At 69.9% G+C, this 57,671-nt stretch carries 51 protein-coding genes, 2 tRNA genes and 2 pseudogenes (1 of these 55 running past the window's edge); 9 read left to right on the forward strand and 46 right to left on the reverse strand.

Features of this window, described 5'->3' with window-relative positions; translation table 11 throughout:
* Positions 1–165: 165 nt before the first annotated feature.
* From ABZ924_RS16615 to ABZ924_RS16630, 4 genes are all read right to left on the reverse strand, one after another.
* Entirely contained in the window at positions 166–561 is a 396-nt protein-coding gene (locus ABZ924_RS16615; protein ID WP_361909593.1) for a hypothetical protein, read from the reverse strand.
* A gap of 93 nt (positions 562–654) precedes the next feature.
* Positions 655–1,782: a glutamate 5-kinase gene (gene proB / locus ABZ924_RS16620; protein ID WP_361909415.1), complete on the reverse strand. Its 1,128-nt coding sequence runs from the start codon at positions 1,780–1,782 to the stop codon at positions 655–657.
* A gap of 102 nt (positions 1,783–1,884) precedes the next feature.
* Positions 1,885–2,310 (reverse strand): GtrA family protein, encoded by a 426-nt coding sequence (locus ABZ924_RS16625; RefSeq protein ID WP_361909417.1) that lies wholly within the window; start codon positions 2,308–2,310, stop codon positions 1,885–1,887.
* A gap of 3 nt (positions 2,311–2,313) precedes the next feature.
* Positions 2,314–3,414, reverse strand: a complete 1,101-nt coding sequence (locus ABZ924_RS16630; protein ID WP_361909420.1) for a glycosyltransferase family 2 protein — start codon at positions 3,412–3,414, stop codon at positions 2,314–2,316.
* A gap of 158 nt (positions 3,415–3,572) precedes the next feature.
* On the opposite strand from ABZ924_RS16630, the gene ABZ924_RS16635 reads away from it, so the two are divergent.
* The gene (locus ABZ924_RS16635; RefSeq protein ID WP_361909423.1) at positions 3,573–6,452 is read left to right on the forward strand and encodes a CDP-glycerol glycerophosphotransferase family protein; all 2,880 of its coding nucleotides are present in this window, start codon (positions 3,573–3,575) and stop codon (positions 6,450–6,452) included.
* 74 nt (positions 6,453–6,526) lie between these two features.
* A complete protein-coding gene (locus ABZ924_RS16640) occupies positions 6,527–7,663 on the forward strand; it encodes a glycosyltransferase (protein WP_361909596.1) in 1,137 nt (378 codons plus the stop codon).
* 137 nt (positions 7,664–7,800) lie between these two features.
* Here the strand turns inward: ABZ924_RS16640 and galE are convergent, their stop codons facing one another.
* The 20 genes from galE to ABZ924_RS16740 all read right to left on the reverse strand — a co-directional run bounded on the left by galE (position 7,801) and on the right by ABZ924_RS16740 (position 32,791).
* On the reverse strand, positions 7,801–8,802 hold the full coding sequence (gene galE / locus ABZ924_RS16645; protein WP_361909426.1) for a UDP-glucose 4-epimerase GalE: 1,002 nt from the start codon (positions 8,800–8,802) through the stop codon (positions 7,801–7,803).
* A gap of 88 nt (positions 8,803–8,890) precedes the next feature.
* Positions 8,891–10,510: a glycosyltransferase family 2 protein gene (locus tag ABZ924_RS16650; RefSeq protein ID WP_361909428.1), complete on the reverse strand. Its 1,620-nt coding sequence runs from the start codon at positions 10,508–10,510 to the stop codon at positions 8,891–8,893.
* A gap of 108 nt (positions 10,511–10,618) precedes the next feature.
* Positions 10,619–12,064 carry a GTPase ObgE gene (gene obgE, locus ABZ924_RS16655; RefSeq protein WP_361909431.1) on the reverse strand — a complete coding sequence of 482 codons (1,446 nt, stop codon included), beginning with the start codon at positions 12,062–12,064 and terminating at the stop codon, positions 10,619–10,621.
* Between the two features lie 166 nt (positions 12,065–12,230).
* Positions 12,231–12,485: a 50S ribosomal protein L27 gene (rpmA, locus tag ABZ924_RS16660; RefSeq protein ID WP_093477705.1), complete on the reverse strand. Its 255-nt coding sequence runs from the start codon at positions 12,483–12,485 to the stop codon at positions 12,231–12,233.
* Positions 12,486–12,499: 14 nt separating this feature from the next.
* Positions 12,500–12,820: a 50S ribosomal protein L21 gene (gene rplU / locus ABZ924_RS16665; RefSeq protein ID WP_017944922.1), complete on the reverse strand. Its 321-nt coding sequence runs from the start codon at positions 12,818–12,820 to the stop codon at positions 12,500–12,502.
* A gap of 314 nt (positions 12,821–13,134) precedes the next feature.
* Positions 13,135–17,025: an Rne/Rng family ribonuclease gene (locus tag ABZ924_RS16670; RefSeq protein WP_361909435.1), complete on the reverse strand. Its 3,891-nt coding sequence runs from the start codon at positions 17,023–17,025 to the stop codon at positions 13,135–13,137.
* 235 nt (positions 17,026–17,260) lie between these two features.
* Entirely contained in the window at positions 17,261–18,043 is a 783-nt protein-coding gene (locus ABZ924_RS16675; RefSeq protein WP_361909438.1) for a TIGR03936 family radical SAM-associated protein, read from the reverse strand.
* Between the two features lie 228 nt (positions 18,044–18,271).
* Entirely contained in the window at positions 18,272–19,159 is an 888-nt protein-coding gene (locus ABZ924_RS16680; RefSeq protein WP_361909440.1) for a hypothetical protein, read from the reverse strand.
* A 65-nt stretch (positions 19,160–19,224) separates the two neighbouring features.
* Positions 19,225–19,647, reverse strand: coding sequence for a PIN domain nuclease (locus ABZ924_RS16685; RefSeq protein ID WP_361909443.1), 423 nt, complete (start codon positions 19,645–19,647; stop codon positions 19,225–19,227).
* The gene (locus ABZ924_RS16690; protein WP_361909446.1) at positions 19,644–19,862 is read right to left on the reverse strand and encodes a type II toxin-antitoxin system VapB family antitoxin; all 219 of its coding nucleotides are present in this window, start codon (positions 19,860–19,862) and stop codon (positions 19,644–19,646) included. The genes ABZ924_RS16685 and ABZ924_RS16690 overlap by 4 nt, the downstream gene beginning before the upstream one ends.
* A 142-nt stretch (positions 19,863–20,004) precedes the next feature.
* Positions 20,005–21,930: a TIGR03960 family B12-binding radical SAM protein gene (locus tag ABZ924_RS16695; RefSeq protein WP_361909449.1), complete on the reverse strand. Its 1,926-nt coding sequence runs from the start codon at positions 21,928–21,930 to the stop codon at positions 20,005–20,007.
* A gap of 80 nt (positions 21,931–22,010) precedes the next feature.
* Positions 22,011–23,654 (reverse strand): CYTH and CHAD domain-containing protein, encoded by a 1,644-nt coding sequence (locus tag ABZ924_RS16700; RefSeq protein ID WP_361909451.1) that lies wholly within the window; start codon positions 23,652–23,654, stop codon positions 22,011–22,013.
* Positions 23,655–23,793: 139 nt separating this feature from the next.
* Positions 23,794–24,993 carry a rod shape-determining protein RodA gene (gene rodA, locus ABZ924_RS16705; RefSeq protein WP_361909454.1) on the reverse strand — a complete coding sequence of 400 codons (1,200 nt, stop codon included), beginning with the start codon at positions 24,991–24,993 and terminating at the stop codon, positions 23,794–23,796.
* A 15-nt stretch (positions 24,994–25,008) separates the two neighbouring features.
* The gene (gene mrdA, locus ABZ924_RS16710; RefSeq protein ID WP_361909457.1) at positions 25,009–27,189 is read right to left on the reverse strand and encodes a penicillin-binding protein 2; all 2,181 of its coding nucleotides are present in this window, start codon (positions 27,187–27,189) and stop codon (positions 25,009–25,011) included.
* Between the two features lie 13 nt (positions 27,190–27,202).
* On the reverse strand, positions 27,203–27,916 hold the full coding sequence (gene mreD / locus ABZ924_RS16715; protein ID WP_361909460.1) for a rod shape-determining protein MreD: 714 nt from the start codon (positions 27,914–27,916) through the stop codon (positions 27,203–27,205).
* Between the two features lie 12 nt (positions 27,917–27,928).
* On the reverse strand, positions 27,929–28,876 hold the full coding sequence (gene mreC, locus ABZ924_RS16720; RefSeq protein WP_361909463.1) for a rod shape-determining protein MreC: 948 nt from the start codon (positions 28,874–28,876) through the stop codon (positions 27,929–27,931).
* Between the two features lie 178 nt (positions 28,877–29,054).
* Entirely contained in the window at positions 29,055–30,074 is a 1,020-nt protein-coding gene (locus tag ABZ924_RS16725; RefSeq protein WP_008738981.1) for a rod shape-determining protein, read from the reverse strand.
* Positions 30,075–30,379: 305 nt separating this feature from the next.
* Positions 30,380–30,790, reverse strand: a complete 411-nt coding sequence (gene ndk / locus ABZ924_RS16730) for a nucleoside-diphosphate kinase (RefSeq protein WP_361909466.1) — start codon at positions 30,788–30,790, stop codon at positions 30,380–30,382.
* A gap of 123 nt (positions 30,791–30,913) precedes the next feature.
* Positions 30,914–31,261, reverse strand: coding sequence for a DUF4233 domain-containing protein (locus ABZ924_RS16735; protein WP_361909469.1), 348 nt, complete (start codon positions 31,259–31,261; stop codon positions 30,914–30,916).
* Between the two features lie 3 nt (positions 31,262–31,264).
* A complete protein-coding gene (locus ABZ924_RS16740) occupies positions 31,265–32,791 on the reverse strand; it encodes a folylpolyglutamate synthase/dihydrofolate synthase family protein (protein ID WP_361909471.1) in 1,527 nt (508 codons plus the stop codon).
* 117 nt (positions 32,792–32,908) lie between these two features.
* Between ABZ924_RS16740 and ABZ924_RS16745 the strand changes: the two genes are divergently transcribed.
* Positions 32,909–33,958: a rod shape-determining protein gene (locus tag ABZ924_RS16745; protein ID WP_361909474.1), complete on the forward strand. Its 1,050-nt coding sequence runs from the start codon at positions 32,909–32,911 to the stop codon at positions 33,956–33,958.
* Positions 33,959–33,975: 17 nt separating this feature from the next.
* Here the strand turns inward: ABZ924_RS16745 and ABZ924_RS16750 are convergent, their stop codons facing one another.
* Both ABZ924_RS16750 and ABZ924_RS16755 read right to left on the reverse strand, forming a co-directional pair.
* The gene (locus tag ABZ924_RS16750) at positions 33,976–35,124 is read right to left on the reverse strand and encodes a histidine kinase (RefSeq protein WP_361909476.1); all 1,149 of its coding nucleotides are present in this window, start codon (positions 35,122–35,124) and stop codon (positions 33,976–33,978) included.
* Between the two features lie 213 nt (positions 35,125–35,337).
* Positions 35,338–37,986, reverse strand: a complete 2,649-nt coding sequence (locus tag ABZ924_RS16755) for a valine--tRNA ligase (RefSeq protein ID WP_361909479.1) — start codon at positions 37,984–37,986, stop codon at positions 35,338–35,340.
* A 217-nt stretch (positions 37,987–38,203) separates the two neighbouring features.
* Here ABZ924_RS16755 and ABZ924_RS16760 point away from each other — a divergent pair, with 217 nt between their 5' ends.
* Complete coding sequence (locus tag ABZ924_RS16760) at positions 38,204–39,172, forward strand: hypothetical protein (protein WP_361909482.1); 969 nt, start codon at positions 38,204–38,206, stop codon at positions 39,170–39,172.
* Between the two features lie 49 nt (positions 39,173–39,221).
* On the opposite strand, the gene ABZ924_RS16765 is transcribed toward ABZ924_RS16760, so the two are convergent.
* From ABZ924_RS16765 to ABZ924_RS16790, 6 genes are all read right to left on the reverse strand, one after another.
* Positions 39,222–39,497: a hypothetical protein gene (locus ABZ924_RS16765; protein WP_361909485.1), complete on the reverse strand. Its 276-nt coding sequence runs from the start codon at positions 39,495–39,497 to the stop codon at positions 39,222–39,224.
* 171 nt (positions 39,498–39,668) lie between these two features.
* Complete coding sequence (clpX, locus tag ABZ924_RS16770) at positions 39,669–40,955, reverse strand: ATP-dependent Clp protease ATP-binding subunit ClpX (RefSeq protein ID WP_030297265.1); 1,287 nt, start codon at positions 40,953–40,955, stop codon at positions 39,669–39,671.
* A gap of 153 nt (positions 40,956–41,108) precedes the next feature.
* Positions 41,109–41,783, reverse strand: coding sequence for an ATP-dependent Clp protease proteolytic subunit (locus ABZ924_RS16775; RefSeq protein ID WP_361909489.1), 675 nt, complete (start codon positions 41,781–41,783; stop codon positions 41,109–41,111).
* An 88-nt stretch (positions 41,784–41,871) separates the two neighbouring features.
* Positions 41,872–42,489 carry an ATP-dependent Clp protease proteolytic subunit gene (locus ABZ924_RS16780; RefSeq protein ID WP_361909492.1) on the reverse strand — a complete coding sequence of 206 codons (618 nt, stop codon included), beginning with the start codon at positions 42,487–42,489 and terminating at the stop codon, positions 41,872–41,874.
* A 299-nt stretch (positions 42,490–42,788) separates the two neighbouring features.
* Positions 42,789–44,180 carry a trigger factor gene (tig, locus tag ABZ924_RS16785; RefSeq protein WP_361909495.1) on the reverse strand — a complete coding sequence of 464 codons (1,392 nt, stop codon included), beginning with the start codon at positions 44,178–44,180 and terminating at the stop codon, positions 42,789–42,791.
* A 166-nt stretch (positions 44,181–44,346) separates the two neighbouring features.
* A tRNA-Pro gene (locus tag ABZ924_RS16790) sits at positions 44,347–44,423 on the reverse strand.
* A 178-nt stretch (positions 44,424–44,601) separates the two neighbouring features.
* On the opposite strand from ABZ924_RS16790, the gene ABZ924_RS16795 reads away from it, so the two are divergent.
* Positions 44,602–44,672: transfer RNA gene (locus ABZ924_RS16795), tRNA-Gly, on the forward strand.
* Between the two features lie 70 nt (positions 44,673–44,742).
* Here ABZ924_RS16795 and ABZ924_RS16800 read toward each other — a convergent pair.
* The 11 genes and pseudogenes from ABZ924_RS16800 to ABZ924_RS16850 all read right to left on the reverse strand — a co-directional run.
* On the reverse strand, positions 44,743–45,759 hold the full coding sequence (locus ABZ924_RS16800; RefSeq protein ID WP_361909498.1) for a site-specific integrase: 1,017 nt from the start codon (positions 45,757–45,759) through the stop codon (positions 44,743–44,745).
* Between the two features lie 137 nt (positions 45,760–45,896).
* Complete coding sequence (locus tag ABZ924_RS16805; RefSeq protein ID WP_361909501.1) at positions 45,897–46,103, reverse strand: excisionase family DNA-binding protein; 207 nt, start codon at positions 46,101–46,103, stop codon at positions 45,897–45,899.
* A complete protein-coding gene (repSA, locus tag ABZ924_RS16810; protein WP_361909503.1) occupies positions 46,096–47,472 on the reverse strand; it encodes a replication initiator protein RepSA in 1,377 nt (458 codons plus the stop codon). The genes ABZ924_RS16805 and repSA overlap by 8 nt, the downstream gene beginning before the upstream one ends.
* On the reverse strand, positions 47,469–47,654 hold the full coding sequence (locus ABZ924_RS16815; RefSeq protein WP_361909506.1) for a hypothetical protein: 186 nt from the start codon (positions 47,652–47,654) through the stop codon (positions 47,469–47,471). The genes repSA and ABZ924_RS16815 overlap by 4 nt, the downstream gene beginning before the upstream one ends.
* Before the next feature lie 88 nt (positions 47,655–47,742).
* Positions 47,743–48,300, reverse strand: a complete 558-nt coding sequence (locus ABZ924_RS16820) for a GGDEF domain-containing protein (RefSeq protein ID WP_361909509.1) — start codon at positions 48,298–48,300, stop codon at positions 47,743–47,745.
* Between the two features lie 87 nt (positions 48,301–48,387).
* Complete coding sequence (locus ABZ924_RS16825; protein WP_361909512.1) at positions 48,388–48,705, reverse strand: SpdD protein; 318 nt, start codon at positions 48,703–48,705, stop codon at positions 48,388–48,390.
* Positions 48,706–48,723: 18 nt separating this feature from the next.
* Positions 48,724–48,882, reverse strand: coding sequence for a hypothetical protein (locus tag ABZ924_RS16830; protein ID WP_361909514.1), 159 nt, complete (start codon positions 48,880–48,882; stop codon positions 48,724–48,726).
* 17 nt (positions 48,883–48,899) lie between these two features.
* Complete coding sequence (locus ABZ924_RS16835) at positions 48,900–49,094, reverse strand: mobile element transfer protein (protein ID WP_361909517.1); 195 nt, start codon at positions 49,092–49,094, stop codon at positions 48,900–48,902.
* A gap of 13 nt (positions 49,095–49,107) precedes the next feature.
* The gene (locus ABZ924_RS16840; RefSeq protein ID WP_361909520.1) at positions 49,108–49,776 is read right to left on the reverse strand and encodes a DUF2637 domain-containing protein; all 669 of its coding nucleotides are present in this window, start codon (positions 49,774–49,776) and stop codon (positions 49,108–49,110) included.
* 72 nt (positions 49,777–49,848) lie between these two features.
* Positions 49,849–50,034 carry a hypothetical protein gene (locus ABZ924_RS16845; RefSeq protein WP_361909523.1) on the reverse strand — a complete coding sequence of 62 codons (186 nt, stop codon included), beginning with the start codon at positions 50,032–50,034 and terminating at the stop codon, positions 49,849–49,851.
* Positions 50,035–50,118: 84 nt separating this feature from the next.
* Positions 50,119–50,817, reverse strand: a pseudogene (locus ABZ924_RS16850) (FtsK/SpoIIIE domain-containing protein); the annotation flags it as partial.
* A 55-nt stretch (positions 50,818–50,872) separates the two neighbouring features.
* Here ABZ924_RS16850 and ABZ924_RS16855 point away from each other — a divergent pair.
* From ABZ924_RS16855 to ABZ924_RS16865, 3 genes are all read left to right on the forward strand, one after another.
* Positions 50,873–51,148: a hypothetical protein gene (locus ABZ924_RS16855; protein ID WP_361909526.1), complete on the forward strand. Its 276-nt coding sequence runs from the start codon at positions 50,873–50,875 to the stop codon at positions 51,146–51,148.
* 106 nt (positions 51,149–51,254) lie between these two features.
* Positions 51,255–51,425 (forward strand): hypothetical protein, encoded by a 171-nt coding sequence (locus tag ABZ924_RS16860; protein ID WP_361909599.1) that lies wholly within the window; start codon positions 51,255–51,257, stop codon positions 51,423–51,425.
* Positions 51,385–51,654 carry a hypothetical protein gene (locus tag ABZ924_RS16865; RefSeq protein ID WP_361909529.1) on the forward strand — a complete coding sequence of 90 codons (270 nt, stop codon included), beginning with the start codon at positions 51,385–51,387 and terminating at the stop codon, positions 51,652–51,654. The genes ABZ924_RS16860 and ABZ924_RS16865 overlap by 41 nt, the downstream gene beginning before the upstream one ends.
* Positions 51,655–51,663: 9 nt before the next feature.
* Here ABZ924_RS16865 and ABZ924_RS16870 read toward each other — a convergent pair whose 3' ends face one another.
* Complete coding sequence (locus ABZ924_RS16870) at positions 51,664–52,581, reverse strand: nuclease-related domain-containing protein (RefSeq protein WP_361909532.1); 918 nt, start codon at positions 52,579–52,581, stop codon at positions 51,664–51,666.
* Positions 52,582–53,147: 566 nt separating this feature from the next.
* Here ABZ924_RS16870 and ABZ924_RS16875 point away from each other — a divergent pair.
* A pseudogene (locus ABZ924_RS16875) lies at positions 53,148–53,953 on the forward strand (IS5 family transposase).
* 9 nt (positions 53,954–53,962) lie between these two features.
* Here ABZ924_RS16875 and ABZ924_RS16880 read toward each other — a convergent pair.
* Both ABZ924_RS16880 and ABZ924_RS16885 read right to left on the reverse strand, forming a co-directional pair.
* Positions 53,963–56,122, reverse strand: a complete 2,160-nt coding sequence (locus ABZ924_RS16880) for an AarF/UbiB family protein (RefSeq protein WP_361909535.1) — start codon at positions 56,120–56,122, stop codon at positions 53,963–53,965.
* A gap of 842 nt (positions 56,123–56,964) precedes the next feature.
* Positions 56,965–57,671: the 3' portion of a vWA domain-containing protein gene (locus ABZ924_RS16885; protein WP_361909539.1), read on the reverse strand. It continues 127 nt past the right edge of the window; only the last 707 of its 834 coding nucleotides appear in the window; the start codon falls outside the window, past its right edge; the stop codon is at positions 56,965–56,967.

Consider the following 57,671-nt stretch of genomic DNA (forward strand, 5'->3'; position numbering starts at 1 on the left):
GGAGTCCGGTGCAGCGGGGCGAAGCCCGGGAGGCCGCTCGCGGCCGAGCGGTGCGAGCGCCGCGTTCAGAAGGTGCGGCCGCTCGCGGCCGAGCGGTGCGAGCGCCGCGTTCAGAAGGTGCGGCCGCTCGCGGCCGAGCGGTGCGAGCGCCGCGTCAGAAAGGGCTCAGTACGGGTGGACGCCCACCGGGTGGGCCGGGGGTGGGCCGTAGCCCTCCGCGACGCGCAGGTGGTACGTCGCGCGGTCGATGACCTCCAGCCCGACGATCTCCCACGGCGGGAGCTGCGCCGACGAGCGGTGCTCGCCCCACAGCCGGAGCGCGACCGCCGCCGCGTCGTGGAGGTCGCGCGCCTCCTCCCAGTACCGGATCTCCGCATGGTCGTCCGCGTACCTGCTGGTCAGCAGGAAGGGGTGGTCGTGAGCCAGTTGTTCCAGCCCGCGCCGCACCTCGCCCAGCGGCGCCGGCTTGCCGGAGACGCTCAGGGTGACGTGCCACAGGCGGGAGACCTCATCCGGCTCGTCCCCGCCGCCGTTGATGCTGGTCAGGGCTCGTCTCACCAGCCGCCTCCTGTCTGCACCACTTCCTGCCGCCGGCGTGTCCGCCGCTCACAGTTGACCAGTCCCCGGCCCGCCGCGCGGCGGTTTTGCAGAACCTCAGCCCTGCAGCAGGACCAGATCGTCCCTGTGGACGACCTCGCGCTCATACTCGGGGCCGAGTTCCCGGGCCAGCTCGCGGGTGGAGCGGCCGAGGAGCTGCGGGAGCTCCTTGGCGTCGAAGTTGACCAGGCCCCGGGCCACGGCGCGCCCGTCGGCCGCCCGCAGCTCGACCGGGTCGCCGGCGACGAAATCGCCCTCGACGGCCGCGATGCCGGCAGGGAGGAGGGAGCTGCCGCGTTCGGTGACCGCCGCGACGGCGCCGTCGTCGAGCACCAGGTGCCCCTGCGGGGTCGACGCGTGCTGGAGCCACAGCAGCCGGTCCGCGGAGCGGCGGCCCGTGGCGTGGAAGAGGGTGCCGGTGCCGCGCCCGGCCAGCGCGTCGGCCGCCTGGCTGGCGGAGGTGAGGACGACGGGGATGCCGGCGGCCGCGGCGATCCGGGCCGCCTCGACCTTGGTGACCATGCCGCCGGTGCCGACGCCCGCCTTGCCGGCGCTGCCGATCGAGACGTGGGCGATGTCCTCGGGGCCGCGGACCTCGTCGATGCGGGTGGTGCCGGGCAGCGAGGGGTCGCCGTCGTACAGGCCGTCCACGTCGGAGAGCAGGACGAGGAGGTCGGCACGGACGAGGTGGGCGACGAGGGCGGCGAGCCGGTCGTTGTCGCCGAAGCGGATCTCGTCCGTGGCAACGGTGTCGTTCTCGTTGACGACGGGCAGGGCTCCCATGGCCAGGAGCTGGTCCAGGGTCCGGTACGCGTTGCGGTAGTGGGCGCGCCGGCTGGTGTCGTCGGTGGTGAGCAGCACCTGGCCGACGCGGACGCCGTAGCGGGCGAAGGAGGCGGTGTACCGGGCGACGAGGAGGCCCTGGCCGACGCTGGCGGCGGCCTGCTGGCGGGCCAGGTCCTTGGGGCGCCGGGCCAGGCCGAGCGGGGAGAGTCCGGCGGCGATGGCACCGGACGAGACGAGGACGATCTCCTTCTCGCCGCCGCTGCGGGCCTTGGCGAGGACGTCGACCAGCGCGTCCACGCGGTCGGCGTCGAGTCCGCCGGCCGCCGTGGTCAGGGAGGAGGAGCCGACCTTGACCACGATCCTGCGGGCGTCCACGACACCCTGCCTAGCCGCTGACACGTCTGTCCCCTTGCCCCTTGCCGTCATGTCCTGCCGCGCGGGCCTCTGCGCCCGCTCGCCGTCTCAATCTACGGGGTGGGCCGAGACGGCCGCTCGGGGGTTTCAGACCCTGGACTCGGCCGGCTCCTCCGAGGCCTGTGCCCCCGCCGCGGCGCCGCGCCCCGGGACGAGGATCTTGCGGGAGAGCAGGAAGGTGAAGGGGATGGCGACGACGGCCGCGACGAGCGGCGCGATGCGGGTGTCCAGGCCGGCCCAGGTCACCAGGGCGTAGAGCCCGGCCGACTGGATCACGTAGTTCGTGACGTTGGTCAGCGGGAAGAGCAGGAACTTCTTCCACGTGGGCCGGGTGCGGTAGGTGAAGTAGGTGTTCATGAAGAACGAGCCGACCATCGCCAGCAGGAAGGCGAGGGTGTAGGCGAGGAAGTACGGCATCCACGGGTGCAGGAGCAGGTAGATGCCGAAGAAGGTGCCGGTGTTGACGGCGCCGACGAGGCCGAAGCGGACGATCTGCCCGAGCTGGTCCTTCATGGGTCAGCGGGCCTCGCGCTCGGCGGAAACGGTTGTCCTGGCGGCCGGGCCCGATGCGGAAGCGGAGGCGGAGGCGGAGGGGGAAGCGGAGGGGGAGGCGGCGAGGCCGCCCCGCTCGCGCTCCTCGCGTGCGTCCGCGGCGCCTCCCGCCGCGCCCGCCCGGGGCCGTCCCTGGGCGTCGGCTCCGTGCGCCTCCTTGACCAGGAAGTGCGGCCGGCGCTTGGTCTCGTAGTAGATGCGCCCGATGTATTCGCCGATCAGCCCCAGCATGATCATCTGCACGCCGCCGATGCCGACGATGATCGCCACGAGGGTGACGTACCCGGGCGCGTCGACCCCGTTGGTCATGGCGGCGACCGCGATCCACACCGCGTACAGGGCGGTCAGCGCCACCAGCGACACGCCCGCCCAGATGCCCATCCGCAGCGGCCGGTTGTTGAACGAGATCAGCCCGTCCATGGCGTAGTTCAGCAGCGAGCCGAACTTCCACTTCGTCTCGCCGGCCTCGCGCTGCGCGTTGCGGTAGTCGAAGTGGACGGTGTCGAAGCCGATCCAGGAGAACAGGCCCTTGGAGAAGCGGTTGTACTCGGGCAGCGACAGCAGCGCGTCCACCGCGGGCCGCGACAGCAGGCGGAAGTCGCCCACGCCGTCGGTGAGCTCCACGTCGACCCAGCGGTTCACGCCGCGGTAGTAGAGGCGGCTGAGTGCGGAGCGGACCTTCTTGTCGCCCTCGCGGGTGCGGCGGGCGATGATCTGGTCGTGGCCCTGCCGGTAGTAGTCGAGCATGGTCGCGATGAGCTCCGGCGGGTGCTGGAGGTCCGCGTCCATGATCACGACGGCGTCGCCGGTGGCCTCGCGCAGACCGGCGAGCATGCCGGCCTCCTTGCCGAAGTTGCGGCTGAAGGAGACGTACCGGGTGCGCTCTCCGTGCTCGGCGGCGATCGTGCGGAGCTTGGCGAGGGTGCCGTCCCGGCTGCCGTCGTCGACGTAGCAGACTTCGTAGTCGACGGGCAGGGAGTTCAGGACCCTGCGGATCTCCGCGTCGAAGCTGTCGATCACGGCCTCTTCGTTGTAGCAGGGCACTACTACGGACAGCTTCGTCATGAACACTTCCTGCTGGGTCCGAACGGGTGATTGTCGGCGACCGGACCCGCCACACACCTCTTCCTTAGAAGTATGCACGCCGAGGGTCGGACTGCCGGAGCCGAGCGCGACACACGGTAGCTTTGACGGGTTAAGCGGAATGGAACGAAGGGATCGAGGTGCACGTGCCTGACGTCTCCGTGGTCGTCATCGTCTACAACGACGCAGAGCGTCTGCCGACAGCCGTCCGGTCGGTTTTGGACCAGACCCTGCACGGGGTCGAAGTCGTGATCGTCGACGACTGCAGCAAGGACCGGTCGTACGAGGTCGCCCAGGAGCTCGAAGCCGCACACCCGGGCCGGGTGCGCGCCTTCCGCCTGCCCGAGAACAGCGGCGGCTGCGGTGCGCCCCGCAACCACGGCATCCGGCAGGCGACCGGCACCTACGTGATGTTCCTGGACAGCGACGACGTGCTCGAGCGCAACGCCTGCCGGAACATGCTGGACGCCGCCGAGCGGACCGGCTCCGACCTGGTGTCCGGCATGTGCGTGCGCGTGCACCTCGACAACCGCTGGGGCAAGACCACCGAGTGGTACCCCTGGATCTACTCCCGCACCCGCACCCTGGAGTCGATCACCGAGTACCCGGACCTGCTGGTCTACGACACCCTCTCCACGAACAAGTGCTACCGGCGCTCCTTCCTGCTGGAGCAGGGCCTGGAGTTCCCGGTCGGCATCCACTACGAGGACCTGCTCTTCTCCGCCCAGGCCTACGTCGCCGCCCGCCGCATCACCCTGATCCCCAACCACGTCTACTACTGGAACGTGGTCGAGAAGGCCGCAGCGAAGTCGATCAGCAACCGGCGCCACGAGATCGCGAACTTCGTCCACCGGATGGAGATCCACCGCCGCGTCGACGAGCTGCTCGCCGCCCACGGGCACACCGACATCAAGACGGCCAAGGACGCCAAGTTCCTCAAGCACGACCTGGTGCTGCACCTGCGCGACCTGCCCCTGCTGGGCGACGCGTACCGCCAGGAGTTCGCCCGCCTCGCCAACGGCTACCTGGCCGGCATCGACCCGGCCGCGTACGACAACGTCACCCACCTCCAGGCGATCTGCGCCTACCTGCTCGGCAAGGAGGACTGGGACAACCTGCTGCCGGCCGCCGACGCGATGACGAACAAGGGGCGGCTGACCTCCCCGCTCGCCGAGCGCGACGGGCGCGTCTACTGGTGCGCCGCCCACGTCGACGACCCGGCCGACACCGAGGCCCGCCGCATACTGGACGTCACCGAGCAGGGCTTCCACACCGCCCCGCTCACCTCGCTCGTCCTGGGCAACCGCCTGACCTCGTACGAGGACGACGGCCGCGGCACCGTCACCCTGTCCGGCGCGGTGGTGAACCCGCTGGGCCGGATCACCCCGGACACCGAGCTGAAGGCCACCTTGGAGTTCCGGGCCCGCCGTCAGATCGGCGTGCGCTCCTTCAGCTTCCCTGCGGCAACCGTGCGGCACGCCGGCGACACGATCGAGTGGACCGCCACGGCCGACATCGGCAGCACCGTGCGCCCCCTCGGCATCATCGACGCCGTCTGGGACGTGCGTCTGAAGCTCACCGCGGGCGGCGACCGCCTCACCACCCGCGTCTCCGTCGGCGGCGTCGACCTGGAGTCGGCGGCCCGGCTCCGCGTGCGGCCGCGCCTGACCCGGCTGGTCTCCGACCGCTTCGAGCCGGAGGTGACCAAGAAGGGCAACCTCTCCTACGTCCTGACCGCCGAGGGCCCCGCCGCCGTGCGCACCCAGGCCCTGATCAGCGGCGCCATGCACGGCAAGGCCGCCGGCGTGGTCAAGCGCAGCCTGCGCAGGGCCCTGCGCACCCGCCGCAACCTCGGCTCGGGCGAGCAGAAGGTGAAGGTCTACCACGAGGTCTTCTCGAAGCTGCCGATCAAGAAGGGCACGGTCGTCTTCGAGAGCCACATGGGCAAGCAGTACAGCGACAGCCCCAAGGCGATCTACGAGGAGATGGTCCGCCAGGGCGCCCCCTTCGAGGCGATCTGGTCCTACGCGGGCGCCAAGCCCACCGGCTTCCCCAAGGAGGCCACCCTGGTCAAGCGCTGGAGCTGGCCGTACCTGCGCGCGCTCGCACAGGCCGAGTACTGGGTCGACAACCAGGGCTTCCCCCTGGCCCTGACCAAGCGCCCGGGGACCACGTACATCCAGACCTGGCACGGCTCCGCGCTCAAGCGGATGGGCTTCCACGAACCGCGCACCAAGGCCCAGGACCGCGCGGCCCAGGACCGCTTCCAGGCGGCCGTCAACCGCTTCGACCACTTCCTGGTCCGCTCCGAGCACGACGTGCGCACCCTCGCCAAGGGCTTCCGGCTGCGCGACGAGGTGCTGCTGCGCGCCGGCTACCCGCGCAACGACGCCCTCGTCGAGGCGCACCGGGCCGAGACGCAGAGCGGGGAGCGGGTCCGCGGACCGCTCGCCGCCGAGCTGGGCATCGACCCGGACAAGAGGATCCTGCTGTACGCGCCCACGTTCCGGGCGGGCGCGGACGGCACGGTGGAGGGCTTCGAGTTCCCCTTCGACGTGGAGGAGTTCGCCGACCGGCTCGGCGACCGCTTCACGCTGCTCGTGCGCACCCACTACCTCAACAGCGTCACCCTGCCGCCGGCGGTCGACGGCCGCGTCATCGACGTGTCCGGGCACCACGACATCACGCCGCTGCTCGAGCTCGCCGACGGGCTGATCACCGACTACTCGTCCGTGATGTTCGACTACGCGGTCCTGGACCGGCCGATGCTGTTCTTCGCGTACGACTACGAGAAGTACGCGGGCGACATCCGCGGCACGTACTTCGACCTGAAGGAGAAGGCCCCCGGCCCCGTGGTCGCCACGCCCGACGAGCTCTTCCAGGCCGTCGCCGCCTTCGACGAGGCGGACGCCAAGTACGCGGAGGCGCGCCAGCGCTTCCTCGCCGAGTTCGGCGAATACGACCGCGGGGACGCCGCCCGCCAGATCGTCGAGAAGTTCTTCACCAGGAGCGGCAAGTGAGCCAGCAGACCGCCGGGTCCCACACAGCGGCGGACACCGAACAGCACCGCGCGGCAGAGCACCGCGCACGCGACATCTTCATCGTCTCCAACAGCGTCGACGAGCTCGGCGGCGTGACGACCTGGTCGCACCAGATGGCCCGGCTCTTCACCGACCGCGGGCACGCCGTGCACCTCGTCGGCATCGCGCCCGTCGCCGAGGAGATCCGGCAGAAGCTGCCGCAGGACCTGCCGTACGCGATGACCACCCTGTACGACACCCACCCGCCCAAGGCCCGCCGGCTGCGCGGCATCAAGGGCCGGCTCAACGCCCCCGAGCGGCGCCGCCAGGCCGCCCGGCGCGCCCTGATGCGGGACAAGGCGGAGAAGCTGAGCGAGCTGCTGCGCGCGGCCCGCCCCGGCGCCGTGGTGATCGTCACACAGGTGTGGGCGATGGAGTGGGTGGCGCTCGCCGACACCAAGGGGCTCACCGTCATCGGCATGAGCCACGAGTCCTTCGAGGCGAGCCGCAAGTCCACCCGCGGCGACCGGGTCCGGCGCCACTACGCCCACGTCGACCGGCTGCTGGTGCTGACCCCGGAGGACGCGGACCTGTGGATCCGGGCCGGCATGGAGAACGTCTCCAGCATGCCGAACCCGCTGCCGTTCATGCCGGACTCCCCCGCCCCGCGCACGGAGAAGGTCGTCGCCAGCGTCGGCCGCCTCGCCTTCGAGAAGGGCATGGACCTGCTCCTGGACGCCTGGGCGGAGGCGGCCCCGGCCCACCCCGACTGGGTCCTGCGCATCTACGGCGCGGGCGTGGAGGAGCCGACGCTGCGGGCGCACTGCACCTCGCTCGGCCTGGACGACTCGGTGGAGTGGATGGGCAGCACCGACGACGTGCTGGGCGCACTGCGCGGGGCTTCGGTCTTCGCGCAGGCCTCGCGGGCCGAGGGCTTCCCGATCACCCTGCTGGAGGCGATGGCCGCGGGCGTGCCCGTGGCCGCCTTCGACTGCGCGCCGGGCGTACGGGAGATCGTCGAACACGGCGAGGACGGGCTGCTCGCCCGCCTGGGCAACACGATGGAGCTGGCCGGGCACCTGGACGCGCTGATGTCGGACCGGGAGCTGCGCGACCGGCTCGGCGACCGGGCGTTCCGCGCCGTGCAGCGGTATTCCGGCAGCGAGATCACCGACCGCTGGGAGGAGCTGTTCGCGTTCCTGGAGCGCTGAACCGCCGCCGCTGACGCGGTGTGACGCACGTGACGAAGGAGCCGCCCGCCCCGGTCTGGTCCGGGGCGGGCGGCTCCTTCGCGTACGGGCCCTTCGTGCCGGCCGGCCGGAACGGCGGCGGCAGCAGGGCCTTTCCGTCAGCGCTCGGCGTGGTGCAGGGCGCCCTTGCGGTTGGCCTCCCAGCCCGCCCAGGCCGAGGTGATCATCTCGCGGACGTCGTGCTTGGCCTTCCAGCCCAGCACGGAGTGGATCCGGTCCGCCGAGGCGACGACCTTCGCCGGGTCGCCCGGGCGGCGCGGCACGACGACCGGCTCGTGGTCGTGCCCGGTGCCCTCGTTCAGCAGCCGGGCCATCTCCCGTACGGAGACGCCCTCGCCGCGGCCGATGTTGACGGTCAGGTCCTTGTAGTCGCCGGCCGCGCCCCACTCGGCGAGCTTGCGGGCCGCCGCGACGTGGGCCTCGGCCAGGTCCTCGACGTGGATGTAGTCGCGGATGCAGGTGCCGTCCGGCGTGGGGTAGTCGTCGCCGAAGATGCGGGCGCCCTCGCCCTTGTCGAAGCGCTCGAAGACCATCGGGACCAGGTTGAAGACCCCGGTGTCCGCGAGCTCGGGCGCGGCGGCGCCCGCCACGTTGAAGTACCGCAGACAGGCCGTGGAGATGCCGTGGGCCTTGCCGGCGGCGCGGACCAGCCACTCGCCGGCGAGCTTGGTCTCGCCGTACGGGCTCATCGGCGCGCACGGGGTCTCCTCGGTGACCAGCTCCACGTCCGGCGTGCCGTACACGGAGGCGGAGGAGGAGAAGAGGAAGTTGCGCACACCCGCGGCGGCCACCGCCCCGAGCAGGACCTGGAGGCCCTCGACGTTCTCGTGGTAGTAGTACAGCGGCTTCTCGACGGACTCGCCGACCTGCTTCTTGCCGGCCAGGTGCACCACGCCGGTGATCTTGTGCTCCCGGATGGCCTCGTCCAGGGCCAGCCGGTCCAGGACCGAGCCGATCACCAGCGGGACGCCCTCCGGGACGCGGTCCTCGTTGCCCGTGGAGAGGTCGTCGAACACGACGACCTCCTCCCCCGCGAGCAGCATCGCGCGGACGACGTGCGAGCCGATGTAGCCGGCGCCACCGGTGATCAGAAATGTCATGCGTGTCTCCCGAGGAGCACCCGCGGACCCGGTCCGAGGGGCTGTCCGTTGATCCTTCCGGCGGCCCGTGCCGGCCGCCGGCCCGACTTCATCCCGCCCCGCGGCCTGCCCGGGCCCGGTGGAGGCGGTTGCGTACGAGGCTCAGTGCACCCGCAGCGCCCGGCGCGAGCCGCAGGGCCAGGGACCCTCCGCCCGTGCGGAACGGCTGCGCCAGCAGAACACCGTACCTGCTGCTCGGCAGCGCCCTGCGGTGCAGCAGCGCGTCGAGGGGGCGCGGCGAGGTGGTCAGGGAGCTGCCGTCGGCGAACTCCACCTCCACCTGCACGCCCCACGCCTGCATGCCGCGCCGGCCCTGGCGGCGCCCGGCGGCGGCCACGGCGGTGAGGTGGAACGGCACCTCGCAGCTCCAGGCGTCGCCTTCCGGGGCGCGGCGCAGCTCGACCGGCCGGTCCAGGACGCCTTCGCCGCCCGCGCGGGGTACGAAGTGGAGCCGGGCGGTGCGCGGCCCGGCCGCGGCGAGCCGCCCGTACAGGTCGTGCACGCGCAGCCGCAGCCCGCCGGTTCCCGCGGGGCCGGCGTCGACGCTGACGGGCAGCTCGGAGAGCGGCAGCGCGGCGAGCCCGTCGAGAGCGACCGGGAGCTCCTCGCTCCATACGGGCCCGCCCTCCGGGCCGTTGGCGTACGGGGGCAGCAGGCGCGGCGGCTCGGCGGCGAAGCGGGTGAGCCGCTCGACGTCGGCGGGCGGGACCGGGCTCGCACGCAGGACGCGGACGATCCAGCGGGCGTGCGCCCCGGCGGCCTCGATGACGGCGTCGTCGAAGCCGGCGAGGTACTCGCGGGTCAGGGTCCACCAGGCGGCCTGGTACTCGGGGTCCCGGCCGAGCTCGCGCAGGTACATGCGCAGGTCGTACTCGAGGAACTTCACCTGGCAGGCGCGGCCCAGCTCGGCGGACGACTCGGCGATGATCCGGGCGGCGGCGCGGTGGGCCTCGATCCGGGAGCGCCAGTTCGAGACGTCCTTGCGGTCCAGGGAGATCGACACCTGGGCGGCGCTGCGGCGCACGTGCCACACGTAGACGAGGTCGCCGATGACGGCGATGCGGGGGGCCGCGGCCAGGACGCGGGCGGTGAAGACGAAGTCCTCGTAGATGAACCGGCCGTCGGGGAAACGGATCGCGTGCTTCTCCAGGAAGGACCGCTCGTACAGCTTGTTGACGCAGAGGGTGTCGCGGACCAGCTCCGGCCGGTCGGCCGGCCGGTCGATGACGTCGCCCGGGGTGTAGAGGCCGGGCATCCAGGGGACGTCGTGGTACTGCGGCAGCTCCCGGCGTACGCACGCGCCGACGGTCACGGGCGCGCGGTGCTGCTCGGCGGCGCGCACCAGGGCCTCGGCCGCGCCCGGCGGGAGGACGTCGTCGCTGTCGAGGAAGAGGACGTACGGGGAGGTGGCGACCGCGATCCCGTCGTTGCGCGGGGTGCCGCATCCGCCGCTGTTCTCCGTGCGGTGCACGACCTTCAGGCGGGGGTGGACGGCGGCCAGCTCGTCCAGGACCCGTGCGGTGCCGTCGGCCGAGGCGTCGTCGACGGCGATGACCTCGGCCACGACCGGGCCCTGGGCGAGTGCCGAGGCGACGGCCTCGCCCACGAGCGCGGCGTCGTTGTACGCGATCACGACGACGGAGACGCTGGGAGGAATGGTGCTGCTCACCCGTGGATCCTAGGCGACACGGGTGAACATCACCTCAACTGCGCCGTCCGTGCGAAGGAGCGGTACAGAACCAGGACAAAAGCCGGTCAGGAGCAGGCCGGAAACCGGTCAGAACGGCCGGAACTCGTCGTACTCCTGCTGCGCCGAGTCCTTGCGGCGGGCTTCCTTCTCCTTGCGGCGCTGGGTGGCCGGGCGCGGGGCCTCCATGCGGTGGTCCTCGCCGCGGCGGCCCAGCATCTCGGCACCGGCCATCATCGACGGCTCCCAGTCGAACACGACCGCGTTGTCGTCCGAGCCGATGGCCACGCCGTCGCCGGCGCGGGCGCCGACCTTCAGCAGCTGGTCCTCGACGCCGAGGCGGTTGAGGCGGTCGGCCAGGTAGCCCACGGCCTCGTCGTTGTTGAAGTCGGTCTGGCGCACCCAGCGCTCCGGCTTCTCGCCGCGCACGCGGTACACGTCCTCCACCTCGTCGTAGGTGACGGTGAAGCCGGTCTCGTCGACGGCCTTCGGGCGGATGACGATACGGGTCGCCTCCTGCTTCGGCTTGCGGGCGCGCGCCTTGGCGACGACCTCCGCGAGGAAGTAGGAGAGCTCCTTCAGGCCGGTGCGGGCGACCGCGGAGACCTCGAAGACCTTGTAGCCGCGCGCCTCCAGGTCGGGGCGGATCATGTCGGCGAGGTCCTGGCCGTCGGGGATGTCGACCTTGTTGAGGACGACCAGGCGCGGCCGGGTCTCCAGTCCGCCGCCGTACTGCTTGAGCTCCTCCTCGATGACGTCGAGGTCGGAGACGGGGTCGCGGTCGGACTCCAGGGTGGCGGTGTCCAGGACGTGCACGAGGACCGAGCAGCGCTCGACGTGGCGCAGGAACTCCAGGCCTAGGCCCTTGCCCTGGCTGGCGCCCGGGATCAGGCCGGGGACGTCGGCGATCGTGTACACGGTCGAGCCGGCCGTGACGACGCCGAGGTTCGGGACGAGCGTGGTGAAGGGGTAGTCCGCGATCTTCGGCTTGGCGGCGGAGAGCACCGAGATCAGCGAGGACTTGCCGGCGCTGGGGAAGCCGACGAGGGCCACGTCGGCGACGGTCTTGAGCTCCAGCACGATGTCGCCGGTGGCGCCGGGGACGCCGAGGAGCGCGAAGCCGGGGGCCTTGCGGCGGGCGGAGGCGAGCGCCGCGTTGCCGAGGCCGCCGCGGCCGCCCTCGGCGGCGACGTAGGTGGTGCCCTGGCCGACGAGGTCGGCGAGCACGTTGCCCTGCTTGTCGAGGACGACGGTGCCGTCCGGGACCGGCAGGACCAGGTCCTGGCCGTCCTTGCCGGAGCGGTTGCCGCCCTCGCCCGGCTTGCCGTTGGTGGCCTTGCGGTGCGGGCTGTGGTGGTAGTCCAGCAGGGTCGTGACCGACTGGTCGACGACCAGGATCACATCGCCGCCGCGGCCGCCGTTTCCGCCGTCGGGGCCGCCGAGCGGCTTGAACTTCTCCCGGTGTACGGAGGCGCAGCCGTGGCCTCCGTTACCCGCGGCGACGTGCAGCTCGACGCGGTCCACGAAGGTGGTCATGGGTGTTCCTCCAGATACAGACGGGATGTCCCGGACAGGCCTTGCTGTCCATTAAACGTGTGTACGTGCAAACGCGCCGAGGGCGGACCTCTCTTCCCGACTTTCGCCGGGAAGAGCTGAGATCCGCCCTCGGGATGCTACGAACGCTTGATCAGCAGGAGCTGGATCAGGCGGCCGGAACGATGTTCACGACCTTGCGGCCACGGTGCGTGCCGAACTGCACGGCACCGGCCTGCAGCGCGAACAGCGTGTCGTCGCCACCACGGCCGACACCGGCGCCGGGGTGGAAGTGGGTGCCGCGCTGGCGGACCAGGATCTCACCAGCGTTGACGACCTGACCGCCGAAGCGCTTCACGCCGAGCCGCTGGGCATTGGAATCGCGACCGTTCCGGGTGGACGATGCGCCCTTCTTGTGTGCCATTGCTCAGTCCCTCTTTACTTCGCGGCCGTCGGGATAGCGGTGACCTTGATCGCCGTGTACTGCTGACGGTGACCCTGGCGACGGCGGTAGCCGGTCTTGTTCTTGTAGCGCAGGATGTCGATCTTGGCGCCCTTGTGGTGGTCCACGACCTCGGCCTGGACCTTGATGCCGGCCAGGACCCACGGGTCGCTGGTCACGGCGTCGCCGTCGACAACGAGCAGGGTCGAGAGCTCGACCGTGTCGCCAACCTTGGCAGTGGAAATCTTGTCAACCTCAACGATGTCGCCGACAGCAACCTTGTGCTGGCGACCACCGCTGCGCACGATGGCGTACACGCGGATCTCTCTCTCGCTCGATGGGAACCCCTGAAGCCAGCCGTCCCCCGCCGAACACGGGGCGGCCTCCCCCGCGCCGCGCAGCGGCTCGGGAGGTGAGGTGCTCAGTGGCTGGCGCGCACGTAGACACGCCGACGTGCAAGGTTACGCGGCAGAGGTTTAAGAGGTCAAACCGGGCCCGCCGGGGCGGGCCGGGCCACCGTCCGCCGCGCCCCCGTCGCGGGGGGTGCGGGTACGGGACTGCCCCGGCTCCCGTGTGGGGAGCCGGGGCAGTCCCGGGGTGCCGTGACGTCCTCGCGTCAGGCCGGGGCGGGTCAGCCTTCGGTCGGCTGCTCCGCGGGCGCGGCCTTCTTCGCGGCGGCCTTCTTGGTGGTCGCCTTCTTGGCCGTCGTCTTCTTGGCGGCGGTCTTCTTGGCCGTCGTCGTCTTCTTGGCGGCGGCCTTCTTCGCCGGGGCCTTCTTGGCGGCCGTCTTGCGGGCCGTCTTCTTGGCCGGGGCCGCCTCCTCCGCCGCCGGGGCCTCAGCCTCGGCAGCAGCCGGGGCCTCCTCGACCGGGGCGGGCTCCGGTGCCGTCTCGACGACCAGCACCGCCGCCTCCGCGCCGGCCGGGGAGCCGGCGGGTGCGGTGGCCTTGCGGGTGGCGCGGCGCCGCGGACGGGCCGGGGCGGCCTCGGCGACCGGAGCAGCCTCGGCAGCGGCCGGGGCCTCCTCCACCGCCGGCACCTCGGCCTCGGCGGCCTCGGGGGCCTCCTCGACCGGGGCGACCGGCTCGGGCTCTGGCTGGGGCTCCGGCTCGGCCTTGACCTCGGCCTCGGCCTCCACCACCGGCTCGGCCGGGGCCGCCGGGGCGGTGGCCTTGCGGGTGGCGCGACGGCGCGTACGGCCCTTCGGCGCGGCCTCCTCCGCCGCCGGGGCGGGAGCGGCCTCGACCGTCTCCGCCGCGGCCACGGCCTCGGCGACGGCCTCGGCGGCCGGCTCCAGCACCGTGTCGGCGGGCTCGGTCACCGGCTCGGCCGCGATCTCGACCTCGACCGGAGCGGCCTCCACGACCGGGGCGGCAGCAGCGGCAGCCCGCGGGGCACCCGCCGCAGCGGTCGCCTTGCGGGTGGCGCGGCGGCGGTTGCGGCGGCTGCTGATGCCGGCCGCGGCCTCCGCCTCGGCGACGCTGCCGTACAGCTCCTCGTCCGGGGCGAACGCCGGCTCCGGCAGCGCCACGGGCGCCGCGAGCTCGGCGGCCACCTCGGCCTCGGTCTCCGCCTCCACCTCGGCGAGGGCCTCGGCCTCGACGGCCTCGACGGCCTCCACCTCGTGGTCGTGCTCGTGGCCCCGGCCGCCGCGGCGCTTGGCGCGCTTGCCGCCGTTGCCGGCCGCCGTGGCCGTGTCCATGTGCACGATCACACCGCGCCCGTTGCAGTGGACGCAGGTCTCGGAGAAGGACTCCAGCAGGCCCTGGCCCACCCGCTTGCGGGTCATCTGGACCAGGCCGAGCGAGGTCACCTCCGCGACCTGGTGCTTCGTACGGTCACGGCCCAGGCACTCCAGCATCCGCCGCAGGACCAGGTCGCGGTTGGACTCCAGGACCATGTCGATGAAGTCGATGACGACGATGCCGCCCAGGTCGCGCAGCCGCAGCTGGCGCACGATCTCCTCGGCCGCCTCCAGGTTGTTCCGGGTGACGGTCTCCTCGAGGTTGCCGCCCTGACCGGTGAACTTGCCGGTGTTGACGTCGATGACGACCATCGCCTCGGTCTTGTCGATCACGAGGGAACCGCCCGAGGGCAGCCACACCTTGCGGTCGAGCGCCTTGGCGAGCTGCTCGTCGATCCGGTACGTCGCGAAGACATCGACCTCGGAGGTCCAGCGCGAGAGCCGGTCGGCCAGGTCCGGGGCGACGTGCGAGACGTACCCGTGGATGGTCTCCCAGGCGCTGTCACCGCTGACGATGACCTTCGAGAAGTCCTCGTTGAAGATGTCGCGCACGACGCGGACGGTCATGTCCGGCTCGCCGTACAGCAGGCTCGGCGACGACGTCGTGATCTGCTTCGACTTCTTCTGGATCTCCTCCCACTGCGCCTGCAGACGCTCGACGTCGCGGCGCAGCTCGTCCTCGCTCGCACCCTCGGCGGCGGTGCGCACGATGACGCCCGCGTCCTCGGGGACGATCTTCTTGAGGATGGTCTTCAGGCGCGCGCGCTCGGTGTCGGGCAGCTTGCGGCTGATGCCGGTCATCGAGCCCTCGGGCACGTAGACCAGGTAGCGGCCGGGCAGCGAGACCTGCGAGGTCAGGCGGGCGCCCTTGTGGCCGATCGGGTCCTTGGTGACCTGGACCAGCACGGACTGGCCGGACTTCAGGGCGGACTCGATGCGGCGCGGCCCGTTGGCCAGGCCGAGCGCCTCGAAGTTGACCTCGCCGGCGTACAGGACGGCGTTGCGGCCCTTGCCGATGTCGATGAACGCGGCCTCCATCGACGGCAGCACGTTCTGGACCTTGCCCAGGTAGACGTTGCCGACGTACGAGGTGGCCTCTTCCTTGTTGACGTAGTGCTCGACGAGCACGTTGTCCTCGAGGACGCCGATCTGCGTGCGCTCGCCGCTCTGGCGGACGACCATCACGCGCTCGACGGCCTCGCGGCGGGCCAGGAACTCGGCCTCGGTGATGATCGGCACGCGGCGGCGGCCCTGCTCGCGGCCCTCGCGGCGGCGCTGCTTCTTCGCCTCCAGGCGGGTCGAGCCCTTGATGGACTGGACCTCGTCGGAAGCTTCGGCCTTCTCGCGCGCCGGGCGCGGCTCGCGGACCTTGACGACGGTACGGACGCCGTCCTCGTCGGCGGCCTCGGCCTCGGCGGCGTCACCGCTGCGGCGACGGCGGCGACGGCGACGGCGGCTGGAGGCGGAACCGAGCGCGCCGGCCTCCTCGGCCTCTTCCTCTTCCTCCTCCTCGGCTTCGGCCTCGGCGGCCTCCTGCTCGGCGGCGGCCTCGGCCTCCTCCTCGGCGGCCTCGTCCAGGTCGGCGGCCTCACCGCGGCGGCGGCGACGGCCACCGCGACGGCGGCGGCGGGACGGGCGCTCGCCCGACTCGTCGGCCTCCTCGGCCTCTTCCTCCTCCAGCTCGGCGGCCTCGGCCTCGAGCTCCTCCTCCGGCTCGGCGACCGGGGCGGCCTCGACCGCGCCGCGGCCGCGGCGACGGCGGCGGCCGGCGGGCTGCGGGGCGGGGGCCTCGACGGCCTCGGCCTCGAGCTCGGCCTCCTCCTCCGCTTCCTCGGCCTCCGCCTCGGCGGCGGCTGCGGCGGCGGCGAGGGCCGCGGTCTCCGGGGTCTGGAACATCGGCTCGGTGAACACCGGCGCCTGGAACACGGGCACGGCGGGGCGCGTGGCGCGGCGGGCGCGGGCCGGGGCGGCGGGCTCCTCGGCCGGGGCCTCGGGCTGCGCGGGGGCGGCCGGTGCAGCCGGGGCGGCGGCGCGGGTGGCGCGGCGGCGGCCGCGCTTGGGCGCGTCCACGGCGTCGGCGACGGTGAAGGCGGGCTTCGGGGCCTCCTCGGCCACGGGCTCCGCGGCAGCGGCGGCGGTCTCGGCAGCGGGGGCGGCCGGGGCGGCCGCTGCGCGGGTGGCACGGCGGCGGGTACGCGGCGCCGGGGCAGCAGCCTCGGCCGGCTCCTCGGCAGCGGCCGGGGCCTCGACCACGGCCTCGGCGGGAGCCGCAGCGGCAGCGGCCTCGGCGACCGGCGCGGCCGCAGCACGGGTGGCACGGCGACGGGTACGCGGCGCCGGAGCAGCAGCCTCGACCGGCTCCTCGACGGCAGCCGGAGCCTCGACCACGGCTTCGGCCGGAGCCGCAGCAGCCTCGGCAACCGGCGCGGCCGCAGCGCGAGTGGCACGGCGACGGGTACGCGGCGCCGGGGCAGCGGCCTCGGCCGGCTCCTCGGCAGCGGCGGGGGCCTCGACCACGACGGCCTCGGCGGCCGCGGCGGTGGGCGTGGCGACGGCGCGGGTCGCGCGGCGTCGCGGACGGGCCGGGGCTGCGCTGGGCGCGGCTTCCTCGGCGGGGGCGGCCGGGGCGGCCTCGGTCACCTCGGCGGCCGGGGCGGCGACGGGCGCGCCGGGCGGACCCGCGGGCCGCGACGCTGCCCGGCGGCGCCTGCGCGGCGGCAGGTTGTCGCTCGGGCTGTCGTTGCCGGCGGCGGTGATGTCGTTCTCGTTGTTGAGCATGCGGGCGGTTCTCCCGTCACGCTCCCGGGCGCCGCGGCTGACGTCCGGTCCGGCACGGCAACCGCGCGGTCAGCGCGGTACCGGCCTCCGGGGCGCGTTCGCCACTCGGGAGCTGTAGTCCATGGCCGCCGGTTCCGTACGTCTTGTCCGTACGGCCTGGCGGAAGTCTTCAGGTCAGTGCGCGGCCCGACCCAGGTGGCTCCCGAGTGCCAGGGCTGCGCGGCGGCGACGATCCCTACGCGGCGGGACCTTCCGGCGCCTTCGCGTCGGCGGTCGCGGCGGCCGTGGGTGGGGCGGCCGTGACAGCCTCGCGGTCGGGCGCGAGCGGGTCGGTCACCGTGCCGGACTCCTCGTCGAAGAGCCCCTGCGCCAGCCTGGTCACCGCTGCGGGGACCGGCGGCGCCAGGTCGGCCACAGCTCGGAGACCGGACAGGACGTCGTCGGGTCGAACGGCAGGTGTCAGATGCCGAACAACCAGCCGCAGTATCGCACAGGCACTGTCCAGCGGCCTATCAGCCGGAGCAGGAAGCACCTCGAGGGACGCAACGGCCCCCCGGGTGTCGAAGGTGCGCATGCCGTTCTTGGTGCGGCGCTGCACCTCGACGGTCTCGGCGGCGAGGAAGGCCTCCACCGCGCGGGCGGCCTCGGCGGCCTCCACTCCGTCGAGCTTCAGCTCCCACACGGAGGCGGTGAGCCGGTCGGCGAGGCCGGAGGTGCGGGCCTCGACGGCGTCGACGATGTCGAGGCCGATGGGCATGGACTCGTCGAGCAGCTCGCGGAGCTTGTCGGGGTCGCGGGGCGCGGTGAGCGCGATCTCCAGGTACTCGGCCTCGCTGCCGGTGCCGGTGGGCGCGGCGTTCGCGTACGACACGCGCGGGTGCGGGGTGAAGCCGGCCGAGTACGCCATGGGCACCTCGGCGCGGCGCAGGGCGCGCTCGAACGCGCGCTGGAAGTCCCGGTGGCTGGTGAACCGGAGGCGGCCGCGCTTGGTGTAGCGCAGTCGGATGCGCTGTGCCACCGGTGCGGGGGGCGGGCCTTCGGGCTGTCGCTTGCCCAGTGGTTCTTCTCCTTGTGCGGGGCTCCGCGGCTCGCGCGTCGCCCTGAGGTCTGGTGAGCCTGCCGGCCGTGCCTGCCCTCCGGCTCACCCCTGCGTCCGGCGCAGGGGGCTCTCGGGGGCGGGCGGACGGCCCACGGCTGTCGTACTACCCAGACTACGCGCCCCTGACCTCGCCGGTTCCCGGGGCGGTCACCCGAAGAGGGCCCGCCGCACCTCGGCGCGGACCTCCCGGACGACGCTCCGCACCGAGCGCCACGCCTCGCGCAGGGCGTGCCCGACCGGTGTCAGCACGTACCGGTACACCCGCGAGCAGGGCCACCCCACCAGCGCCCACGCCACCAGCGAGATCCCCCGCCACACCCACTTCACGATCCGCCCGGCGACATGCCAGGCCCAGACGAGCACCGCCCCGAGCGGCGCCAGCCCATACCGGTACACCCCCCGCACAACCCACCCCACGGCACCCCCCACGGGCACCAACACCCACCGCCACACCGCTGCCGCGGCCCATGCCAGGGCCTGCCCGGCCGGGACGATCAGCCACTGGTACGCCGCCCGGATCGCCCAGACGACCGCCGCCCCGAGCGGCACCAGCACGTAACGGTAGGCGGCGGCGACCAACCAGGCCGCGGCTACCCCGACCGGCCTGAGCAGGAACCCGTAGGCGGCGGCGACGAGCCAGGCCGCACCCTGGCCGACTGGCCGCACCAGCCACTCGTACGCGGCCGCGGCCAGCGACCGCAGCCCGCGGCCGACCGGTGCGAGCACCCACGCGTACACCGCGCGCCCGACGGGCGCGAGCAGATACCGCCACAGCCCGACCCAGGGCCAGACGAACACCAGCTTGAGCAGCACGCCGAGCACCCACCCGATCCCGCGCAGCACCGGTTCGAGCACGTGCACCCACAGCGGCCCGAGCACGTGCCGCTGCAGGCCCCGCGCGGCGGCGGCGATCAGCTCCCAGACCACCCGTACGGGCAGTACGACGAGCACCGCCACGACCTTGACCGGAATCCGCAGCACCCCCACGAGGCAGCCGTCGGCAGGGTCGGCGGTGCGCCGCTTGTCGATCTCCATGCAGAGAAGGACACACGAAAGCCCCCGTCCGTTGCATCGGCGGGGGCTCTGACGGCGGCCGGACCTCAGTCGATCGACCCGGGCTCGGCCAGCCACTGCGTGCGCAGGTCCATGTGCTTGGCGATTGTCTCGAAGTCGCGGTCGTAGTGCAGCACCGTGAGCCGGTGCCGTGCGGCGGTCACGGCGACGACGAGGTCGACGACTCCGGCGGACCGCACGCACCCCGCCTGGGCCAGGGCTTCCTGCGCGCCCAGGACCCTGCTCCACACATCGTCGGGGATCTCGTGCCACACGTAGAGGTCTGCGAACGCCTGCCGCATCGCGGCGTACTGGGCGGCCGAGCGCGCGGAGTACAGGGCCTCCACCTCGGTGGCCGTGCACATCCCGATACGCCCCGCCGCGAGCACCGGCCGCCAGGTGGCGAACGGCCCCGGCAGCGTGATCCGGTGCACGGCAGAGGTGTCGATCAGGTACGAGCTGTCGGTCACCCGCGCACCTCGTCCTTGAATCCCGGCTCCCGCCCCTTGTCGAAGGCTCCCTCTTCATCGAGTTTGACGAGGGCTTCGAGCGCGCGCTCGCGGCGCAGGCGGGCTCCTATTTCCTCGAGGGCGGCGTTGACGGTGTCCTTCTTGGTCGTGGTTCCGAGTGCCTCGGCAGCGAGCGCCAACGCTTCCTCGTTGATGTCGATCACGGTCTTGGCCATGAATGCCACCTCCGAACGAGGGCAGGATATTGCCCTGTACGGAATGAAGGATATCCAGGGCCGACCACGGCAGAAACCTTCATGCTCCCCTCGAATGAATATGCCCCCGCCGATCCCGGCGGGGGCACATGTCGAGCGCGGACTACTTCACGACCGTCAGCGGCAGCAGCTTCTTGCCGGTCGGGCCGATCTGGATGTGGGTGTCCATCTGAGGACAGACGCCGCAGTCGAAGCACGGGGTCCAGCGGCAGTCCTCAACCTCGGTCTCGTCGAGGGCGTCCTGCCAGTCCTCCCAGAGCCAGTCCTTGTCCAGGCCGGAGTCGAGGTGGTCCCAGGGGAGGACCTCCTCGTACGTGCGCTCGCGGGTCGTGTACCAGTCCACGTCCACGCCGTACGCCGGGAGGGTCTTCTCCGCGCACTCCATCCAGCGGTCGTACGAGAAGTGCTCGCGCCAGCCGTCGAAGCGGCCGCCGTCCTCGTACACGGCGCGGATGACGTCGCCGATGCGGCGGTCGCCGCGGGACAGGAGGCCCTCGACGATGCCCGGCTTGCCGTCGTGGTAGCGGAAGCCGATGGAGCGGCCGTACTTCTTGTCGCCGCGGATCTTGTCGCGGAGCTTCGCCAGGCGGGCGTCCGTCTCCTCCGCCGACAGCTGCGGGGCCCACTGGAACGGGGTGTGCGGCTTCGGGACGAAGCCGCCGATCGACACCGTGCAGCGGATGTCGTTCTGCCCGGAGACCTCGCGGCCCTTGGCGATCACGTTGACCGCCATGTCACCGATCTGCAGGACGTCCTCGTCGGTCTCGGTCGGCAGGCCGCACATGAAGTACAGCTTCACCTGGCGCCAGCCGTTGCCGTACGCGGTGGCGACGGTGCGGATCAGGTCCTCTTCCGAGACCATCTTGTTGATGACCTTGCGCATGCGCTCGGAGCCGCCCTCGGGGGCGAAGGTCAGGCCGGAGCGGCGGCCGTTGCGGGTCAGCTCGTTGGCCAGGTCCACGTTGAAGGCGTCCACGCGGGTGGAGGGGAGCGAGAGGCCCACCTTGTCGTCCGCGTAGCGGTCCGCGAGGCCCTTGGCGATGTCCGCGATCTCGGTGTGGTCCGCCGAGGAGAGGGACAGCAGGCCGACCTCCTCGAAGCCGGTCGCCTTCAGGCCCTTCTCGACCATCTCGCCGATGCCGGTGATGCTTCGCTCCCGCACGGGGCGCGTGATCATGCCGGCCTGGCAGAAACGACAGCCGCGGGTGCACCCGCGGAAGATCTCGACGGACATCCGCTCGTGGACGGTCTCGGCGAGCGGGACCAGCGGCTGCTTGGGGTACGGCCACTCGTCGAGGTCCATGACCGTGTGCTTGGAGACGCGCCACGGCACGCCCGAGCGGTTGGGCACGACACGGCCGATGCGGCCGTCGGGCAGGTACTCCACGTCGTAGAAGCCCGGCACGTAGACGTTGCCGGTCTTCGCGAGGCGCAGCAGCAGCTCCTCGCGGCCGCCGGGCCGGCCCTCGGCCTTCCAGGCGCGGATGATGTCGGTGATGTCGAGGACGGCCTGCTCGCCGTCGCCGATGACCGCGCAGTCGATGAAGTCCGCGATCGGCTCGGGGTTGAAGGCCGCGTGGCCGCCCGCGAGGACGATCGGGTGGTCCTCGGTGCGGTCGCGGGCCTCCAGCGGGATCCCCGCCAGGTCCAGGGCGGTGAGCATGTTGGTGTAGCCCAGCTCCGTGGAGAAGGACAGGCCGAACACGTCGAAGGCACCGACGGGGCGGTGGCTGTCCACGGTGAACTGCGGCACCTTGTGCTCGCGCATGAGCGCTTCCAGGTCGGGCCACACGCTGTACGTGCGCTCGGCGAGGACGCCCTCGCGCTCGTTGAGCACCTCGTACAGGATCATGACGCCCTGGTTGGGCAGCCCGACCTCGTACGCGTCCGGGTACATGAGCGCCCAGCGGACGTCACACGAATCCCACGGCTTGACGGTGGAGTTGAGTTCACCGCCGACGTACTGGATGGGCTTCTGCACATGCGGGAGCAGAGCTTCGAGCTGTGGGAAGACCGACTCGGACATCACGCGACTTTCGTGAAGCGGGCAGGGGGTGACTCTCAAGCGTAACCCGGACGGCCCCCGGCCCCTGCCGCCACGATCACCGCCTACGGGGTCAGGGCCGCCCGGCGCGCGGGTTCGCAGGCCTTGGCCCATACGTCCGGAAGCTCCCGTTCGCAGGTGGCGGCCAGGGCTTCCTCGCGGGCGTAGAGCACGCCCCAGGTGAAGGCGGAGTCACCCGCGGCGGTGGCCTGGAGGCCGATGTCGCGCAGGGCGTCGCGGGCGACGACGCTGTCCTGGTGCTCGCCGAGCAGGGTCTGTACCGCCTTCATGGCCTTGGCCTGCCGTTTCGCGGGCTTTCCGAGGGCTTCGGTGGCGGCCTCCGCCGCGTAGCGTGCGCGCTTGGCGGCCTTGCGGGCGTCGTGGAGGGCGTGGTCGCGTTCGGTGCCGGGGTCCAGGTCGAGGGCGGCGGCGATGCGGCGGGCGAGGCGGTCGTGGTCGCGCAGGACGGCCTTGGGCAGCACTTTCCGGGCGGGCTTGTCGGCGGCGGGGCGGAGCGGGGGGTCGGCGAGGAGGGCGTCGAGGGCGTCGAGGAGGGCCAGGTAGCGCTTGCTGTCGAGGGCGGCGAGGGCGCGGCGGCGGGATCCGGAGCGGCGGGCGGCGTGCCAGGTGCGCAGTCGGCCGCGGACGGGGCCCTGCAGCAGGGGGCGCGGGAGTCCGGCGACGTGGTCCTGGATGCGGGCGTGGAGGACTTCCTGGTCGCGGTCGACGCCGAGCTCGGCGGCGAGCCAGCGCAGCTCCTCGCCGAGGGGGTCGGTGGCGGTGCGGTCGAGGACCTTGCGGAAGGTCTTGAAGGCGCTGCGGATGCGGCGGGAGGCGACCCGCATCTGGTGGACGGAGTCCGGCAGGGCCCGCCGTACGGCGGGGTCCTGGGCGACGAGGGCGTCGCGCTGGAGGCGCAGGTACGCGAGGACGTGCGCGCCCGCGGTGTCCTCGGCGGGGCCGGGGGCGGGGCGGGGGGCGGGGGCGGTGCCGGTCTCGGCGAGGGCGCGCGCGAGTTTGGAGGGGGAGTCGGAGACCCGGATGCCGGCCTTGCGGAAGGTCTTCTCGACGGCGTCGAGGAGGGCGGGGTCGGTGCCCTCGGCGAGTTCCACCTCGATCTCGGTCCAGGTGGCGACGGCTCCGGCTCCGGCCCGCCCGACAGCGGCGGCCTGCCCGGCATCCGCCGGCCGTCCCCCCGCCTGCCCGGCTCCCGCCTGCCCCGCTCCCCTCTGCCCCGCTCCCGCCTGCCCCTCCCCCGTCTGCCCGGCCTCGGCCCGGACGCTGTCGGTGGAGAGCTCGGCGAGCACGGTGCCGTCGGCGTCGAGGAGGTGGCTGACCCTGCGGGAGGAGAGCAGCCGGACCCGGGGTTCGAGGCCGCCCTCGCGGACGCGGGAGCGGAGCAGGGCGGCGAGGGAGCGCGGGACGGTGTCGCTGAGGGGGGCGCCGATCTCGTCGCGGACGCCCGGGGAGACGGGCAGTTTGAGGTGCCAGCCCGCGTCGGCGCCGCCGGTGCGGCGGCGGAGGGTGAGGCCGTCGGCGGCGAGCCGCTGGTCGGGGGTGTCGTAGTAGACGGCGTCGAGGTCGACGGTGCCCCGGTCGGCCACGGAGGCGATCCGGGCCGTGCCCGCGAGGTCGGGGATGCCCCTGCGCGCCGCCTTGGCCGTAGTGAACTCGAATTTCCGCTCGATCTCGCGCTTCGTGTCCGCCATGGATCGAACTTAATCCTGAACGGTCAACGACGGCACGGTGAACGGCGGGATCGGCCGGGTCCGGTTCCGGAACCGGCCGGAACCGCCCGGAACCCGGCCGAAGAGCGCCCCCCGCCCCGTCCGCGCCCCCGCCCCTCCGCTAGGCCGACATCGGCCGCTGCACCTTGATCGATTGCAGGAGCCCGATGGCCACCCACACGGCGAACATCGACGATCCTCCGTAGGAGACGAAGGGCAGCGGCAGGCCCGCCACCGGCATGATCCCGAGCGTCATCCCGATGTTCTCGAAGGCCTGGAAGGCGAACCAGGCGATGATCCCGGCGCAGACGATGGTCCCGTAGAGCTCCGTGGTCTCGCGGGCGATCATGCAGGCCCGCCACAGCACCACGCCGAGCAGGACGAGGATCAGGCCGGCGCCGACGAAGCCGAGCTCCTCGCCCGCGACCGTGAAGACGAAGTCCGTCTGCTGCTCGGGCACGAACTGGCCGGTGGTCTGCGAGCCCTTGAAAAGGCCGGAGCCGGTCAGCCCGCCGGAGCCGATCGCGATGCGCGCCTGGTTGGTGTTGTAGCCGACGCCGGCGGGGTCGAGCTCGGGGTTGGCGAAGGCCGCGAAGCGGTTGATCTGGTATTCGTCGAGCACGCCGAGCTGCCAGACCAGGATGGCGCCGCCCGCGCCGGAGCCGAGCAGGCCGAGCACCCAGCGGTTGGAGGCGCCGGAGGCGAGCAGGACACCGAGCACGATGACGACCATGACCATGACGGAGCCCAGGTCGGGCATCAGCATGACGATGCCCATCGGGACGGCGGCCAGGCACAGGGCCTTCATCACGGTGCGGTGGTCGGGATGGACGAGGTCGCCCGCGTCGACCCGGGCGGCCAGCAGCATCGCCATGCCCAGGATGATCGTGATCTTCACGAACTCGGAGGGCTGGAGGGAGAAGCCGCCGCCGATCACGATCCACGCGTGGGCGCCGTTGATGGTGGCGCCGAGCGGGGTGAGCACGGCGATGATCAGGATCAGGGAGAGCCCGTACAGGACCGGTACGGCGCCGCGCAGGGTGCGGTGGCCGAGCCAGATCGTGCCGATCATCAGCACGAGGCCGATGCCGGTGTTCATGGCGTGCCGGACGAGGAAGTAGTAGGGGTCGCCCTGGTTGAGCTGGGTGCGGTTGCGGGTCGCGGACCACACCAGCAGGGTGCCCAGCAGGGACAGGGCGAGCGCCGAGAGGAGTATCGGCCAGTCGAGCCGGCGCAGCACCGAGTCGCGCGAGGTCAGCTTGGCCATCGCGCTGGGCTCGGGGGCGTACCGGGATACGGAGAACTTGTTGGCGGTCTGCATGGTCGGCTCTTCGGCTCAGTCGTGCCCTGCGGGGCGCGCGGCGGGAGGGCCGGCCAGTGCGGGCGGCTCGGACTCCTCCGGGGACGGGGGTACGTACGGCTTGATCTCGGGGGCCACGATGGAGCCGTCGGGCTGGACGGCGGGCAGCTTCGCCTCGGGCTTGGGCAGCAGGGCCCTGTCGGCGTCGTAGTTTCCTTCCATGTCGAAGCCGTACATGGCGTTGTAGATGTTGCGCACGGCGGGTCCGGAGGCGCCGGACCCGGTGCCGCCCTGGGAGATGGTCATGACGATCACGAAGTCGTCGGTGTACGTCGCCAGCCACGAGGTGGTCTGCTTGCCGTAGACCTGGGCGGTGCCGGTCTTGGCCCGCAGCGGGACCTTGTCCAGCGGCCAGCCGACGAAGCGCCAGGCGGCGGTGCCGCCGGGCTCGACGACCATGCGCAGGCCCTTGTCGAGGTCGCCGAGGGTCTTGGCGTCGACGGGGAGCCTGCCGTGCGGGGTGGGTTTGATGACCTCGACCCGCTTGCCGTCGGGGCTGATGACGGCCTTGCCGATGGTGGGGTCGAAGAGGGTGCCGCCGTTGCTGATGGCGGCGTAGGCGGTGGCCATCTGGATGGGGGTGACGAGGACGTCGCCCTGGCCGATGGCGAAGTTGATGCTGTCGAAGGCCTTCAGCTGGTTGCCCTCGAGGCAGTTCTCGTAGGCGATCTGCTCGACGTAGGTGCCGCCCTTCTTGCCCTGCTTGCACCAGGCGTCCTTGTTGGCCTTCCAGAAGTTCTTCTTCCACTGGCGGTCCGGGATGCGGCCGCTGACCTCGTTGGGCAGGTCGATTCCGGTTTCGGCGCCGAGCCCGAACTCGTGTGCGGTCCGGTAGAACCAGTCGTGGGCGTCCTTCTTGGGCTTGAGGCCGCCGTCGCGCTGCCACTCCTTGTGGCCGAGGGCGTAGAAGACGGTGTTGCAGGAGAACTTGAGGGCCTCGCCGAGGGTGATGGGCCCGTGTCCCTTGGACTCGAAGTTCGCGAAGCTGCGGCCGCCCATGTTGTAGGAGCTGCTGCAGTTGTACTTGCTGTCGAAGGGGTAGCCGGCCCGGACGGCCGCGCTCGCCGAGACCACCTTGAAGATGGAGCCCGCCGGGGCCTGGCCCTGGATGGCCCGGTTCAGCAGGGGGTAGTTGGAGCTCTTGCTGGTGAGCCTGGCGTAGTCCTTGCCGGAGATGCCGCCGACCCAGGCGTTGGGGTCGTAGTCGGGCTGTGAGGCCATCGCGACGACGCGGCCGGTCTTGGCCTCCATGACGACCACGGCGCCCGAGTCGGCCTCGTACTTGCGGCCGGTGATGTTGTCGGTCTCCAGGCGGACGGTCTTCATGGCCTGCTGGAGCTCGTATTCGGCGACTGCCTGGACCCGGGCGTCGATGCTGGTGACGAGGGTGGACCCGGCCACGCCCCGGTCGGACTTGGTCTGGCCCATGACCCGGCCGAGGTTGTCCACCTCGTAGGAGGTGACTTCCGCCTTGCCGCGCAGGTACTTGTCGTACGTGCGCTCGATCCCGGAGCGGCCGACCTGGTCGGAGCGCAGGTGCGGCGAGTCGGTGTCCTTCGCCTTCTGGATCTCCTCGTCGGTGACGGGCGAGAGGTAGCCGAGGGCCTGCGCGGTACGGGCCCCGCCGGGCGCCGGGTAGCGGCGTACGGCGGTGGGCTCGGCGGTGATGCCGGGGTACTCCTCGGGGCGCTCGCGGATCTGCAGGGCCTGCTGGGTGGTGGCCTCGGCGGTGACCGGGATGGGCTGGTAGGGGGAACCGTTCCAGCAGGGCGGGGGCGTCTTGGAGTCGCAGACGCGGACCTTCTGCATGACCTCCTGGGGGGTCATGTCCAGGACCCCGGCGAGGCGGGTCAGGACGCCCTTGCCCTTGTCCTTCATCTTCATCAGCGCCGTACGGCTGGCGGAGACCACGAGCCGGGTCTCGTTGTCGGCGAGGGCGACGCCGCGGGCGTCGAGGATGGAGCCGCGCACGGCGGGCTGGACCACCCGCTGGACGTGGTTGCTCTTCGCCTCGTCGTAGTACTCGCCGCCGTTGCGGATCTGGAGGTACCACAGGCGCCCGCCGAGCGTGCAGAGCATGGAGAAGACGAGGACCTGCATGATGACGAGCCGGATCTGGACCCGGGGAATGCGGCCGGTCTCGGGAGACTTGGTCACGGGCACCGCCCCTTCACAGCTTCTTGATGCTCTTCACGCTCTTCATGCTCTTGACGCTCTTGACCCCCTTTATCCGCCCGGCCCGGTTGGCCCGGTTGCGTGCGGTCATCAGCCGCAGGCCGCCGCGCTGGCTGCCGATGCGCAGGCCGGTGCCGCCGGCGAGCCAGCCGGAGGACACGTCGGCGGCCTTGGCGGGGCCGCCGTTCGCCTCGACGGCCATCGGGTCGTTCTCGGCGCGCCGGGCGAGGGCCATGACGAACGGCACGGTGAAGGGGGCGAGCAGCAGGTCGTAGACGGTCGCGGTGAACAGCAGCCCGGTGAGGCCGACGTGGCGGGCGGCGGTGTCGCCGACGAGGGCGCCGACGCCCGCGTACAGCAGGGTGGAGCCGATCGCGGCGGCGACGACGGTGAGCATCGGGCCCCAGGCGGAGCGGAAGCGGCCGGAATCGGGGCGGGCCAGCCCGGCGGCGTACCCGATGACGCACAGGACGAGCGCGTACCGCCCGGCGGCGTGGTCGGCGGGCGGGGCGAGGTCGGCGAGGAGGCCGGCGGCGAAGCCGATGAGCGCGCCGCTGACGTGGCCGTAGACCAGGGCGAGGGCAACGACGGTCAGCAGGAGCAGGTCGGGTACGGCGCCGGGCAGTTGCAGCCGGCCGAGGATGGAGACCTGGACGACGAGGGCGACCACGACGAGCGTGGACGCGAGCAGGATCCGGTTGAAGCGCATGGCGGTCTGCTCCTACTCGTCGGCCGGCTTGCCGGACGCACTGGCGTCGGGGGACGGGGTGACCGTGACCGTGACCGTCGGGGCGGGCTTGGGGGCCTCGGGCTTGGGCGGCAGGACGGTGTCGCGGGGGTCCTCGCGCGGGGGCACGACGACGACGCCGACGATGTCCAGGCGGGAGAAGCCCACGAACGGGCGGACCCACACGGTGCGGGTCAGGTCGCCGCGGGAGGGGTCGACCTTGACCACCTCGCCGATCGGGACGCCGGGCACGAAGGGCTTGTTGCCGCGGGAGCCGAAGGTGACGAGCCGGTCGCCGGGGCTGACCTTGGCCTTGCCGTTGAGCATCTGGACGGACAGGGCGCGGTCTCCCTGGCCGTTGGCGAAGCCGAGTTCGCCGGTCTTCTCCAGGCGGGTGCCGACGGTGAAGTCGGGGTCGTTGGCGAGGACGACGGTGGCGGTGTCGGGTCCGACGGTGGCGACGCGGCCGACGAGGCCGTCGCCGTTGAGGACGGTCATGTCGCGCTCGATGCCGTCCTTGCTGCCGGCGTCGATGGTGACGGTCCAGGAGAAGCCCTGGGCCGCTCCTATGGCGATGACCTCGGCGCCCTTGATGCCGTACTGTCCGGAGCCGGCCCGCTTGAGCATCTCGTCGAGCTCGTGGATGCGGCTGCGGGTCTGGTCGGCGCTGCCGAGCCGGGCCTTCAGGGCGGCGTTCTCGCGCTCCAGGACGGCGATGCGGTCGTGCCGCTCGCCGGAGTCCCGTACCGCCCCTATGGCGTTGGCGACCGGGTCGACGGCTGTCGCGACGCCCTTCTCGACCGGGCCGAAGACGGCAGCGGCGGCCTGCCGGGCGCCGTCGACCGGAGACTCCTCGCCTGCCCTGATGTCCACCGTGATCAATGCGAACGCGATGGCGATCAGGAGCACCAGGAGCAGCCGGCTTTCTCGTGTGTCCCTCACGTGCGGCGGCCGTGCCTTCCTCGTAGATACCCGTGCGGCGGAGCCGCTCCGGTGGAACGTCAAGCTGTGGGCGTAGCACCGGATGTTGCCTGTATATCAACGATCCGCCGCACGGGCGCGGCAGCACCCGTACGGCGGATCCTTGTGTTCCGCACGGTCCCCTTTGCGGGGGTTCGTGTCAGCGCCGGGGCTGGGCGTCCAGGACCTGCTGGAGCGCTTCGAACTCCTCGACGCACTTGCCGGAGCCGAGCGCGACGGAGTCGAGCGGGTCCTCGGCGATGTGGATCGGCATGCCCGTCTCACGGCGCAGCCGCTCGTCGAGGCCGCGCAGCAGGGCGCCGCCGCCGGTCAGGACGATGCCGCGGTCCATGATGTCGCCGGAGAGCTCCGGCGGGCACTTGTCGAGGGTGGTCTTGACGGCGTCGACGATGGCGTTGACCGGTTCCTCGATGGCCTTGCGGACCTCCGCGGCCGAGATGACCACGGTCTTGGGCAGGCCCGAGACGAGGTCGCGGCCGCGGATTTCGGTGTGCTCGTCCTTGTCGAGGTCGTACGCCGAACCGATGGTGATCTTGATCTGCTCGGCGGTCCGCTCACCGAGGAGGAGGCTGTACTCCTTCTTGATGTGCTGGATGATCGCGTTGTCGAGCTCGTCGCCGGCCACCCGGATGGACTGTGCCGTGACGATTCCGCCGAGGGAGATGACCGCGACCTCGGTGGTGCCGCCGCCGATGTCCACGACCATGTTGCCGGTGGCCTCGTGCACGGGCAGGCCCGAGCCGATGGCCGCGGCCATGGGCTCCTCGATGATGTGCACCTGACGGGCGCCGGCCTGGGTGGACGCCTCGATGACGGCGCGGCGCTCCACCCCGGTGATACCGGAGGGGACGCAGACCACGACGCGCGGGCGGGCCAGGTAGCGACGCTTGTGGATCTTGAGGATGAAGTACCGGAGCATGCGCTCGGTGATCTCGAAGTCGGCGATGACGCCGTCCTTGAGGGGCCTGACGGCGACGATGTTGCCGGGCGTGCGCCCGATCATCTTCTTCGCTTCGGAGCCGACCGCCAGGATGCCACCGGTGTTCGTGTTGATGGCGACCACGGACGGCTCGTTCAGGACGATCCCCCGGCCCCTCACGTACACCAGCGTGTTGGCGGTCCCGAGGTCGATCGCCATGTCACGGCCGATGAACGACATGTTGTTCCCCTTGTTCCCCATGAGGAGCGTCTGGCCTTCCAGTTGATAGCTGCTGCTGTCAGGTCGGCGAGGTGGGTGTGTGGGTGGAGGCCCCATCGTAGTGCCGCAGGTCGGGCATCGCGCGACGGGACTGGCGGCAATCCCGCCGGAACGGAAACCCGTCCCCTTAGTGGTGACGTCGTGTCCTGTCCATGCGTTCCCGCGCGGGTCCGGCTATACCGAAGGGCGACCGAAATTACTTCGGTCGCCCCAGGTCGTGAGCGCTATTCGGCTGATGTTACGTCAGGAAGGGCCGCGCTGAGCCGTCAGAGGGACGGGAAGAACAGCTTCAGCTCGCGCTCGGCGGACTCCTCCGAGTCCGAGGCGTGGATCAGGTTCTCGCGGGTGATGGTGCCGAAGTCGCCGCGGATGGATCCGGGCGCCGCGGCGATCGGGTCGGTGGGGCCGGCCAGCTGGCGGACGCCCTCGATCGCACGTTCCCCTTCGACGACGAGGACGACGACCGGGCCGCTCGCCATGAAGCCCATGAGGGGCTCGTAGAAGGGGCGCCCCACGTGCTCGGCGTAGTGCGTCTCCAGCGTCTCCCGCTCCAGCGTGCGCAGCTCCATGGCGGGGATGGTCCAGCCGGCCTTCCGCTCGATGCGGCCGATGATCTCGCCCACCAGGCCGCGACGGACGGCGTCGGGCTTCAGGATGACGAGCGTGCGCTGGGACATGGTTGCGGCTCCTTGCGGCAAACGGGTGCGGTGGTACGAGGCTACAGCCCGCCGGTGGCCCGGCTGCGCCGAGCCCCGGGCCCCGCACCGCCCGCCACCGGCCGGCCGGCCGGCCGCGCGCTGCTACGCCTCGGCCTCGGCCCGGTCGGCGGCCCAGCGGGCCTTGATCGTGTCGATCTTGCGGCCGTAGTGCACCGAGCACCACCACAGGCCGGCGAAGACCGCACCGAGGAAGAACATCATCGGGACGACGAACCCGCTCAGGATCAGGCCGATCTGGAGCGCCCAGCCGATCTGCACCGCGCCGGGACGCGAGAGCATCCCGCACAGCAGCACGGACAGCAGCATGGAGATCCCGCAGACCGTCCAGACCTGGGCCTGGGTCAGGTCCGGGTCCTTCATGGCGACGAGCCCCGCGAAACCGATCACGAAGAACTCGCCGATCAAGGTCGAGGCACACAGCGTGCGCATCCGTCAGCCCCTCTTCAGCAGCAGGCGGGCCTCGCCCACCGTGATCACGGAGCCGGTCACCAGGACCCCGGCCCCTCCGTACTCGGCCTCTTCCTCCGCCAGGGTGATCGCCGCCTCCAGGGCGTCGTCCAGGCGCGGTTCCACCTGCACCCGGTCCGACCCGAAGACCTCGACCGCGATGGCAGCCAGCTCGTCCGCGGACATCGCCCGGTGGCTGGAGTTCTCGGTGACCACGACTTCCGCGAAGATCGGCTCGAAGGCCTCGAAGACCCCCCGCACGTCCTTGCCCTCGCTCGCGCCCACGACGCCGATGAGCCGGCTGAAGCCGAACGCCTCGGTCACCGCCTCCGCCGTGACCTGCGCGCCGGCCGGGTTGTGCGCCGCGTCCAGGATCACCGTGGGGCTGCGGCGGACGACCTCCATCCGGCCCGGCGACGTCACCGAGGCGAAGCCCCGGCGCACCGTCTCCAGGTCCAGCTCGCGCGACTCCTGCGCGCCGACCCCGAAGAAGGCCTCCACCGCGGCCAGCGCCACCGCTGCGTTGCGCGCCATGTGGGCGCCGTACAGCGGCAGGAAGATCCCGTCGTACTCACCGCCCACCCCGCGCAGCGTCAGCATCTGCCCGCCGACCGCCACCTCGCGCGAGGCGACGCCGAACTCCATGCCCTCGCGGGCCACGGTCGCATCGACCTCGACGGCCTTCTTCAGCAGCACCTGCGCCGCGTCCACCGGCTGCTGCGCCAGGATCACGGTGGCGTCCTGCTTGATGATGCCGCCCTTCTCCTGCGCGATCTCGCCGGGCGTGGAGCCGAGCCGGTCGGTGTGGTCCAGGCTGATCGGGGTGACGACCGCGACCGCCGCGTCGATCACGTTCGTCGCGTCCCAGCTGCCGCCCATGCCGACCTCGACGACCGCCACGTCGACCGGGGCATCCGCGAACGCCGCGTAGGCCATGCCGGTGAGGACCTCGAAGAACGACAGCCGGTACTCCTCGGAGGCGTCGACCATCTCCACGTACGGCTTGATGTCGTAGTACGTCTCCACGAAGCGCTCGGCGGAGATCGGTGCCCCGTCCAGGCTGATGCGCTCGGTGATCGACTGCACGTGCGGGCTGGTGTACCGGCCGGTGCGCAGCTCGAAGGCGTTCAGCAGGGCCTCGATCATGCGGGAGGTGCTGGTCTTGCCGTTCGTGCCGGTGACGTGGATGGAGGGGTACGCGTGCTGCGGCTCGCCGAGGACGTCCATCAGCGCGGCGATCCGCGAGACGGACGGCTCCAGCTTGGTCTCGCCCCAGCGGGTGGAGAGCTCCTGCTCCACCTCCCGCAGCGCCGCGGCCGTCTCCGGATCCAGGGGTGCGGGGGCCGGTTCGCCCTGGGGCGGTCCGGCCTGGGCGCGCAGGGTGCGGCTGCCGGCCTCGATCACCGCCAGGTCGGGGTCGCGGTCGGACTCTTCCGCCACGATCCGGTCGAACATGTCGAGGGTGTCGTCGTGGTCCTCGGGACCGTGGCTCTCGGGCTGCTGCTCACTCACAGGGCCAGTCTACGGACGGGGGCCCGCAGGACTTTCGACCCGGCCGTTTCGGGACCTTCGGCGACGGGAGCGACCGGATCGTTATGCAAGCCTTGCGGACGGGAGATTGGGGAACAAATGCCGCAGGCCAGCACCGACAAGACCGCCACCAGCCGGGACATAGGCATGGACCTGGGGACCGCCAACACCCTCGTCTACGCGCGAGGGCACGGCATCGTCCTCAATGAGCCGTCCGTGGTCGCGGTCCGGGCGGGCACCACCACGGCCCTGGCCGTCGGGACCGAGGCCAAGGAGACCATCGGCCGCACCCCCGGCTCCATCACCGCGATCCGCCCCCTGAAGGACGGGGTGATCTGCGACTACGAGGCCGCCGAGGAGATGATCCGGCACTTCGTCCGCAAGGCGGTGCCCGGGCGGCGCACGCGCACCCGCATGGTGGTCTGCGTGCCGTCCGGGGTCACCCCGGTCGAGCGGCGGGCCATCATCCACGCCTCGACGCGGGCCGGCGCGCGCACCGTGCACCTGATCGAGGAGCCGATGGCGGCGGCGATCGGGGCCGGCCTGCCCGTCGCCGAGCCGCGCGGCTCGATGGTCGTCGACATCGGCGGCGGCACCTGCGAGGTCGCCGTGATCTCCCTCGGCGGGATCGTCACCTCGCAGTCGCTGCGCGTCGGCGGGGACCGGCTCGACGCCGCCATCACGGACTGGGTCCGCAAGGAGCACGGCCTGATCGTCGGCGAGCGCACCGCGGAGGACCTCAAGATCGCCATCGGGTCGGCCTGGCCCGTACCGGACCGGCCCGAGCTGGAGACGCGCACCCACACCGTGCGCGGCCGCGAGCGGGTGGGCGGCATGCCGAAGACGCTCGAGCTCGGCGCGGCCGACGTGCGGGCCGCCCTCGACGAGCCGATCGGGGCGATCATCGCCGCGGTGCGCACCACCCTGGAGGACTGCCCGCCGGAGCTGTCCGGCGATGTGATGGAGCACGGCATCGTGCTGACCGGCGGCGGTGCGCTGCTGCCGGGCCTGGACCTGCGGATCGCGTCCGCGACGGGCATCCCGGTCTTCGTCGCCGACGCACCGCTGGACTGCGTGGCCCTCGGCTCGGGCAAGTGCGTGGAGGACCTCGACACCCTCGGCGGACTGCTGGCCCCGGCGAAGGCCTGAGTACCGCGGTGGCGGCTTCAGCCGCGCGGGAGGGTGGCGACGACCTCGTACGACTCGTGCGTGCGGGTGGCCGTGAGGGTGCCGCCGAGGCTCGAGACGCGCTCGGCCATGCTCGCGGTGCCGGACCCCGCCGACACCGGCGCGCGGGCCGGTCCGCGGGCGGGCAGCCCGTTGCTCACCGAGATCCGCAGCTGCGTGCCGTCCGCCTCGATCCGGACGTCGACCGGCTCGCCGCCCGCGTGCTTGGCCGCGTTGGTCAGGCACTCCTGCACCACCCGGTAGACCGCGGCCTGCCGCAGCGGCGACAGCCCGTGCACCTGCGGGTCCAGCAGCAGCCGTACGGGAGTGCCGGCGCGCCTGCTCTCCTGCGCGAGCGCCGGCAGGCCGTCGACTCCGGGCGTCGCGTCGGGCCCGCCGCGCTGCACGATGATCTCGTTCAGCACGAGGTGGGCACGGCGCGCGGTGTCGGCGAGCTCCTCGAAGTCCTTGGCGTACGGGGTCGCGCGCGCCCGGGCCGACAGCACCTCGGAGCGCACCGTCAGCAGCGTCAGCTCGCGGCCGACGAAGTCGTGGACGTCGCGCGCGACCGAGGTGCGCTCCTGCTGCACGGCCTGGAGCACGGCCGCCTCGGCGCGCCGGGCGGCGAGTTCGCCCACCAGGTCGTGGCGGTAGGCGGCGATACCGACGGCCGAGGCGAGGACGCCGATCGGCACGACCAGCCCGAGGAAGGCGCTGAGGGTGGCGGCCTGCGGCTCGGGCCAGCCCGGCAGGCAGAACACGGCCAGCGCGAAGGCCACGTACCCGGCGGTGGCGAGGACGCCCGCGCGGCGGCCCCGGTAGCGGCCGACCGAGTACAGGGCGAACTGGATCAGCGTCAGCTCGTGCAGCCAGCCGATGAAGAGCAGCGCGGTGGCGTAGGCGACCCACGGCGCCCGGCGGCGCACCACGAGGGACGACGCCCCGGCTGCGAGGACGGCGGCGGCCGTGGGGCCGTTCAGGGAGTTGTCGGCGGCGGCCAGGCCCGGCAGGTCCAGCGCCATCAGGGCGAGGCAGCTCAGCGCGGTGAGCACGTCCGTCGCGCGCTGCGAGCCGGCCCAGCTCTCGCAGAGGCGGCGGCCTGCGGCCACGGCCCGGTGGAACGCCGGGACGACGGGCTTGACGTGCATGCCCTCCATCATCGGGGGTCCACGCCGGGGATCTCGTCAGCCATCCCGTCCGAAAAAGTGACCATCGGCACTCCGAAGTGGCGCGCGGGCGGCCGAAGCCGGAGGGCGACCGCGGCCGGCGGGGCGGACGGCGAACGCGGACGGCGGGGGCGGACGGCGAAGCCCCCGCACCGGCGGTCGGTGCGGGGGCCTCGGCGTCGACTTCCGTGGCTGCTAGGCGGCGGGCAGCGCGTCCAGCTGGGCCTGGATCCGGGCGATGTCGGCCTCGGCCTTGGCCAGCCGGCCCTTGATCTTGTCCACGACGTTGTCGGGGGCCTTGGCCAGGAAGGCCTCGTTCCCCAGCTTCGCCTCGGCCTGGGCCTTCTCCTTCTCGGCGGCGCCCAGGTCCTTCGTCAGGCGCTTGCGCTCGGCGGCCACGTCGATCGTGCCCGACAGGTCGAGCGCGACGGTGGCGCCGGCGACCGGCAGGGTGGCGGTGGCGCTGAAGCCCTCGCCCTCCGGCTGGAGGCGCAGCAGCTGGCGGATGGCCGCCTCGTGCGCCGCCAGCGGCGTACCGGACAGGTCGAGGCGGGCCGGGACCTTCTGGCCCGGCTGCAGGCCCTGCTCGGCGCGGAACCGGCGGACCTCGGTGACCACGGCCTGGAGGTTCTCGATCTCGGCCTCGGCGGCCTCGTCGCGGAAGCCGCCCAGCGCGTCAGCGCCAGGAACGGACACAGCCTTCGGCCACTCGGCGACCACGATGGACTCGCGGCCGGTCAGGGTGGTCCACAGGGTTTCGGTGACGAAGGGGACGACCGGGTGCAGCAGGCGCATCAGGACGTCGAGGACCTCGCCGAGGACCCGGCCGGATGCCTTGGCGCCCTCGCCGCCCGCGAAGAACGTCGTCTTCGACAGCTCGACGTACCAGTCGAAGACCTCGTCCCACGCGAAGTGGTACAGCGCCTCGCTGAGCTTGGCGAACTGGAAGTCCTCGTAGTACGCGTCGACCTGCGCGACCGTCTTGTTCAGACGGGACAGGATCCAGCGGTCGGTGGCCGACAGCTGCTCGACCGGCGGCAGCTCGCCCTCGATCGTGGCGCCGTTCATCAGCGCGAAGCGCGTGGCGTTCCAGATCTTGTTGGCGAAGTTGCGGGAGGCCTGGACCCAGTCCTCGCCGATCGGGACGTCGGTGCCGGGGTTCGCGCCCTTGGCCAGGGTGAAGCGGACGGCGTCGGAGCCGTACTTGTCCATCCAGTCCAGCGGGTCGACGACGTTGCCGAAGGACTTCGACATCTTCTTGCCGCGCTCGTCGCGGACCAGGCCGGTCAGGGCGATGGTCTTGAACGGGACCTCGCCGTCCATCGCGTACAGGCCGAACATCATCATCCGGGCGACCCAGAAGAAGATGATGTCGTGGCCGGTCAGCAGGACGTCGGTGGAGTAGAACTTCGCCAGGTCCGGGGTCTTCTCCGGCCAGCCGAGGGTGGAGAACGGCCACAGGCCGGAGGAAAACCAGGTGTCGAGGACGTCGGTGTCCTGGTGCCAGCCCTCACCGGTCGGCGGCTGCTCGTCGGGGCCGACGCAGACGATCTCGCCGTCCGGGCCGTACCAGATCGGGATGCGGTGGCCCCACCACAGCTGGCGCGAGATGCACCAGTCGTTCATGTTGTCGACCCAGTCGAAGTAGCGCTTCGACATGTCGGCGGGGTGGATCGCGACGCGGCCGTCGCGGACGGCGTCGCCGGCGGCCTGGGCCAGCGGCTTGACGTTGACCCACCACTGCATCGACAGGCGCGGCTCGACGGTGGTCTTGCAGCGCGAGCAGTGGCCGACGGAGTGCATGTACGGGCGCTTCTCGGCGACGATGCGGCCCTGCTCGCGCAGGGCGCCGACGACCGCGGAGCGGGCCTCGAAGCGGTCCAGGCCGAGGAAGGGGCCGTGGACGGTGATCACGCCGTGCTCGTCCATGATCGTCATGGAGGGCAGGTCGTGGCGCTGGCCGATCGCGAAGTCGTTCGGGTCGTGGGCCGGGGTGACCTTGACGGCACCCGTGCCGAACTCGGGGTCGACGTGCGTGTCGGCGACGACCGGGATGGTCCGGTCGGTCAGCGGCAGCTTGATCCGCTTGCCGACGAGGTGCTTGTAGCGCTCGTCGTCCGGGTGGACGGCCACGGCGGTGTCACCGAGCATCGTCTCGGCGCGGGTCGTGGCGACGACGAGGCTCTCCTCGCCCTCGCCGTACCGGATGGAGACCAGCTCGCCGGCGTCCTCCTGGTATTCCACCTCGATGTCCGAGATGGCGGTCAGGCAGCGCGGGCACCAGTTGATGATGCGCTCGGCGCGGTAGATCAGCTCGTCGTCGTAGAGCTTCTTGAAGATCGTCTGGACGGCCCGGGACAGGCCCTCGTCCATGGTGAAGCGCTCGCGCGACCAGTCGACGCCGTCGCCGAGGCGGCGCATCTGCCCGAGGATCTTGCCGCCGTACTCCTCCTTCCACTGCCAGACGCGCTCGACGAACTCCTCGCGGCCCAGGTCGTGGCGGGACTTGCCCTCCTCGGCGAGCTGCTGCTCGACCTTGTTCTGGGTGGCGATGCCGGCGTGGTCCATGCCGGGCAGCCACAGGGACTCGAAGCCCTGCATGCGCTTGCGGCGGGTCAGGGCGTCCATCAGCGTGTGCTGGAAGGCGTGGCCCAGGTGGAGGGAGCCGGTGACGTTCGGCGGCGGGATGACGATGGTGTACGCGGGCTTCTCGGACGCCGCGTCGGCGGTGAAGTACCCACGCTCTACCCAGCGCTCGTAGAGCTCTCCCTCTACCTCGGCCGGTGCGTAGGCGGTCGGCAGTTCGGAGTTGGGGCTGCTGGGTGTCTGCGTGTTCTCGGTCACGGGCACAGTTTAGAGGCTGGACGTGCGCCGGGGTGCCGGGCCCCGGAGTCCTGCCGCGGCCGGTATGTCCCGCTCGGTGCGTCCGGTACGCGAGACCACCGGTAACAGTCGCGTCATGAAAACCTGTGCAGGAGGGGGCCGCCGCCCCGGGCGACCGCGCCTTCCGCCAGGATGTGTGGAACGGATAAGCAAAGCCAGCCTCACAGGGGGACGCGGGATGAGTTACAACCAGCCAGGGCCGTACGGCCAGCAGCCTCAGCAGCCGGGTCCCTACGGGCAGCAGCCTCCGCCGCCGCCGAACCCGTACGGCCAGCCCGCCCCCCAGCCCGGTTACGGCTACCCGCAGCAGGCCCCGCCGCCGCCCCCGGGATACCCGCAGCAGCCGCCGACGGCCCCGATGGGCTTCCCGCAGCAGCCGCAGCCGCCGCAGCCGGCGTACGGCTACCAGCAGCCGGGCATGCCGCCGCAGCCGCCGTACGGCGCCCAGCCGCCGAAGAAGTCCAAGGCCGGCGTCGTCATCGGCGTCATCGTCGCCGTGGCCGTCATCGCGGGCGGCGGCTGGTACCTGGTGGGCGGCGGCTCGGGCGGCTCGGTGGGCTCGGATACCAAGGGCTACAAGCTGGCGTTCCCGGCATCGGTCGACAGCTTCGCCAAGAACGAGAAGGGGGGCGTCCCCGGCAGCGACGCCCCGCTCGCGGGCGAGCACAAGACCAAGGTCGAGGCCATGGGCATCAAGGAAGCGCGCTCGGCGGGGAGCACCCAGTACCTGAACGGCGAGAAGGGCAAGGCCAAGCAGCTGACGGCCAACGGGTACTGGGGCCAGCTCGACGATCCGGCGAAGACTCTCGACGCCTACTTCGCCCAGATCGGCGCACCCAACCCTGAGCTCGACAAGCTCGGCCTGAAGTACGAGAAGGCCGGCTCCCCCAAGGACTTCACGCCGGAGGGATTCAAGGGCGCGCTCATGAAGTGCGTCGACGTCAAGATGACCGCGATGAAGTCCGTCAAGCCCGGAGAGCCGACCTCCGTGGTGGTCCCCTTCTGCGCCTGGGCCGACCACTCGACTCTTGGGGTCGTCAACCAACTGGACCAGGCGGCGATCCTGACCGGCGGCACCCACGGCACGCAGGAGGACGTCGCCAAGCTCGCTGCGAAGCTCTACAACACCTCGCGGACCAAGGTCTGATCCGCCAGCAGGGGCCCAGCACGACACTGGGCCCCCTGGTCCGCTGTCGTCAGTCTCGCGCGGCCTGGTAGCAGGCCTCGTTGGCGTCATCGATCTTCACGGACAGCGAATACAGGATGTTCTGGCAAATGATCCCGCCGACGAACCCGTTTTCGCCGTTGCTGCATGCATCCCGCACATTCGGGCCCACGACGTAACCCAGGTTTTCCATGTAGTTGGTGCAGTCCGTGTACGAGGCCTGCGCGGGCGATGCCGCAAGGACCGGGAGGGCTCCCGCCAACGCCGTTGCTGCGACGATCCCCATCGCACGTTTGATCTTGGACACCGCACACTCCCTCGGTTCGGCACTTCACCGCCAGACCAAGATGATCATGAACGAGGCGAGCGATCCAGTAGATATCGACCATCTGACCGATTTGCACTCACCTTTGGCCGATCATGCGCGAGGAGGGGCGCCCCGGACATTCGGGGCGCCCCTCCTCGTGTACACGTGCGGTTACGCCGACTTCTCCTGCGGGCCCTGGTCCTTCGGAACGATGCGCGGGACCAGCGTCGGGTTCACGTTCGAGCGGACCACGTCGGCCGTGATGACCACGCGGGCCACGTCCTTGCGGGACGGGACCTCGTACATCACCGACATCAGCACCTCCTCCATGATGGCGCGCAGACCGCGCGCGCCCGTCTGGCGGAGGATCGCCTGGTCGGCGATGGCCTCGAGGGCCTCGCGCTCGAAGTCCAGCTCCACGCCGTCCAGTTCGAACAGGCGCTGGTACTGCTTCACCAGCGCGTTGCGCGGCTCGACCAGGATCTGGAGGAGGGCTTCACGGTCCAGGTTGTGCACCGAGGTGATGACCGGGAGGCGGCCGATGAACTCGGGAATCATCCCGAACTTCACCAGGTCCTCCGGCATGACCTCCTGGAACTGGTCGCTCGCCTCGATCTCCCGCTTCGAGCGGATGGTGGCGCCGAAGCCGATGCCCTTGGCCCCCGCACGCGACTCGATGATCTTCTCGAGGCCGGCGAAGGCGCCGCCGACGATGAAGAGCACGTTCGTCGTGTCGATCTGGATGAACTCCTGGTGCGGGTGCTTGCGGCCGCCCTGCGGGGGAACGGACGCGGTCGTGCCCTCGAGGATCTTCAGCAGGGCCTGCTGGACGCCCTCGCCCGAGACGTCGCGCGTGATCGACGGGTTCTCGCTCTTGCGGGCGACCTTGTCGATCTCGTCGATGTAGATGATCCCGGTCTCGGCCTTCTTGACGTCGTAGTCGGCCGCCTGGATCAGCTTGAGGAGGATGTTCTCCACGTCCTCGCCCACGTAGCCGGCCTCCGTCAGGGCGGTGGCGTCGGCGATGGCGAACGGGACGTTGAGCATGCGGGCCAGCGTCTGGGCCAGCAGGGTCTTGCCGGAGCCCGTGGGGCCCAGCAGCAGGATGTTGGACTTCGCCAGCTCGATGGCGTCGTCACGGCCCTGCGCGCCGCCGTTCTCGCCGGCCTGGACGCGCTTGTAGTGGTTGTACACCGCCACGGAGAGCGCCTTCTTCGCCGGCTCCTGGCCGACGACGTAGCTCTCCAGGAACTCGTAGATCTCGCGGGGCTTGGGGAGTTCCTCCCACCGCACCTCGCTCGTCTCCGCGAGCTCCTCCTCGATGATCTCGTTGCAGAGGTCGATGCACTCGTCGCAGATGTACACACCGGGTCCTGCGATGAGCTTCTTCACCTGCTTCTGGCTCTTTCCGCAGAACGAGCACTTGAGCAGGTCGCCGCCGTCACCGATGCGTGCCACGAGGTGCTTCCCCTTCGCCTGGGAGACGCTTGGTTCAGCGCTCCTGGTGCCTCATATCCGACGGTACCTTGCCGGGGGCCCCGTACGGGGCCCCCTTGGCGCGGTTCACACAGCCGAATCCTGCGGCGTGTCCGCGCCAATTGGCGGCAAGGATCAGACCGCGTTCATCTTGCGGGTGGAGACGATCTGGTCGATCAGGCCGTACGCCAGTGCGTCCTCGGCCGTGAGGATCTTGTCGCGCTCGATGTCCTCGCGGATCTTCTCGATCGGCGTGGACGAGTGCTTCGCCAGCATGGTCTCCAGCTGGTCGCGCATGCGCAGGATCTCGTTGGCCGCGATCTCCAGGTCGGAGAGCTGCTCGCGGCCGGTGCCGCCGGACGGCTGGTGGATCAGCACGCGGGCGTTCGGGAGGGCCATGCGCTTGCCCGGGGTGCCGGCGGCGAGCAGGACCGCGGCGGCGGAGGCCGCCTGGCCCATGCAGACCGTCTGGATGTCCGGCTTCACGAACTGCATCGTGTCGTAGATGGCCGTCAGCGCCGTGAAAGAACCGCCGGGGCTGTTGATGTAGATCGAGATGTCGCGGTCCGGGTCCATCGACTCCAGGCACAGCAGCTGCGCCATGACGTCGTTGGCGGAGGCGTCGTCGATCTGCACGCCGAGGAAGATCACGCGCTCCTCGAACAGCTTCGCGTACGGGTCGTACTCGCGCACGCCCTGGGAGGTGCGCTCGACGAAGCGGGGGACGACGTAGCGGCTGTCGACCTGCGGCCCGGTGTAGAGGCCGCTCGCGGGAGAGAGGTTGTTCATGTGCATCTGGGTGTTCACCATCCTGGTGGCGTTCTGCGGGCTGAGGCTTGCCTGGTGCGGGCGGGCGTACGGGGCCGCGGTGCGGGCCCCGCCACCGCCGGGGCCGGGATCAGGCCCCGGTGCCGCCGCCGCCCGGGACCAGGGACGCGGCGGAGATGATCTCGTCGATGAGGCCGTACTCCTTGGCCTCCTCCGCCGTGAACCAGCGGTCGCGGTCGCCGTCGCGGATGATGGTCTCCACGGTCTGGCCGGAGTGGTGCGCGGTGATCTCCGCCATGCGCTGCTTCGTGCGCAGCAGGTACTTGGCCTGGATCTTGATGTCCGAGGCGGTGCCGCCGATGCCGGCGGAGCCCTGGTGCATCAGGATGTCGGTGTTCGGGAGCGCGAAGCGCTTGCCCGGGGCGCCGCCGGTGAGCAGGAACTGGCCCATGGAGGCCGCCATGCCCATGCCGATGGTGACGACGTCGTTCGGGATGTACTGCATGGTGTCGTAGACCGCCATGCCCGCCGTCACCGAACCGCCCGGGCTGTTGATGTACAGGTAGATGTCCTTCTCCGGCTCCGCGGCCAGGAGGAGGAGCTGCGCCGTGATCTTGTTGGCGATGTCGTCGTCGACCTGCTGGCCGAGGAAGATGATGCGCTCGCCGAGCAGCCGGTTGTAGACATGGTCGCCGAGGCCGCCACCGATGGACGGCTCACCCGCGGCGTAAGGCTTCAGATTCGTCACGTATCCACCTGCTCGTCTCCGACGGCCACATGCCGTCTCAGCGTCTCGTTCTGGGGCGCGGACCGGTTGGATGCGGAGCTGTCCGCCGGCGTCCGGGTACTCCCGTGCCCTCGTATTCATGGACCCTAACGCGCAGGTCGGACAACGCCATCCCGCTTCCCGAACTGTTCGCTCGGAGCGCAAGCTCCCGGGCCCTTTCGGAGGGCTCCGGGGAAGCCCTGGGGAGAGCGCGGAAGGGCCCGCACGCTGCTGCGTACGGGCCCCTCCGGGGTACTGCTCGGTGCCGGTGCGGCGGGGCCTTACTTGGCCTCGTCCTCGCCCTCGGCGGCGTCGCCCTCGGCGGCCTCGACGGTCTCGGCGGCGGCCTCGGCCTCGTCCTCCTCGTCGGACAGGTCGACGACCTCACCGTTGCTGTCGACGACCTTGGCGGCCTCGACGACCAGCGCCAGCGCCTTGCCGCGGGCGACCTCGCCGACGAGCATCGGGACCTGGCCGCCCTCGACGACCGCCTGGGCGAACTGGTCGGGGGACATGCCGGAGGAGGCGGCGCGGCGCATGAGGTGCTCGGTGAGCTCCTCCTGGTTGACGCCCAGCTTCTCCTTGTTGACCAGGGCGTCCAGGACGAACTGGGTCTTGATGCCCTTGATCGCCTGCTCCTTGGTCTCGGCGTCGAACTCCTCGACCGTCTTGCCCTGGAACTCCAGGTACTTCTCCAGCGTCAGGCCCATCTGGCCGAGCTGGTGGTGCTCCAGGTTGTGCTTGCGGGTGTTGACCTCGTCCTCGAGCAGCTTCTCGGGGATCGGCACCTCGACGAGCTCCAGCAGCTTCTCCAGGACGCGCTCCTGGGCCTGCGTGGCCTGGTCGTACTGCTTCATGTTCTCGAGGCGCTTGCGGCTGTCGGCCTTGAGGTCCTCGAGGGTGTCGAACTCGCTCGCCATCTGCGCGAACTCGTCGTCCAGCTCCGGCAGCTCCTTGGCGGAGACCTTGGTGACCTTGACGGTGACCTCGGCGTCCTTGCCCTCGGCGGAGCCGCCCTTCAGCTGCGAGGTGAAGGTGGCCTCGCCGCCGGCCTCGAGGCCCTTGACGGCCTCGTCGATGCCGTCGAGGAGCTCGCCCGAGCCGATGGTGTAGGAGACGTCGGAGGCGACGCCGTCCGGCAGGACCTCGCCGTCGACCTTGGCCTCGAGGTCGATGGTGACGACGTCACCCTCGGCGGCGGCGCGCTCGACGTCCTTGGTGGACGCGAAGCGGTTCCGCAGCTGCTCGACGGACTTCTCGACGTCCTCGTCGGAGACCTCGACCGCGTCGACCTCGACCTCGATGCCGGAGAAGTCCGGGATCTCGATCTCGGGACGCACGTCGACCTCGGCGGTGAAGGCCAGCAGCTCGCCGTCCTTCAGCTCGGTGATGTCGACCTCGGGCTGGCCCAGCGGGTTCAGGTCGGCCTCGTTGACGGCCTCGGTGTAGAACTTCGGGAGCGCGTCGTTGACGGCCTCCTCCAGCACCGCACCGCGGCCGAAGCGCTGGTCGATGACGCGGGCCGGGATCTTGCCCTTGCGGAAGCCCTTCACCGTGACCTGCTGGTTGATCTTCTTGTACGCCGCGTCGAGGCTGTCCTTGAGCTCCTCGAAGGGCACCTCGACAGTGAGCCGAACCCGAGTCGGGTTCAGGGTCTCCACGGCGCTCTTCACGGTTCGGTCTCCTTGTGGCTGACTGCTGGGGTCTGCTGTCGCTGCGATTCAGCGTTTCAGCGGATCGGGCCCGGTACATCAGACACACGGGCACGCAGCTTGCATAGTAACCGCAAGCGGCAATCAGCCCACAACGCGATCTTCGCGATGGCGATGGCGATGGTGGTGGTCGGGGTGGCCGGATTCGAACCGACGACCTTCCGCTCCCAAAGCGGACGCGCTACCAAGCTGCGCCACACCCCGTCGGTGCGACACGTAGGGTACATGGCCGGAGACCCTCCGACACGCGGCGTTTCTGCGAAGCTTCCGGGCCGCCCGCGGTCCGGCCCGCTTACGGGCACGCAATGCGGTGTGACTCCCCCGCCCCGACCCGCTAGGATGCTCTCCGTGCCGCAGCCCCCGGACCTGCGGCGCACGTGTTGCGGGTGTAGCTCAATGGTAGAGCACTAGTCTTCCAAACTAGCTACGCGGGTTCGATTCCCGTCACCCGCTCTGAACGACGAAGGGCCAGGTCAGAGGATGTCTCCTCCGCCTGGCCCTGAGTCGTGTTCGGGGTCTGCGATCAGCCGCCCGTGTCCCCCGCGTGCCCCTCGGACTCCGGATCTTGCTCCGTGCCCCCGCGCCCCTTCTCCACGAGCCCGCTCAACGCATCAGCAATCAGCCGATCCCGGCCGGCACTGGCGTGCTGGTAGATCAGCGCGGCGCGGGCAGTGCTGTGGCCCATACGCGTCATCAGCTCCCGAGTGCTCGCCCCGGTGGACGCGGCGAGGGTGTTCCCCGTGTGCCGAAGATCATGAAAGTGCAGCCCCTTGACCCCGGCCTCCCGGCAAGCCTTGCGCCACAGCCGGTTGAAGTGGTTCCGGCGCGGGGTGGCCCCCTTGGCCCCGACGAAGACCCGACCGTCGGCCCCGGGCTCGGCGTACATCTTCAGGTGCTCCCGAATGTCCTGGACGATCACGCCAGGGATGGAGACCGTCCGCTTGCCCGCGGCACTCTTGGGCGCCTTGACCTCCCGCTGCCCATTGGCCAGCTCGGCAACGGCCCGCCGGACCCGCACGGTCCCGTGCTCCAGGTCGATATCCCGACGGTGCAGGCCGATCAGCTCACCCCACCTCAGGCCGAGGAAGCCGGCCATGAGCACGAGAACCCGGTACCGGGCATCGACCGCATCCGCCAGGGCGTAGACCTCCTTCACCGTGGCGGTCGGCCGCTCGGGAGTGTGAACGACACTCGCCCCTTTGATCTGGCAGGGGTTCCGCCGGATCAGCTGGTCCGACAGGGCCGTACCCAGGATGGCGCGCAGCAGGGCATAGGCCTTGGCCACGGTCGTCGGACCGGTGCTGGCGGCGAGCTTGTCGGCACGCCAGCGCCGAACGAGCGGTGCCGAGATATCCGCGAGGTTGACGGCCCCGAACGTCGGCTCCAGGTGGTGCCTCAGCAGTGAGCCGTACAGCTGCCGGGTGGTGCTGGTCAGCTCACGCTCTTTGATCCACGCAACGGCGTACGGCCCGAAGGCGACCTTTCCAGCATCCGGATCAAGCCAGTCACCGCGACGCATCTCCGTCTGCTTGTCGGCCAACCAATCGTCCGCGTCCCGCTTGGTTCGAAACGTCTCTGGAGCAGGACGAAGCTGTCCATCTGGCCCAACGTAGCGGGCCTGGTAGCGACCGGACGGCAGCTTCCGCACCCGTCCGAACTGACGACGCTTTCCAGCCATCAGGCAGCCACCGCCAGACGACCCCGGTGACGCGGCTGAACGGTGTTGGCGGCGATGAATTCCCGTACTGCACTCTCCGGGATCCGCACGTGGCGGCCGACCTTCACGTACGTAATCCGCCGCTCCTCAACCAGACGTCGGGGAAACCGCACGGTGGTGCCGAGCAGTTCGGCGACCTGGACGACGCTGAGGTAGCGCTCATTCATGCTGCTCTCCTTGCAGGGCTTCGCGGGCGGTCTGGCGGTTGAGCTGGATATCGCGGGCGATGGTGGCGGCGAGGACGGACTCCCCCGGGCTATGCCCGTGGCCGGCGTACTGCCAGGAAGCAAGCACGAGCACGGTGTCCGGCTCCACGTCGGCCAGCCCGCAGGTTTCGCGTTCTTGGGCGGCGCGGTAGTCGGCGCGGGTCTGACGGAGGGCGCCAAGAGTGGTGGAGTACTGCCTCGACTTGGTCGAAAAGTGGCCGCGGAAACCGAGCATGTGGGCCCAGGCGGCGAGGCGGCGGTCCGGGTACAGCAGGTCGAGGTCGAGGCAGGCCTCTATCAGGCGGGCGGCGTGGTCGGGAACGTCAAGGAGGATCAAGGCTTCGCGGTTGCCGATGCGGCGGTCGAGAGTGCCGGTGTTCTCAGCGGCCTTGGTCGCGTACTTGGCGACGTACGAGGCCACGGCCTGTTCGGTGATGTCGGGGCCGTCCCCGAAAGCCTTGATGGGGCGGACATCGATCTGCGTGCCCCAGCGGAAGGTGCGGGCGGGCTGGTCAGCGGCGGCCGGGACGGTGACCGACGTGTAGGAGTGCGCGACGGCAGCCCGGATGGAGTGGTCGAGGAGTTCGGTGGAGGCCCAGGTGGGCGGCGGGCTTAACGGTCCGGCGGGGCCGTCAATGCGGATCACGGCGTGGAAGTGGATGGCACCACGCTTCTGGAACTCGGCGACCTTGCCGTAGGAGATCCGGGCGGCTTCGGTCAGCTCTCGCTGGGTCAGTCCGGCGGAGGCGGCGATCTCCCGGCGCAGGCGGGTGGTGAAGCGCTGCCAGAGCTGTCCGGCGTGGTTGTTGAAGAGGATGGCGGCGGCGTAGTCGTAGGTTGCCGGGTCGAGGGCGGTGCCGAGTTCCGCGTCGTGGTCCTGGTGGTGCTTGCCGCAGCGGCAGGGGCGGCCGGCGGGCCGGTTGTGGACCGGGCCGAAGGACGGGGCGGTGAGGGTGGCGAAGACGCGGGGGTGTTCGCGGACGGTGGCGGGGATGTCGCGTCGGTCGTCTCCGGCGAGCCCGGCTCGGATGAGGTGGTAGGTGTCTCCGGCGTAGGTCCAGGCGCAGGCGGGGCAGCGGGACGCGCGGCGGTTGCCGCAGGCGATGCGGAGGCGGGCGCCGGGCTCGTTCTCGGTCGAGTAGCGATGCAGGACCTCGCCCGAGGTCTTGTCCTTGGCGACGGTCCAGCCGGTGATGTGGATCGGGTCGGAGCAGCCGCCGGTGCGGTGGATCTGCTCTTCCCAGCGGCGGAAACCGGGAGCCCCGGTCACCCTCAGCGCGTCGGCGAGGGTGGCCGGGTCCAGGTCCGCGAGGGTTGCGGAGTGGGTCACGCGTTCACCGACCGGGCAGGGGTGCGGGTGGCGCGAGTCCCAGTGCCGTGGCAGGCCGGGCAGTGGGCGGTGATGGTACGCAGATGGCCGGTGCGGTCCCGCCCGCCCAGGGTGATGTGCACGGCGGAGAAGCCGTCGCAGTTCGGGCAGATGCGGGGCGGGGTGCGGGTGGCCTGGGCCATGATGGTGGTCCTTTCGATTGCGGTCGGAGGGGCCGGTCCGTCCGGGCGGCGGCGATGCTTGGTGGCTTGTGCGTCGCCCGGAGGCCGGTCAGCGGTGGGTGTGGCGCGGGGTACGGCGCCCGGTGGTGCCCTTGGCCGCGTACATGGCGGCGTCGGCACCGCGGAGGGCCTCGGAGAGGCTGAGCAGGGGCAGGTCCGCCATGCGGCAAGAGCCGACCGAGACGGAAACCGGCAGCTCGCGGCCCTCGTAGTTCACCGGGGCGTGGAGGGCGGCGGTGAGGTCGGCGTGTGCCCTGGAGTAGTCGGGGTGGCGGTGGACGGCGACGAATTCGTCTCCGCCGAGGCGGCCGGCGAAGCCGTGGCGGCCGCACCAGGCGGTGAGCCGGGCGGCGGTGGCGACGAGGGCGGCGTCTCCGGCGGCGTGGCCGTGAGTGTCGTTGAGGTGCTTGAAGTCGTCCAGGTCGATCAGGAGGACGACGGAGTCATTGCGGCGGATGAAGCGCTCGGCACGTGCGGTCCATCCGGCTCGGGTGTGCAGGCCGGTCAGCGGGTCGCGGCGGGCGGCAGCCAGGCGGTGGGTGAGGAGGCTGGAGTGTGCGGCCCAGCCGACGAGCGGCAGGCATAAGGCGAGCGATTGCGGGTCCACGATGCTCCTTCGTGCGGTCGGAAGTGGCAGGTGGGCGGCCGGGGGCGGCGATGCTTGGTGGCTTGTGACGCCCCGGAGGCCAGACGGTCAGCGGTTGCCGAACTCCTGGCGCAGGGCGCGGACCAGGAACAGGACCACCACGGCGCTGATGGACAGCGCGACGGCGGTGACGGCAACGGCCAGGAGGAGCGAGACGGCGACGGACGCCAGCGCCAGGACTCCGGCGACAGCGCCGGCGGCGAGGGCAACCGCGGCGCCGGGCGTCTTCGGGGCCAGGGCGCCGAGGCCGGCCGGGGTCCTCGCCGAGGCCGAGGCGGTGTCGGATTGGTCGGCGCCCGGGACCGGGGTCGGGCGGACCGTCGCCGGGGTGTAGGCGTCGGGGGTGGGGTACTTGGGCTTGAGCACCGGGGTCTCCTTCCAGGGCTACTTGGTGATCGCGGTGTTGATCGCGGGGGCGAGGAAGCTGTCCGCGAGGAGGAAGCCGCCGAGGAGGATCACGGCGACCAGCCACCAGGGCGGGCGGATGAGCTTCACGCCGAGGACGCCGACGGCGAGCAGTGCGAACCAGAGCGGGACATCCATGCCAGTGGCCTTTCGGGTCAGCGGACGCGGCAGCGGTGGGAGCGGGCGGCGAGCTGGGCGGCGGTACTGGTCGTGTAGTTGGTGACCGACCAACCGCAGCCGTCGGTGGTGCAGACGGCGGCGTGCTTGGTGCGGCCGTGACGGTCGCGGTAGGTGCCGATTTGGACGGGGCCGATCTGCATGAGCGAGTGGAAGCGGTCGGGCGCAGGCATGGGTGTGGTCCTCTCAGGCGAGTTGGGCGGCGATGGCATCGGCCATGGCGGGCGGTACGCCGAGGCGGGCGCGGAGCGTGTCGGTGTCGAGCGGGCTGCCGGTTCGGGCCACGTGGTCGGCGGACAGCTTCCGGGCGTGCTCGACGAGTGCGGCGGGCACAGCTACCGGCTCCGGCTCCGGAGGCGGCGCGGTAAGGGCAGGGAGCTCGACCTCGACCTCGACCGGGATGTCGGGCGCCGGCTCGGGGGCGGGGGCGGGTTCGCGTTCGATGACGGCCGGCGGAACTTCTGTCCCGTCGGCCACCGCCTGGGCGGTCGGGTGCACAAGGAGGGTTCCGCCGAGAAAGGCGAGGGCGGGCCAGCCGGCCACGAGGATCCGAAGCCAGGCCGGGACGTGGTTCAGGTCGAGGAGTCCGGCGGTGGCCACGTTGGCGCCGAGAGAAGCGGTCAGGGCGACGGTGAACCAGAGCCAGGCCGTACGGGTCGGTTCCTCCCCGGCCCGGAGGATGCGGAGCTTGTGCCAGGCGGCGACGAGGAGCAGGTCCACGCTGATCGGGTAGGCCCAGGCTTTCCATCCGGACTGTCCGGCGGCTTCGGCAAGGTCGTGCAGGTGGGCGAAGGACAGGGCGCCTGCGATCACGGCTTGCACGAGGACGGCGTCCGGGCGGGGTATGGGGCGCATGCAGGTGTCCTCCTTTCGGGGGTGGAGGCCAGGACGAGCGTGGTCTAACGGCCAGCCGCCCGTCCCGGCCGGTCAGGTGGTCGGCGCTTCACCGGAGCCGAAGCAGGTGCTGCACAGCGCGGCCTGCCGGTCTGCCGTCTCGCGGGTGCGCCGACGGGAGCCGACTCGTACGGTCTCGGTGGTCTCGCCCTCGCCGACGCAGTCCGGGCAGGCCGCGGGCTTCTTCGGGCGGGCAGTGGTCTTCCTGGTGGTGGCCATGGGGTCTCCGTTCCTGGTTCCAGGCATGGGAGGGGTAGGGAGCTGGCGTGATGCGGTCACACCGACCGAGGGGAAGGGGGCGTCTCAGGCGCCGGCCGGGGCTGTACTCGGGATGACCTTGCCGGTCAGGACCGGCGCGGGCAGTACGGGCCGGAACTCGTCCAGTACGGGAATGGACGGGGTGCGGTGAGCATGGGCGTTGCAGACGTTCACGGCCTGCCGCAGCGAGAGGTGCGGCGTGCGGATGCGGACCCAGCCGCCGGAGGAGTCGCCGGCCACGGCGGTGCCGGGGCGATCGGTGGGGATCTGGACGGTGGCGAGGACGGCGTCCGGGGAGATGTCACCGAAGGCCATGTTCGCCGAGGTCTCGTCGTTGACCCTGTGGGCGGTACGGCCGCTGAGCTGGGCGCGCAGCATGGTGATGCCCTTGCCGAGCTCCGAGCCGAAGCGTTGCCCGCATACCTCCAGGTAGATGCCGGCCGCCCGGCCGAGCTGGGCCACCCGGACCAGGTCGGTGATGATCCGGTCCCGGCGGGCCTCTTCCGCCTTGGTGGCGTACAGAGCGAGCTCCGCCACCTCGTCGATCAGAACGACGACCGGCACGGGCCGCAGGTGGCGCGGCAAGTCCCAGATGTTCGCGGTGATCTCTGCGTCCGGGATGCCGGAGCTGATGCCTTGCTCGCGGCGGATCAGGTCGTAGACCTCCCCCATCCGAACGACCAGCGCCGCGAGCAGGTCGGCCGTGGTGTCGGGGTTGTCCGCGAAGGCGGTGAAGCGGCGGGACCGTCAGCGACAGAGCCGTCCACCCGATGAAGCCACGGCGGCGGAGCTGGGAGACATGCAACTCGCTGTGGACCTCGGCCCCCAGATCGACACCAGCACCCTCCCCACCGAACGCCGGACCCGGCACAACCTCGAAGTGGCGCGAGCGCTGAGCGCGCACAACCGCCTGGACGACGCGCTCTCGAAGATCCTTGAGGCGGAGGTCTGGGCACCGGAGCAGGTACGGAGCCACTACCTCGCGCGAGAGCTGGTCCTCACCTGGGTCCGCAACCAACGCGGACGACCGAGCCGAACCCTGGCCGACCTCGCCGGCCGACTCCACGTGATCTGACCTATGTAGGCTCACCTGCATGGCAGCGAACGAGCACGAGGCAAAGATGGCGCACCCGCGCATGGCCGCGGGTGTGCTCTTTTTTGATTCCGCCGACCACGTCCTGATGGTGGAGACCACCTACAAGCAGTACTGGGACATCCCAGGTGGCTACGTCGAAACGGGCGAGTCTCCACTTCAGCGCTGCCAGGCGAGAAGTCGAAGAGGAGCTAGGCATCACTCCTCCCCTCGGCCGCTTGCTGGTCGTGGACTGGGCCCCGAACCCAGGCGAAGGTGACAAGGTCCTGTACCTCTTCGACGGCGGACAGCTGGCCCCAGAGACCTTGACGCTGATCGCTTTGCAGGCCGACGAACTGAAGAGCTACGCATTCCTGGCACCGGACGAGATCAACGAGCGCACGATCCCGCGACTCGCCCGCCGGATCCTTGCCGCGACGGAGGCCCGCCGGGAAGGCGTGCAGGCCTACCTGGAGCACGGCGAGCACCCTCAGAAAGCAAGCGCCTGACGCGGAGGCTCACGACCGAAGCCAGGCACGTCGGTGGCGGGCTACTGCGTAGACCTGCTCCACCTGCTGCTCGGTGAGCTTGCCCGACAGCGGACCAAGTGCTGCGACCTCCCGCTCCAGATAGATCCGCACGGTGTGCTGCGTGGCGGCCCGCCGAATCGAGTCCGCGCCGGCAAACACAAGCACGGGTTCCACGGGAACGGCGAAGCCGCAATACCGCTCAAGCACCCTTCGAGCGTATGCCGCCTCCGCTTTGCCAGCAGCCGCGTATGGAACGGGCGGGCCGCCGTTGACCTTGGCCATCTCGTCACCGATCCAGATGGAAGCACCGGGATGGGTCTTGGTGTTGACGGTGAAGACTCCGCCAGGGCCGATCAGCAAGTGGTCGATGTCCCCGCCGTTGCTCTTGGCCACTCCGTGCAGGACCCTCCATCCGTGGGCAGTCAGCCGGTGTAACTCCCGACCGACACGACGCTCACCTTTGAGGCCGGTGTACCAGGTGTCCCACTCCGAGGAACGCCGCAACAACTTCGACCAGGTCCGCTGCAGAGGCGACGGTCCACGTGCGGCGATGGTCTCGATGAGCACCGACCCCGGGCGGTTCCGCGCAAGGTCGTCCGCCACGGTCAGTTCTGGCAACTTCCCCGGTCGACCGTGTCGCGGCGTACCAGCCTCAGCGGAGCCCTGCGGCTCTGTCGCACCGACATCCCGAGGCGGAGCCGATCCCGACGACGCTAGCAGCACGGTTACCGAGTCCCCGAGATGCGAGCGCAGCAAAGCTGCCGCATCACCCTTGTACTGTGGCACCTTGATCGTGATGACCTTGGTAGCCACGTCCGCCCACGCAACGGCGGTGCCGTCCGGCAGGTTCACGTACAGCCGATCCTTGCCATGCCGCTTCCACCGATTCACCGTCAGATCGCCCATCGGCACATGGGACCAGCCGTCCACGACCCCGACAAGAGGGCCTTGCGGTAAGACTTTCTCTACTTCATCAAGGCACCCGCCGCGCACGCGCGGCGCGTGCGGCCCAGCGCCCGGGCCTGCGCTGCTGTCTCCGCCCCGCTCCAGCCCGGCCGCCGTCCGCACGCCTGACAGCTTGGGTTGATGGGTGGCGCACCCACGATGTGGCCGAGGCGTTACGCAAGTGCGGCTCAAGACGATGCCTCCGGCGGGGGCGCTCCGACTCCGGGATGGGGGAGGGCCGTACACGGGTGCTGGTGGGTGGGTTGTAGCGGTGGGGAACTCCCATCCCGTCTGCCGTCGACCCAGGCAAAGCCGAGCAGACACGGCACCGGGCGTCCAGGTCGTTCGTACAGTGGCGCGCTCCACCTGGACGCCCGGCACCGCGCCTGCTCCACGGTGTGTGGGTCGACGGCAGACGGGATGGGAGCAGGATGCACTCTGGCGGCGGCCGTCCCTCAGTCGCCCGCAACCCCATATGACCATGTCCTATGTGGTAAGGCGGTCGTTGGAGTCGTCATGGGGCAGGGTTGTGGAGTTGGATTGTTCGGGACGGGCTGTGGGATCCCGAAGCCGCTGATCCCACCGTCGAGGGTCCGGCCGGCGGGTGGCGGAACGCAGGACACGCCTGATGAGACGCTGCGCGCCGCAATCATCTACGCGCTGGCGTCCGGACGCGCCTGGCGGGGTTGCCGCCGTGCTTCGGCATATCGATGTCGACCGCGCATCGCCGGTTCCTGATCTGGTCCAGCCAGGGCCGGAGTATGGGGTCGGCTGCGCGAGGAGATCCTGCACCGGCTCGACGACGCCAGCCTCCTCGACCTTTCACGTGCGGTCTTCCGACTCCGCCCAGGTGTCGGCAAAAAAGGGGTGAACTCACAGGCCCAAGCCCCGTAGACCGAGGCAAGGCGGGGTCTAAGCTGCACGACCTGTCGGACGCGAACGGACTGCCCCTGGTCGTCGGCGTCTCGGCGGCCAACACCCACGACAGCCAGGCCGTGAAACCCACGGTGCTCGGTTACCACACGAAACACGCCCCCACCGTGGCCGTCACTTCAAACCCCAGCACCTTCATGCCGACAAGGCCTACGACATTCCCGAGCTGCGGAAATGGCTACGTGGCGAACGAATCGGCGTCCACATCGCCCGTAAAGGCATCGATTCATCCGAGATGCTCGGGCGCCGCCGGTGGGTGGTCGGACGGTCCATGTTCTGGCTGACCGACTACGGCAGAATCAACCACCGCTACGAGCGCCACCCCCGTAATTATCTGCCCTTTCTCGGTCTAGCCGCTTCCCTGTACTACTACAAGCGGCTCGTCCGTCTCACGACATAGGACATGGTCTTAGCGTCGCAGAAAGATAAAAGCGAGGTATCGAGTGTAGGACAGGCTGCTCACCTTATTCGCCAACACGATCTGCGAACGCTGGACTTCGCTAGCTTCGTTCGCCACAGAACGGAAGCTTGCAATTTGGCTGTCAAGTACCGTCAACTGGGCGTGCAATTCCGCGATTTCACCCTGCTGGAGATCGGCCATTGCTGTGCGTGCGGTGATCGTTTCGCGGCGGACAACCTCCCGCCTACGTTCGACTTCCTCGTTAATCTCGACTTCCCGGTTGGTCATTTCCAAGAAGCGATCATTGAACTTGTATCTGATCTGTGTTTCTTCATCCCCTGGAAGCCGGATCGAGCACGCCGAGCGAGCTTCATTCTCGCATCGCAGCCGCCACTTTCTCAAAACGGAAGCCTTACCGGAGCCAATCCCGGGAACCTTGACCGACCGGCCGTCACGGGTCAAGATTCGAACATTCGAGCCGCTCTTCGTCTGGCTGACCCCGACGATATCTGCTGCACTCAGGATATCTGCTCTCGCGAGTGCACCCTTATCCTTCGAAGTGATGGTGCTGAGGCGCGCATCCGCGATCAAATAGGTGGGTAGTGCTGCTTCTACCCAAGGTTGCTGGAGAGGCATCAACGCACCGTCTAGAGCGCTCTGCAAGTCGTCTTTTATCAACTTCAAGTCACTATAGATCGCTTCGGTGGCAGCATTTCTCCACGACTCGATTCGAGCTAGGCTTGAGTGTAGTTGGTGAGTCAACTCCTGGTTTTGTTCAGCGTGCACCTCGACCATGCGTTCCTGTTCAGCGAGGATATTCGAGCGTTCCTTTGAAGCGGCAAGATACTTAGATGCTGCCTCCTGTGCGTAGCCCAGCAGCTGCTCCAAACTTCGCTGCTCATTTCGCAGAGCTGCAATCTCGGCCCTTTTATAGTGCACGCGTGCGGACCCGACGAAGAACGTAACCGAAAGCAGGAGAAAGATTATGAGGGCTACGCCGAAACCTGGAGCGAGGAACGCTGCCGTCCCCAGTGAGAGAGTGACAGATAGAAATCCAAGTAGAGCCAAGGCCCCTTCCTCCAGGCGCCATTCTTCGAATCTAACGACAGGGCTGATTTCCTGAATGACACGTGTGGAAATGTGCTCATTGAGCCAGTCCGGAATTCCGCTTTTCGCGTTGTTCCGATACTGCCCGTCACCGTCCGCTCTCGATTCATCGTCGTTCTTGCCGGCGCGAGAGAGTCTGTCATCTAGCGCCGGAACCTCATTTAGCGGGAGTTCGCAAAGCGCTTCAAGCCATTTCATGAGCTCGCTAACTTCCAGGTTCCCATGACGGACCAGCCCTGGAAAATGTGCAGATCCTTCCGGATTTTCGAAGTCGTCCTCCGTCAGAAGCAGGTACTCACCGTCGGGCTCGTGAAATTGTGTCCAGATTGCCGGGTCTGCCGCGATAGCAATGAGTGAAATGTAGATAACCCACGAAGAAAAATTGTCGACGCTGAGATCGAAATCTTCGAGAGACCGGTTCGGTGATTGGTAGTTTCGATGCCCTACCTCGTTACTCGTCTGCCCACTGAGTAAAGGAACGAACATGCCGTCATAGTCCACCAGCCGTAGAGTAAGGTCGTCAGTGACCAGAAGATTTCCGTGCTGCAGATCTCCGTGGGCAATCCCAAGATTATGTAGATCATCTATTAGGTCGAAAAATTTGCAAGCCAACGCAGCTACAGCAGCTTGGTCTTCGTGGTGCTCGTCCAGCCACGCTGTGAGACTCTTCCCCTCAGCCCACTCCATTACGAGGATTGGGTATCGATATCCCTCTACGAGTATGCCATCAGGAATATATTCGAAGTCAATCTTCCAGGGTTGCGAAAGGGTCGCCTTGTCAATCTTGTTCAAGTGTTCAGTGACATCGCGATACCTAGTTGCCTGATCACTCACGGGGCGCGTGAAGCATTTCACTGCCATACGCTGTCCGTCAGCACAGACAAGGGAGAGTACAATTGCCGAGTTTCCCGAAATGGGCTTAGGCATGCCCATCGCATCCCTGACCGGCTGCGCACTTTTCAGTGTTGGGCGGGTGAAGCAAATTTGTGGATTTTGCAGGGCCGTGACATATTGAGCCCCACCCGGAAGCTTATTGACTGCGATTTCTCGCGGATTTCCCATTCATTATCCTGTTATGCGAATGTGCATGAGGGCAATATCGTCGTTCCTGAGATCCCCGCGTGCGATTCGATTCGTGAGCCAACCCTCTATCCCGTTACCTCCGTCTATTGCGTCCGCTTGCCTGATGCTATCCAGAATCGCAGATATCTCACCAATGTTTCCCCTTTCGGTTACGTCGAGGAACCAGGAGGCTAGGGAGTCTGTCATTAGAAGAAAGTCGTCACCATGTCTAAAATTCCCATAAGTGAATTTCGTGTAGTGACAAACCCGCTCGATGCTGGCCCTGCTACCTAGAAGTTTTGGCGTTATGCCGAAATCCTTAGACGATTCGACTGGAAAATGTGACAGGATGGTCTGTCCGCGGATGTGAAACAGGCAGGAGTCACCCAAGGCTGCAGCGTGCCAGGAGCCGGTCAACGTCGACGAGTTGTTGCTCTTCTCAAAATAGATCGCCAAGAAAGTAGCGAATGAGCCCTGAGCGATCTTTGCTTCTTCGTACCAGCGAAGGGGATTAGACGAATCAGAGCGTTGTTTAATGTAGCTAGCGAGCCATACCTCCCAGCTGTTTTGAAGCCGAGAGACGCACTTTCGGAAATTATCCCCCGGGCCCCAAATGGATTCGGGTACGGCATAGACTATGTTCGCGGTCTGCCTAGTAATAATGTCGGACCAGGTTCGCGCAAGAATGCTCTCAGATGCTCCATCAGAGATTACTGCCACGACGGGCCAGGAGCCCTCACGATCGTCAAACAGTCCGTTCACGCAATAGGCAGAGTCCTCACACTCATCTGCGGTGCTACCCCTTTTGGGGATGATGGCTGTTCGCGAAATCGCGAATTTTGTCACCGGAGATCCGAGGTTCGTGTACCGATGTCGAGGAATTGCACGATGGTGCTGATGTCCGCATTGTAGACAAAGCCGCGAGTTTCATCGTTCACTCGATACCCTAGAGAGTTTGCATAGGAACGCATGTGGCTCGGGAGCCGGCTCGACATCGAATAAAGAAGACGGGAATAATCGTCAGGCAGCGCAGTCTCGGAGTGAGGAAATGTCATTGGGTGGCCCCCTGATTCAGACACATGCAGGTTGAATAGAAGCGCCGCACCGTCTGCGGTAGTCAACTTGCAGATTTCAGCGCCTGATTCTGCAGGGTCACCATCAGTTGATTGCCCATCAGTGATGTTTAGTACGATCGGCGGGAAGCTGCCAGGGTGCTCTGATACCCAATTCTCTACCAGGCTCTTTGCATATCGCAGCGCCATGTTCATAGGCGTCCCGCCGGCTGCCGCTGGCTCCAGCCAAACAGGAAGACTGAACGCCGAGTCTACGAGGCCGCCGGCGCCGTCAGGCACCTTTCTGATCCGCTGGTCCACCCTTGCAGGGTTGTCTGCGATTTGCGATAGAGGGACAAGGTCACGGTCCGTAAGTTTGCCGCTGAACGCGGACTCTACAGTTCCTCCGTAGCCGATGACTGCCACCTGAAAATAGTCCCGAACACCACTTTCCTTGGCGCACTTGACCGTAAGCTCGAAAAGGAGACGGTTGATGG

Source organism: Streptomyces sp. NPDC046876 (assembly GCF_040645035.1).
Lineage (GTDB): Bacteria > Actinomycetota > Actinomycetes > Streptomycetales > Streptomycetaceae > Streptomyces.

Bases quoted from the DNA above. Each gene is read 5' to 3' on its own strand.
- ABZ924_RS16625 (WP_361909417.1), bottom strand. From the start codon at position 2,310: ATGAAGGACCAGCTCGGGCAGATCGTCCGCTTCGGCCTCGTCGGCGCC.
- ABZ924_RS16630 (WP_361909420.1), bottom strand. From the start codon at position 3,414: ATGACGAAGCTGTCCGTAGTAGTGCCCTGCTACAACGAAGAGGCCGTG.
- galE (WP_361909426.1), bottom strand. From the start codon at position 8,802: ATGACATTTCTGATCACCGGTGGCGCCGGCTACATCGGCTCGCACGTC.
- obgE (WP_361909431.1), bottom strand. From the start codon at position 12,064: ATGACCACCTTCGTGGACCGCGTCGAGCTGCACGTCGCCGCGGGTAAC.
- rpmA (WP_093477705.1), bottom strand. From the start codon at position 12,485: ATGGCACACAAGAAGGGCGCATCGTCCACCCGGAACGGTCGCGATTCC.
- ABZ924_RS16670 (WP_361909435.1), bottom strand. From the start codon at position 17,025: ATGCTCAACAACGAGAACGACATCACCGCCGCCGGCAACGACAGCCCG.
- ABZ924_RS16680 (WP_361909440.1), bottom strand. From the start codon at position 19,159: ATGGAGATCGACAAGCGGCGCACCGCCGACCCTGCCGACGGCTGCCTC.
- ABZ924_RS16690 (WP_361909446.1), bottom strand. From the start codon at position 19,862: ATGGCCAAGACCGTGATCGACATCAACGAGGAAGCGTTGGCGCTCGCT.
- ABZ924_RS16700 (WP_361909451.1), bottom strand. From the start codon at position 23,654: ATGGCGGACACGAAGCGCGAGATCGAGCGGAAATTCGAGTTCACTACG.
- rodA (WP_361909454.1), bottom strand. From the start codon at position 24,993: ATGCAGACCGCCAACAAGTTCTCCGTATCCCGGTACGCCCCCGAGCCC.
- mreD (WP_361909460.1), bottom strand. From the start codon at position 27,916: ATGCGCTTCAACCGGATCCTGCTCGCGTCCACGCTCGTCGTGGTCGCC.
- ABZ924_RS16725 (WP_008738981.1), bottom strand. From the start codon at position 30,074: ATGTCGTTCATCGGCCGTGACATGGCGATCGACCTCGGGACCGCCAAC.
- ndk (WP_361909466.1), bottom strand. From the start codon at position 30,790: ATGTCCCAGCGCACGCTCGTCATCCTGAAGCCCGACGCCGTCCGTCGC.
- ABZ924_RS16735 (WP_361909469.1), bottom strand. From the start codon at position 31,261: ATGCGCACGCTGTGTGCCTCGACCTTGATCGGCGAGTTCTTCGTGATC.
- ABZ924_RS16745 (WP_361909474.1), top strand. From the start codon at position 32,909: ATGCCGCAGGCCAGCACCGACAAGACCGCCACCAGCCGGGACATAGGC.
- ABZ924_RS16750 (WP_361909476.1), bottom strand. From the start codon at position 35,124: ATGCACGTCAAGCCCGTCGTCCCGGCGTTCCACCGGGCCGTGGCCGCA.
- ABZ924_RS16760 (WP_361909482.1), top strand. From the start codon at position 38,204: ATGAGTTACAACCAGCCAGGGCCGTACGGCCAGCAGCCTCAGCAGCCG.
- ABZ924_RS16775 (WP_361909489.1), bottom strand. From the start codon at position 41,783: ATGGTGAACACCCAGATGCACATGAACAACCTCTCTCCCGCGAGCGGC.
- ABZ924_RS16805 (WP_361909501.1), bottom strand. From the start codon at position 46,103: ATGAATGAGCGCTACCTCAGCGTCGTCCAGGTCGCCGAACTGCTCGGC.
- ABZ924_RS16815 (WP_361909506.1), bottom strand. From the start codon at position 47,654: ATGGCCCAGGCCACCCGCACCCCGCCCCGCATCTGCCCGAACTGCGAC.
- ABZ924_RS16830 (WP_361909514.1), bottom strand. From the start codon at position 48,882: ATGGATGTCCCGCTCTGGTTCGCACTGCTCGCCGTCGGCGTCCTCGGC.
- ABZ924_RS16835 (WP_361909517.1), bottom strand. From the start codon at position 49,094: ATGCCTGCGCCCGACCGCTTCCACTCGCTCATGCAGATCGGCCCCGTC.
- ABZ924_RS16840 (WP_361909520.1), bottom strand. From the start codon at position 49,776: ATGCGCCCCATACCCCGCCCGGACGCCGTCCTCGTGCAAGCCGTGATC.
- ABZ924_RS16845 (WP_361909523.1), bottom strand. From the start codon at position 50,034: ATGGCCACCACCAGGAAGACCACTGCCCGCCCGAAGAAGCCCGCGGCC.
- ABZ924_RS16855 (WP_361909526.1), top strand. From the start codon at position 50,873: ATGCAACTCGCTGTGGACCTCGGCCCCCAGATCGACACCAGCACCCTC.
- ABZ924_RS16860 (WP_361909599.1), top strand. From the start codon at position 51,255: ATGGTGGAGACCACCTACAAGCAGTACTGGGACATCCCAGGTGGCTAC.
- ABZ924_RS16870 (WP_361909532.1), bottom strand. From the start codon at position 52,581: ATGGGCGATCTGACGGTGAATCGGTGGAAGCGGCATGGCAAGGATCGG.
- ABZ924_RS16880 (WP_361909535.1), bottom strand. From the start codon at position 56,122: ATGGGAAATCCGCGAGAAATCGCAGTCAATAAGCTTCCGGGTGGGGCT.